The sequence below is a fragment of the Kitasatospora sp. NPDC059795 genome, assembly GCF_042732175.1.
Lineage (GTDB): Bacteria > Actinomycetota > Actinomycetes > Streptomycetales > Streptomycetaceae > Kitasatospora.
Genome location: NZ_JBHWID010000004.1, coordinates 334,889 through 390,771 on the forward strand (window position 1 = coordinate 334,889; position 55,883 = coordinate 390,771).

A 55,883-nucleotide genomic window follows, 5' to 3' on the forward strand; every position below is an offset into this window, starting at 1 on the left:
GGCAGCCTTCGCCCCGTCGCGCAAAGGCTGCCTGCCGCGGCACTAGCATGGCCGCCATGCCATCGACCGATCCGATCATCCGACCAGCAGTCGAGCAGGACGAACAGACGATCCGCGCCCTGGACCACGCCGTCTGGTCCCCGCTCAGCGAGGTCGCCCCGAAGGGCCCGGCCGACGCGCCGGTCTTCGACCAGCAGCACCGCCCCGAGCAGTACCTGCTCGCCGAACTCGACGGCGAACCGGTCGGCTACATCCGGCAGTTGCGGGAGATCCCGCTGGAGTCCAACGCCCACGTCCGGCAGATCCAGGGCCTCGCGGTGCTCCCGAAGGCCCGCGGCCGCGGCATCGGCGACGCCCTGATCACCGCCGTCTGCGCCGCCGCCCGCGCCGAGGGCGCCCGCCGGATCACCCTGCGGGTGCTCGGCCACAACGCGCCCGCCCGCCGCCTGTACGAGCGCAACGGCTTCCAGGTGCTCGGCATCCTGCCCGAGCACTTCCTGCTGGAGGGCAGCTACGTGGACGACGTCTGGATGGGCCGCGCGCTGGACTGAACGGCCCCCTGACGGCCCGTACCCGGACGGCCGCCACCCGGACGGCACCCCACGGGCCGTCAGTCCCCGTACAGCTCCCACAGCTGCGGGTAGCGGCGAGCCATCAGCGCCTTGTCCCCGAAGTCGAACGAGGCGCCCTGCGGCGCGCGCGGCTGCCGCACCCCCAGGTCCGGCAGCGGCAGCCCGGTCAGCCGCTCGTACGCCTCGTCGGCGGCGTACCCGAGCTCCTCCGCGTCGCCGTCCTCCTCGTCGTCGAAGTCGGGCAGCAGCTCCGCGAGCAGGTCCGGATCGTGCACCCCGTCCTCGAACACCTCCCGGCCCTGGGCGATCAGCCAGCAGCGGAAGTAGTCGAAGCTGTCCTCGGAGGCCCCGCCGAGCAGCAGGTACGCGGCGCCCCACAGCTCCACCGTGTAGGCCCGCTGGAACCGCGCCTCGAACTGCCGGGCGAAGTCCAGCACATCGTCCGGGGCCAGCCCCATCAGACGCTCCACCAGGGCCTGCGCCTGCTCGTCCGGATCACCCCCGGCCGCGTCCCGGGAGTCGTCGATCAGCTGCCAGAATGCCGTCTCGTCCATCACCGCTCCAGCATCCACAATCCGCACCGCGACCGCACCCGATCGAACCGCTGACGGCACAGCCCGACAAGTGCCCGCACACGCGGAAGCCCCGCACCGTCCGGGGACGGTGCGGGGCTTCCGACGGGGATGCCTTACAGGCCGAGCTCGACCTCGAACTCGCCGGCCTCCAGGATCTCCTTGACCGCGACCAGGTAACGGGCGGCGTCCGCGCCGTCCACCAGGCGGTGGTCGTAGGAGAGCGACAGGTAGGTCATGTCGCGGATGCCGATGGCGGTGCCGCCGTCGGCCTCGATCACCACGGGGCGCTTCACGGTCGCGCCGATGCCCAGGATGGCGGCCTGGTTCGGCGGAACGATGACGGTGTCGAACAGCGCACCGCGCGAACCGGTGTTGGAGATGGTGAAGGTCGCACCGGACAGCTCGTCCGGGGTGATCTTGCTGTCGCGGACCTTCGAGGCCAGCTCCGCGGTCTTCTTCGAGATGCCGGCGATGTTCAGGTCGCCCGCACCCTTGATGACCGGGGTCATCAGACCCTTCTCGGAGTCCACCGCGATACCGATGTTCTCGGTGTCGAAGTAGGTGATGGTGCCCTCGGCGTCGTTGATCCGGGCGTTGACGACCGCGTGGGCCTTCAGCGCCTGGGCGGCGGCCTTCACGAAGAACGGCATCGGGGACAGCTTCACGCCCTCGCGGGCCAGGAAGGAGTCCTTCGCCTTCGCGCGCAGCGACATGATCCGGGTGACGTCCACCTCGACCACGCTGGTCAGCTGCGCCTGCTCGTGCAGGGCCTTCATCATGTTGTCGCCGATGACCTTGCGCATGCGGGTCATCTTGACGGTCTGGCCACGCAGCGCGGACGGCGCGGCGGCGGCCTTCGCCGGCGCAGCGGCGGCGGGCGCGGCGACCGGAGCCGGCGCGGCCTTCGCGGCCTCGGCGGCGGCGATCACGTCCTGCTTGCGGATGCGGCCGCCGACGCCGGTACCGGCGACGGAGGACAGCGCGACACCGTGCTCGGCGGCGAGCTTGCGCACCAGCGGGGTGACGTAGGCGTCACCGGCGTCCGCGGCCGGAACGGCGGCAGCCGGAGCCGGGGCGGCGGCAACCGGAGCCGGGGCGGCGACCGGAGCAGCCGGGGCGACCGGAGCCGGAGCGGCGACCGGGGCGGCGGGCGCGACCGGCGCGGGGGCCGGAGCAGCGACCGGAGCCGGAGCGGCAGCCACCGGAGCCGGGGCCGGAGCGGCCGGCGCGGCCGGAGCGGCAACCGGGGCCGGAGCGGCAACCGGGGCCGGAGCGGCGACCGGGGCCGGAGCGGCGACCGGGGCCGGGGCGGCGGCGACCGCACCCGCGGCGCCGATCAGCGCCAGCTGGGCGCCGACCTCGGCGGTCTCGTCCTCGCCGACCAGGATCTTCACCAGGGTGCCCGCCACGGGGGAGGGGATCTCGGTGTCGACCTTGTCGGTGGAGACCTCGAGCAGCGGCTCGTCGACCTCGACGGTGTCACCCTCGGCCTTCAGCCAGCGGGTGACGGTGCCCTCGGTGACCGACTCGCCCAGCGCGGGCAGCACCACCGGGGTGGCGTCGCCGGCCGGAGCGGCGGCGGCCGGGGCCTCGGCGACCGGCGCGGCGGCCGCGGGGGCCTCCGCAACCGGAGCAACCGCAGCGGCCGGAGCGACCGGCGCAGCCGGAGCCTCGGCGACCGGGGCCGGAGCGGCCTCGGCGGCGGGCGCCGGGGCGGCGGCGGGAGCGCCCGAGCCGTCGTCGATGATCGCCAGCTCGGCGCCCACCTCGACGGTCTCGTCCTCGCCGACCTTGATCGAGGCCAGGATGCCGGAGGCCGGCGCCGGGATCTCGGTGTCGACCTTGTCGGTGGAGACCTCGAGCAGGGGCTCGTCCATCTCCACGCGCTCACCCTCGGCCTTCAGCCAGCGGGTGACGGTGCCTTCGGTCACGCTCTCGCCCAGCGCGGGCAGTGTTACTGAGACCGCCATGGTTCCAGCGACTCCTATCAAGTCTTGCGTTCAGGAATGAAGGGGGACGGGGGCGCGATCAGTCGTGCGCGTGCAGCGGCTTGCCGGCCAGCGCGAGGTGGGCCTCGCCGAGGGCCTCGGACTGGCTCGGGTGCGCGTGGATCAGCTGCGCGACCTCGGCGGGCAGGGCCTCCCAGTTGTAGATCAGCTGGGCCTCGCCGACCTGCTCGCCCATGCGGGCGCCGACCATGTGGACACCCACGACGGCGCCGTCCTTGACCTGGACCAGCTTGATCTCGCCGGCGGTCTTGAGGATCTTGCTCTTGCCGTTGCCCGCAAGGTTGTACTTGAGGGTGACGACCTTCTCCTTGCCGTACTGCTCGACGGCCTTGGCCTCGGTCAGGCCGACGGAGGCGACCTCCGGGTTGGAGTACGTCACCCGCGGGATGCCGTCGTAGTCGATCGGGACGACCTTGAGGCCGGCGACCCGCTCGGCGACGAGGATGCCCTCGGCGAAGCCGACGTGGGCCAGCTGGAGGGTCGGGACCAGGTCGCCGACGGCGGAGATGGTCGGCACGTTGGTGCGCAGGTACTCGTCGACCAGGACGTAGCCGCGGTCCATCGCGACGCCCTGCTCCTCGTAGCCCAGGCCGGTCGAGACCGGGCCGCGGCCGATGGCGACGAGCAGCACGTCGGCCTCGATGGTCTTGCCGTTCTCGGTGGAGACCCGGACGCCCTCGGCGGTGTACTCCACGCCGGAGAAGCGGGACTTCAGCTCGAACTTGATGCCGCGCTTGCGGAACGCGCGCTCCAGCAGCTTGGAGGAGTTCTCGTCCTCCAGCGGCACCAGGTGCGGGAGGCCCTCGACGATGGTGACGTCGACGCCGAAGGACTTCCAGACCGAGGCGAACTCGCAGCCGATGACGCCGCCGCCGAGGATGATCGCCGACTTCGGGATGTAGTCGAGCTTCAGCGCGTGGTCGGAGGAGATGATCCGGTTGCCGTCGATGTCCAGGCCCGGGATCGAGCGCGGCACGGAGCCGGTGGCGAGGACGATGTGGCGGCCCTCGATGCGCTGGCCGTTGACGTCCACCGAGGTCTGCGAGGACAGTCGGCCCTCGCCCTGGATGAAGGTGACCTTGCGCGAGGCGACCAGGCCCTGCAGGCCCTTGTACAGGCCGGCGACGACGTCGTCCTTGTACTTGTGGACGCCCTTGATGTCGATGCCCTGGAAGGTGGCGAGGACACCGAAGTCGGCGGCTTCGCGGGTCTCGTCGGCGACCTCGGCGGCGTGCAGCAGCGCCTTGGTCGGGATGCAGCCGCGGTGCAGGCAGGTGCCGCCCAACTCACCCTTCTCGATCAGCGCGACGCTCAGGCCCAGCTGAGCGCCACGGAGGGCCGCGGCGTAGCCGCCGCTTCCGCCTCCGAGAATGACTACGTCGAAAACGGTGCTGGCGTCGTTCGCCACGTCACGTCCTCCATGCAAAAGGTGCGGATCGCCGGGCCGGTCGCGGTCCGGTGGGTGAGTGCCCTTGTAAGGGCGCCCAGTCATGCCGGAAATACATCTTTGCACTTGTTGGCGGCGGGTGGCGTCGGAGGGTGCCCCGGCAGGGCCCGGGGGCGGGCCGCGGAGCGGTGGGGTGACCCGGCCCCGGAGGTATCGTCCCAGCTCACGGCCGGGAAATCGGCATTCGGAGGTACTCCGTTCGGGGGGCTTCGCCGTAGCAGTTCCGTACTGCGGAATCAATTTTCGCCGGAGGCGAACAACCGGGTGGATTGGCACCGGTCGCTACTGGCTGGTAATGCACGTGGGGCCCGACACCAACGGTGCCGGGCCCCACGAGGTCAACGGGTCACTTGCCCGCGGCGGTCTCCTCCGCGAAACGGACCAGGGTGCGCACCGCGCTGGCGGTGCCGCCCTTCGGGGTGTAGCCGAACGGGCCGCCCTCGTTGAACGCCGGGCCGGCGATGTCGATGTGCGCCCAGTCGATGCCCTCGGCGACGAACTCCTTCAGGAACAGACCGGCCACCAGGCCGCCGCCCATCCGCTCGCCCATGTTCGCCAGGTCGGCGATGGTCGACTCGACCATGCCCTTGCGCAGGTCGGCCGGCAGCGGCATCGGCCAGGAGGCCTCGCCCACCGCGCCCGCGGCCTCGTGCAGCTGGGTGCGCAGCGCGTCGTCGTTGGCCATCACACCGAAGGTGCGGTTGCCCAGCGCCAGCACCATCGCGCCGGTCAGGGTCGCCACGTCGACGATCACGTCGGGCTGCTCCTCGCCGGCCCGGACGATCGCGTCGGCCAGCACCAGGCGGCCCTCGGCGTCGGTGTTCAGCACCTCGACGGTCTTGCCGCCGTACATCCGCAGCACGTCGCCGGGGCGGGTCGCGGTGCCGGACGGCATGTTCTCCGCCAGCGCCAGCCACGCCGTCACGTTGACCTGCAGGCCCAGGCGCTTGGCGGCGACCACGGCGGCGAACACCGCGGCGGCGCCGGCCATGTCGCACTTCATGGTCTCGTTGTGGCCGGCCGGCTTCAGCGAGATGCCGCCCGAGTCGTAGGTGATGCCCTTGCCGACGAACGCCAGCGAGGCCCGCGCCTTCGGGTGGGTGTAGGCCACCTTCACCAGCCGCGGCGGGTTGGTCGAGCCGTTGCCGACGCCGAGGAGGCCGCCGAAGCCGCCCTTGGTCAGCGCCTTCTCGTCCAGCACCTCGACCTTCAGGCCGTGCTCCTTGCCGGCCGCCTGGGCGATCGTGGCGAAGGACTTCGGGTTCAGGTCGTTCGGGGCGGTGTTGACCAGGTCGCGGGCCCGGTTCATCTCCTCGCCCAGCACCGTGGCGCGCTCCACGGCGGCCTTGGCGTCCTTCGAGCCCTTGCGGTCGGTCAGCACGACCAGCTCGGCGACGGGGGCCTTCGACTCGGCCTTGTAGGTGCCGAACGCGTACGAGCCGAGCAGCGCGCCCAGCGCGACCGCCTCGACGTCCTCGGTCGGCAGCGCCAGCGCGACCTTCTTCGTACCGGCCAGGGTGCGGGCGGCCACACCGGCGGCCTTGCGCAGCTCCTCGGCGCCGAACGCGCCGTCAGCGGCCTCGCCCAGGCCGACGGCCAGCACCAGCGGAGCCTTCAGGCCGGCCGGCGCGGGAAGCTTGACCGCCTCACCCTCGGCGCCGGTGGCACCCAGGGTGGTGAGGACCTCGGCCAGCTTGCCCTCGAACGCCTCGACGACCGCCTCGGCGCCGGCCGCCACGATCAGGCCCTTGGGGCCCTTGGCGACACCGATCACCAGGACATCCGCCCGCAGGCTGGCGGCGGAGGAGGTGCTCACAGACAGTGCAGTCACGACAAATGCGTCCTGTTCTTTCGCGGTCCACAGCCGGTGACGGCCTCGATGGCCGACCGGCAAACCCAGGCAGACTCCGCGGCAAAACGGGCACGGGGGCCAGGGTGCTCACCGCATGGTAGTCCGCATATTGGGATTGCGCCGCCCCGCCTGTCGCCCTGTACGAACCGCCGCCGACGGTGACGGTGCGTGAACTCCGGCCGGGGCCGGACGTCATATCAGCGCGAGCGCCACCAGCGTCGCGGTCGCCGAGGACTCCACCAACGCCCCCAGCACATCGCCCGTCACCCCGCCGAAACGCCGCACGCACCGCCGCAACACGCCTGCGGCAACGGCCACTCCGAGCAGCACGGCCACCCCGCATTCCCACCGCAACGCCGCCGCCGCGCCGGCCGCCGCCAGCGTCACCGCCACGGCCGTCACCGGACGCACCGTGCTCGCCACCATCGCCCCCAGCCCCCCGGGCCGGGCGGCCGGCACCGGGCGCAGACAGCCCCATGCCAGCGCGGTCCGGCCCGCGACCGCCGCGACGGCGGCGGCGAGCGCGCCGCGCCAGAGTCCTCGCTCGAACTGACCTGCGAGCACCACGAGCTGAGTGAGCATCAGAAGAATGAGAGTCAGCACGCCGAACGGCCCGATGTCCGACTGCTTCATGATCCGCAGGGCGTCCTCGGCCGGCTTTCCGCTGCCCAGCCCGTCCGCGACATCGGCCACGCCGTCCAGGTGCAGCCCCCGCGTCGCCACCGCCTCGACGGCCACCACCGCGACGGCGCCCAACCACGCCCCGCCCCGCCACGCGAGGAGCGCCCCCGTGCCTCCCGCGAGCGCCCCGACCACCAGCCCGACCACCGGCGCGACCGCCATCGCCACCCCGCCGGCCGCGCGGTCCCACCGGTGCACCCGCACCCGAAACACCGTCAGCGTTCCGAACGCGAACCGTAGTCCCGGACCGAGCGCGGACGGGCGCGAAACGTCGGTGCTCACCAGCCGGGGCCTTTCACGTGCAGATTCTCGTCGCGAAGGGTTCCACGGCTTCGCGCGCCGTGCGCTCAGTAGCGGCCCAGCAGCTCCGCGGCCGTCGGCAGCTTCGCCGGGGCCCGCGGCGGCAGCGGCTTCGCGCTGGGGACCGCGGCAGGCTCCGCGAGGGTGTCCGTCGCGGCCTGCAGGAGGGGGAGGGCGAGGAGGGCGGAGATGCCCTCGCCCATGGTGACGCCGACGTCCTGCAGGGGCGTCAGGGTGAGGCGGTCGTAGGCCTTGGCCTGGGCGGGTTCGCCGGTCAGGGAGGCGGCGCGCCACCACTCGGGGGCGCGGAAGGCGATCCGCTGGGCGACCAGCGCGCAGGCCGCGGAGACCACGCCGTCGAGGACGACGGGAAGCTTGCGGACGGCGGCCTGGAGCAGGAACCCGGTGATCGCCGCGAAGTCCGCGCCGCCGGTCGCGGCGAGCAGCGCGAGCTGGTCGCCGAGCACCGGGCGGGCCCGGCGCAGCGCGTCGCGGATGGTGGCGCACTTGACCATCCACACCCGGTCGTCGATCCCGGAGCCGCGGCCGGTGACGGCGGCGGCGTCGGTGCCGCAGAGCGCGCCGATCAGGACGGCGGCGACGGTGGTGGAGCCGACGCCGAGGTCGCCGAGCAGGACCAGGTCGGTCCCGGCGTCGGCTTCTTCGTCGGCGACGGCCATGCCGGCCCGGAAGGCCCGGGCGGCTTCGTCAAGGGTGAGCGCGTTCTCGACGTCGATGCGGCCGGAGCCGCGTCGGACGCGGTGGCGGACGACCTCTTCGGGGAACTCGGCGGGGTCGGCGTCGACCGCGACGTCGACCACGCGGACGTCCGCGCCGTAGCGGCGGGCCAGGACGGAGACCGGCGCGGTGCCGTCGAGCACGGCGCGGACCCGGTCGGCGGTGCCGCCGCGGGCGTCGAGGGTGGAGATGCCGAGCGAGGCGACGCCGTGGTCGGCGGCGAACAGCAGGACCTTGCCGGCGGTCAGCGGGCGGGTCGGCGCCTCGCCCTGCGCGGACGCCAGCCAGGCCGCCAGCTCCTGGAGCCGGCCCAGGCCGCCGCGCGGCATGGCCAACTGCTGCCAGCGCTCCTCGGCGCCGCGCCGCGCACTCTCGTCAGGCCGTTCGACGAGCGAGGAGAAAGTGTCGAGATCCACGGTGGTGTCCATCGCTCGGCAATCTACACGGCCACCGCTTTGATGGTCAGCACCTGTCCGGCCACCACCAGCAGCACCTGCTCGGAGGCGTCGGCGACGGCCATGTTGAGCCGTCCGAGGGTGTCCCGGAAGCGCCGCCCGGAGGCGGTGGCGGGGACGACGCCCATGCCGACCTCGTTGGAGACCGCGACGACCGTTCGCCGGGTGGCGGCCCAGGCGGCGGCCAGTGCCGCGCAGCGCGCCTCGACGGCCTCCCGCCCGCCGTCGTGCCAGCGTTCGTCGTCCCAGGCGTCGTGCTCGTCCATCACCGAGGTCAGCCACAGGGCGAGGCAGTCGATCAGCACCGGCGCCGGGTCGGTGCGGTCGGCGAGCACGGCCTCCAGCGCGCAGGTCTCGGCGGTGCGCCAGCCGGCCGGGCGGCGGGAGCGGTGGAGTTCGACGCGGTGTGCCCAGTCGGTGTCGCCGTCGCGGGTGCCGGAGGTGGCGACGTACAGCACGTCGGGGCGGTCGGCGAGGAGCCGTTCGGCGTGCGTGGACTTGCCGGAGCGGGCGCCGCCGAGCAGCAGGGTGCGGGGGAGAGCCATGCGATCATCCTGCCGGACGGCGCATGCCCGGATTCCAGCTGGGCACGCTACTGTCGCAACCCTTCAGCAGCATTGACCCGGAGGAGCCCGGCATGGTGTGGACCTGGCGGTACGAGAAGAACGACGGCACCCCGGTGGCCCAGGACGGCGGCGCCGAGGAGTTCTCCAGCCAGGGCGACGCCGAGACGTGGATCGGCGAGGAGTGGAAGACGCTGCTGGACGACGGCGTCGACCGGGTGGTGCTGGTCGAGGACGGCCGCGACATCTACCCGATGAGCCTGCACGAGGCCTGAGGGTCGTCAGCGCCCGGCCGCGTTCGGCGTCACTTCTCCGCGATCACGTGCAGGAGGGCGGCGACGTGCCGGTACGGGTCCTGCTTGCCGGCCCGTTCCTCGGCGTCCAGCAGCTGGCCGAGCTGGCGGCCGTCGACCGGGGCGGCCTCGTCCTCCATGGTGTCGGTGAAGACCCGCACCCCGTACCAGTGGCGGACGGGGACGGCGAACCCGGTGAGGGTGGTGGAGAGTTCGGCGAGCCGGTCGGCGCGGGCGGGCAGGCCGAGGCGGTTGGTGTAGCGGGTGGTGTCGAAGGCCTCCTGGCAGGCCCGCCAGTCGCCGGTCAGCCCGGCCCGCATGGCCAGCGCGTCGCCGTTGCGGACCAGCAGCGAGAGCAGCCCCTCGGGGGCGAGGATGCGCGCGACCGAGGCGAGCATCGGGTCCGGGTCGGGCAGGTACATCAGGGTGCCGTGGCAGAGCACCAGGTCGAAGCTGCGCGGCCCGAACCAGCGGCCGACCTGGTGGCCGTCGCCAGTGAGCAGCTGGACCCGGTCGCGGACCTCGGGGGGTTCGGCGGCCAGCGCCTGCTGGGCGACGCCGAGGATGTCCGGGTCCGGGTCGATGCCGGTGACGAAGTGCCCGGCGCGGGCGAGCCGCAGCGCCTGGGTGCCCTCGGCGCAGCCGACGTCCAGCACCCGCAGCGCGGTGCCGCGGGTGAGCTGTTCGGCGAGCTGCCGGGTGACGAGCTCCTGGCGGACCAGGTTGTGGAGTCCGCCGTGCCGTTCCAGCCATTCGCCGGCCCCGCTGTGGTACGGCCCGCCGCGGGCGGGCAGCCGCCCGTGCCGACCGCGCGGCGCCCCGTACTGGGCGGGGATGCCCGGCGTGCCGAAGGCCCCGACCGGCTGCTGCGCCGGCGGGGCCCAGTACGGCGGAACGGCTTCCGCGGTCAGGGCCGCTCGCCCCGCTTGACCATCGGCTTGGGCAGTCGCAGGCGGCGCATCTGCAGGGTGCGCATCAGGCCGTACATCAGGGCGCCGCGGGTGTCCCCGTTCGGGAAGCGCTCGGCGAGGCCCTTGCGCAGCGTGAAGCCGATCCGGACGAAGTCCAGGATGACCACCACGAAGAAGACCATGAACAGCAGCGTGGAGAGCAGCTGCAGGTAGCCGATCTTGGTGATGGAGAGCACCAGCACCACGACGGCGTACGGCAGGAAGAACTCGGCCGCGGCCCAGCGGGAGTCGATGAAGTCGCGGACGTAGCGCTTGACCGGCCCCTTGTCGCGGGCCGGCAGGTGGCGCTCGTCGCCCTCCAGCAGAGCGGTGCGCTGCTTCTCGCGCTCGGCGCGCATCCGTTCGCGGGCCTGGCGGGCGGCCTCCTTCCGGTCCTTGGGGACGGAGACCCGGCTCTTCCGGTTGGACTCGGCCTCACTGCGCTTGGGCGTGGGCCGGCCCTTCGGGGCCTGCGGGTCGCGGGGCAGCCGCTCGTCGTCCTTCGTCAGCGTGACGGAGGAGGAGGCGGCGGAGTCATCAGAGCGGCGTCGAAACACACTCCCAGCGTACGGGTTGACCGGCCGCTTTCCGTCCGGCCCCCGGATGCGAACCGATATCGATCGTGAGGACGATGCCGAACGGCCGCTCGCTGTAGCAGCATTGTTGCTGGCTGGTGGACTGCGCCGGGGACCCCGTCGCGCATACACTCGACCTGTCACGAGACGCAAACCCAGGCCCGAAGAAGGGGGCTATCGAGGCCCATGAGCGACGGAATCATGAAGCGTATGGGGCTGATCTTCCGCTCCAAGGCGAACAAGGCCTTGGACCGGGCGGAGGACCCGCGCGAAACGCTCGACTACTCCTACCAGAAGCAGCTGGAACTGCTGCAGAAGGTGCGCAGGGGCGTCGCCGACGTGGCCACCTCCCGCAAGCGCCTGGAGCTCCAGCTGACGCAGCTGCAGCAGCAGTCCTCCAAGTACGAGGACCAGGGTCGCAAGGCGCTGTCCCTCGGCCGCGAGGACCTGGCGCGCGAGGCACTCAGCCGCAAGGCCAACCTGCAGTCCCAGATCACCGACCTGGAGACGCAGTACCAGGCCCTGCAGGCCGAGGAGGAGAAGCTCACGCTCGCCTCCCAGCGCCTCCAGGCCAAGGTGGACGCCTTCCGCACCAAGAAGGAGACCATCAAGGCCACCTACACCGCCGCCCAGGCGCAGACCCGGATCGCGGAGTCCTTCTCCGGCATCTCGGAGGAGATGGGCGACGTGGGTCTGGCGATCCAGCGGGCCGAGGACAAGACCGCGCAGATGCAGGCCCGCGCGGGCGCGATCGACGAGCTGCTGGCCTCCGGCGCGCTCGACGACGCCAGCGGCCTGGGCCGCAAGGACGACATCGAGGCCGAGCTGGAGCGGGTGGCCGGCGGCAGCGACGTCGAGCTGGAGCTGGCCCGGATGAAGGCCGAGCTGACCGGTGGCACCCCGGCCTCCCAGCCGCAGGCGATCGAGCAGGGGAAGAACGACACCCCGCCGCCCACCATCAACTACCGCAAGTAAGCCTGCGAGCAGGGGAGACGTACCAGCATGATCATGCGGGTCTTGGGTGAGGGGCAGTTCGAGGTCGCCGAGGGCGACCTGAACCGGCTGAACCAGCTGGACGACGATCTGCTCCAGGCCGTCGAGGCGGGCGACGAGGCGGGCTTCAAGGCCGCGCTCGGCAACCTGCTGGCGGCCGTTCGGGAGGTCGGTACGCCGGTGCCGGCGGATTCGTTGGAGCCGTCGGACCTGATCCTGCCGGACGCCGAGGCGTCCCTGGAGCAGGTCCGCGAGCTGCTGCGGGCCGAGGGCGACGGCCTGATCCCGGGCATCCCGGAGTAGTTCGGGCGCCGTTCGTGACGAGAGGGCGGGCACCCCTGGTGGGGTGCCCGCCCTCTCGTGTGCCTGCGGTCGTGAGGCGAATCGTTACGGCAGGGCCAGCATGCGGTCCAGCGCGGCCTTGGCGTACTTCTCGGTCTCGGCGTCCACCGTGATCACGTTCGGGACGCGGCCCTCGGCCAGCGACTCCAGCGCCCAGACCAGGTGCGGCAGGTCGATGCGGTTCATGGTGGAGCAGAAGCACACCGTGCGGTCGAGGAAGACGACATCCTTGTCCGGGTGCGCCTTGGCCAGGCGGCGGACCAGGTTGAGCTCGGTGCCGATGGCCCACTTGGAACCGGGCTCGGCGGCGTCCAGCGCCTTGATGATGTACTCGGTCGAGCCGACCTGGTCGGCGGCGGTGACCACCTCGTGCCGGCACTCGGGGTGCACCAGGACGTTGACGCCGGGGATCCGCTCGCGGACCTCGTTGACGGAGTCCAGGCTGAACCGGCCGTGCACCGAGCAGTGGCCGCGCCACAGGATCATCTTCGCGTCCCGCAGCTGCTCGGCGGTCAGGCCGCCGTTCGGCTTGTGCGGGTTGTAGAGGACGCAGTCCTCCAGCGAGAAGCCCATCTCCAGCACCGCGGTGTTGCGGCCCAGGTGCTGGTCCGGCAGGAACAGCACCTTCTGTCCCTGCTCGAACGCCCACTCCAGGGCGCGCCGGGCGTTGGAGGAGGTGCAGATGGTGCCGCCGTGCTTGCCGGTGAAGGCCTTGATGTCGGCGGAGGAGTTCATGTACGAGACCGGCACGGTGACGTCCGCGATCCCGGCGTCGGTGAGCACGTCCCAGCACTCGGCGACCTGCTCGGCGGTGGCCATGTCGGCCATCGAGCAGCCCGCGGCGAGGTCCGGCAGCACGACCTGCTGGCGCTCGGAGGTGAGGATGTCGGCGGACTCGGCCATGAAGTGCACACCGCAGAAGACGATGTACTCGGCCTCCGGGCGGGCCGCGGCGTCCCGGGCCAGCTTGAAGGAGTCGCCGGTGACGTCGGCGAACTCGATGACCTCGTCGCGCTGGTAGTGGTGGCCCAGGATGAAGACGCGGTCGCCGAGCTTCTCCTTGGCGGCGCGGGCGCGCGCCACCAGGTCCGGGTCGGAGGCGGCGGGCAGATCGCCGGGGCACTCCACGCCGCGCTCGCTGTTCGGGTCGGCCTCCCGGCCGAGCAGCAGCAGGGCGAGCGGCGAGGCGGTCGGGTCGACGCCGTAGGTCTCGGTGGTTGTGGTCACGGGCGGCTGCCCTCCTGATGCGGCGGCCGGATCGTTCCCGACACAGCCTTCTCGTCTATCTGACGCTATCTATGATAACCGGTTCTCGTCAGCCTGACGATGGCCATCCTGTCGATGTGACGAGAACCGCTCACCGGGATGGATGCTTCCCGCGCGAGAACCCGCCGTGCCACCGGTTGGCTGGACCTCATGAAGGCAATCGCGATCAATCGCTACGGCGGCCCCGACGTGGTCGAGTACACCGAACTCCCGGACCCCAAGGTCGGCCCCGACACCGTCCTCGTCCGCACCCGCGCGGTCGGCGTCAACCCCGTCGACTGGAAGATCCGCGACGGAGACCTCGACGGCATCCTCGACGCGCACTTCCCACTGATCATGGGCTTCGACCTGGCCGGGGTGGTGCAGGCCGTCGGCGGCGCCGTCACCGAGTACCGGCCCGGCGACGAGGTGATCGGCTACGTCCGCAAGGACGTCGTGGGGTACGGCACCTACGCCGAACTCGTCGCCGCGCCCGTCCGCACCCTGGCCCGCAAACCCGCCGCCCTCGACTGGGCCCAGGCCGGCGGCCTGCCCACCGCCGGGCTCACCGCACGGCAGACGCTGGTCCACGCGCTGCGCGTGCGCAGCGGCGAGACCGTGCTGATCCACGCCGCGGCCGGCGGCGTCGGCGCGCTCGCCGTCCAGGTCGCCGGCGCGCTCGGCGCCCGGGTGATCGGCACCGCCGGGCCGCACAACCACACCTTCCTGCGCGGCCTCGGCGCCGAACCCGTCGAATACGGCCAGGGCCTCGCCGAACGCGTCCGCGCCCTCGCCCCCGGCGGGGTGGACGCGGTGCTCGACCTGGTCGGCGGCGACACCCTCGACGTCTCCATCGCGCTGGTCAAGGACCCCGCCCGGATCGCCTCCGCCGTCGACTACCGGGTCGGCGCACTCGGCGGCCACTACATCTGGACCCGCCCCGACCCCGAGGACCTCGCCGCCGTCGCCCGGCTCGCCGACGACGGTCTGCTCACCGTCCCCGTCGCCTCCACCTTCCCGCTCGGCCAGGCCGCCTCCGCCCAGGCCCTCAACGCCGAAGGCCGCACCCGCGGCAAGATCGTCCTGCTGGTGGACTGAACGGAGACCCGGCGTCCGCGAGAATGGGCCCCGCAGAGTCGTTTCTCCCACGACTCCGAACCCTCACCCGCACCACCCGTGGAGCCCCGCCATGAGCACCCACCGGCCTCCCGACCTCGGCCGGGCGGTGGCCGGACAGGCCCTGGACGACACCGACCGCCTCCTGCTGGAGCACCTCAGCCGCGACGGCCGCGCCTCCTACGCCGAGATCGGGCTGCTCACCAACCTGTCCGCCACCGCCGTCCGCCGCCGGATCGACCGGCTGCGGGCCCGCGGCATCGTCCGCGGCTTCACCGTGGTGCTCGACCCCGCGCTGCTCGGCTGGGGCACCGAGGCGTTCGTCGAGGTCTACTGCCGCCCCCGCACCTCGCCCGAGGAACTGCTCGCCTCGCTGCGCCAGTTCCCCGAGGTCGCCGCCGCCTGGACGGTCACCGGCGACCCTGACGCCCTGGTCCACCTGCGGGCTGCCGACACCCGGCACCTGGAAGCCGTCATCGAACGCATCCGCAAGGAACCCGGCGTCCAGCGCAGCCGCTCCTCGGTGGTGCTTTCCCAACTCATCTGACGCAGGAATCCTGCGCCGCACCCCCCGAACACGCACGAAACCGGCCCCCACCGGCCCCGTTCCGACGCGCGCCCGTCCGACCCTGCTGCCTACGCTGATCATGACCCCCCCCACGCACCGCAGCGAAGAGGACACCCGTGTACGCAGCGCCCGACCGCATGCACAAGCCGGACGACGAACTGGTCGAGCTGGTCTTCGACTACATGCGCGAACGGCTCCAGTACGACCCCGTCCCGCTCGACCACCCCGGCGACGGCGCCCACCTGCGGGAAGCGCTCGCCGGGCTGCTCAACGACCACGGCAACAACCCCGCCGACGTGCTCAAGCTGTACGACCACGAGCTGTCCCGCGCCGTCATCTCCGCCGACAGCCCCCGCTACCTGTCCTTCATCCCGTGCGCCCCCACCAAGGCCGCGCTGCTGTTCGACATGGTGGTCTCCTGCGCCTCCCTGCAGGGCATCTCCTGGCTGGAGGCGGCCGGCGCGATCGCCGCCGAGAACCAGGTGCTGCGCCTGATCGCCGACCGGGCCGGCCTGCCCGCCACGGCCGGCGGCGTCTTCGTCTCCGGCGGCTCGGCCGGCAACCTGTCCGCGCTGGTGGTCGCCCGCGACACCGCCCGCCGCCGACTCGGCGTCGGACCGGAGACCCGGCTGCGGATCGCCGTCGCCGACCAGGTGCACTCCTCGGTCAAGAACACCTTCAACATCATCGGCGTCGAGGCCTTCCCCGTCCCCGCCGTCGACCGCCGCCTCACCGGCGCCGCCCTGCGCGCCGCCCTCGCCGCCGACCCGCACCCCGAGACCGTCATCGCCGTCGTCGGCACCGCCGGCACCACCAACGAGGGCATCATCGACGACCTCGCCGGCATCGCCGAGGTCGCCCGCGAACGCGACCTCTGGTTCCACGTGGACGGCGCCTACGGCGGTGCCGGCCTCTTCGCCCCCTCGGTGCGCGAGCGATACAACGGCATCGAGCACGCCGACTCCTTCGTCGTCGACCCGCACAAGTGGCTGTTCGCCCCGTTCGACTGCGCCGCGCTGCTCTACCGCGACCCCCGGCTGGCCCGCGCCGTGCACACCCAGGACGCCGGCTACCTGGACGTCCTGCACACCGAGGGCGACGAGTGGAACCCCACCGACTACGCCTACCACCTCACCCGGCGCGCCCGCGGCCTGCCGCTCTGGTTCTCGCTCGCCGTGCACGGCGTCCAGGCCTACACCGACGCCATCGAGACCGGCCTGCGCCTCGCCCGCGACACCGCGCAGCTGATCCGCGACACCGAGCACCTCGAACTGCTCCACGACCCGCAGCTGTCCGCGGTCTGCTTCCGCCGCACCGGCTGGACCCACGACGACTACTACCGCTGGTCGCGGCAGCTCCTCGCCGACCAGATCGGCTTCGTCACCCCGACCGGCTGGGACGGCGAGACCGTCGCCCGGTTCGCCTTCCTGCACCCCGGCACCACCATGGAGATGGTCCAGGAGATCCTCGACACCATGCGGTGACGGACGCGTACGGACCCGAACGGCGGCCGGACAGGCCCTAGAGATAGCCGCCGTTCGGCACGTACGGGGTCGGCGGGCGCATCCCGCGGACCGCCAGGTAGCCGCGGGTGGTCAACGACAGGCCCAGCTCCAGGCCCACGTCCACCGCCCACTCCTGCTCCGCCGTCAGGAACGACACGTCCGCGTCCACGCCCTCCGGCACCCGGGCCAGCGCCTCCCGCAGCAGCCGGGTCGCGATCCGCTTCGAGGTCGCCGCCACCAGCTGGACGGTGCCGCCGTCCCGGTAGCAGTAGCCGGTGCCGGCCAGGGTGTCCGCGATCAGCAGCTCCTCGAAGTGCGCCAGCATGAACGGGTGGTCCGGTCCGTGCGCCGCGCCCCGCAGCCGCCGGTCCACCGAATCCAGCAGGTGCAGGTGCGAGGCGTTGCCCGCGTGCACCGGGATGTCCCCCGGGTCCAGCAGCCGCCCCCGGTCCACCCGGCCGGTCAGCCGCATCGTCGGATGCAGCGTGAACCCCGCCGCCCGGTACCGCCGCGCCGCCGCCGGCGACGGCGAGGCGCACAGCATCCCGCGCAGACAGCCCCGCCCGTACGCCGCGGCCCGCTCCAGCAGCAGCCGGCCCACGCCCTGCCCCTGCGCGGACGGCAGCACCACGAGCAGCGCCAGCACCCACACGCCCTCGCGGCGCAGCGACAGCGCGGCCCCGACCGGCTCGCCGTCCTGCTCGGCGATCCAGCACCCCTGCGGGTCGGTCACGGCCAGGTGCCGCGACCGGGCGGTCCGGCGGATCCGGGACGGCGCGTCCGGCGGCTCGGACTCGTCGTCCTGCGGCCGGCCGTCCAGGTCGCGGAACGCCGCCCGGGAGACCCGGTTCACCGCCTCGGCGTCCTCCGCGCTGTCTCTCAACTGACGAATGATCACCGTCACATCCTGCTGGGCGCCGGTGTGCGGGCGGTAGCGGTTTGCCCAACTGGACGGTGACCGGTCAACGCCCGGTGTGCGAGCATGGAGCGTGGGGGGGAGTGGGCGACGAAAAATGTCCCCCGAACGCACCACCTACCGGAAATGAATCCGGGAGGCCGCTGGTTGGCACTGGCGGATCACAGTCGTCACAGACCGGGAGTAAGCATGACCGTCCAGGACGAGACCACCGTCGAGAGTGGCATTCTCCTCACCGATGCCGCCGCGGCCAAGGTCAAGAGCCTGCTGGAGCAGGAGGGCCGCGAGGACCTGTCGCTGCGCGTCGCCGTTCAGCCCGGCGGCTGCTCGGGCCTGCGCTACCAGCTGTTCTTCGACGAGCGTTCGCTGGACGGCGACGTCGTCAAGGACTTCAACGGTGTCAAGGTCGTCACCGACCGGATGAGCGCCCCGTACCTGGGCGGCGCCTCCGTCGACTTCGTCGACACCATCGAGAAGCAGGGCTTCACCATCGACAACCCGAACGCCACCGGCTCCTGCGCCTGCGGCGACTCGTTCAGCTAAGTCTTCTCAGCAGCGCGAACGAAGAGGGCGGCTCCCCATCCGGGGGGCCGCCCTCGGGGCTTTCCGGGGCGCTTCTCGGATCAGCGCGGGCCGCCGACACCCACCTCGCCGGACTGCGGCGGCACCTGGTCGCCGGTCGCGGTGTCCACCACGGCGCCGCCGTTCATCGGCCGGGGCAGGGTCACCGCGGCCTCCTGCTCCTTCATCACCTGCGGGCAGGCCTGGCCCGGCTCGGCGGTCTTGACGACGACGATCCGCAGCTTCACGGTCGGCGGGGCGTCCTCCTCCAGCCGGACCCCGTACTTGTCGCACACCCCGGCCGTGTAGAACACCGTCAGCTGGGTGGGGCTCTCCTGCCGGTAGCCCGTGACGGGGATCTTCACCGCCGTCGGCGGGTGCTCGCCGACGGCGATCCCGGGGCTGGTCGGCTGCCCGGCGGACGGCGAGGGCTGCCCGTCGGGGGTCGCGGGAGCGGACGGCGAGCCGGGGGCTGCGCTGCCCGGGCCGGGGATCGCGTCGCTCCCGGAGGCGTTCGGAGCGGACGCGGTGGGGCTCACCGAACCGGAGCTGCCGCACCCGGCCAACAGCCCGACGGCCAACGACACGGCGCCGAGCGCCAGGACGGTCCTCCGGCGCGCGGGCGAGGGCTTGACGGAGACGGCTGCGGTCTTGTCGTCCATGATCTGCGTTCCTCCCGAGGGTCGCGCAGTGCCGCCGGGAGCGGCACCGCGCGGGTTTGACGTGCCCGGGAGGAAACCGGTTCCCGCTACTCGCCGAACTCGGGCATCCCCGCCACCACCCGACGGGCCTCGACCGGCACCCGGACACCCAGCACCGTCGGCGCCGACCGCACCGGACCCGGACCGGAGGCCGGCCAGAACCGGCCCATCCGCCGCGAGGAGTCCAGCAGATCGGCCAGCGACTCGGCCTCGATGTCGTCCGGCCCGGTGAGCAGCCGACGGGGGGAGTGGTCAATCACCATGCGGGAGCTCCGATCGCCGCGCCGCGGCCACGCTGCCGCGGACTGGACGGGGGCCGCGTCCGGCCCCCGTACTCGCGACCCTAGGACGGCCGACGGTCGGGCGACAGGCCTACCCATCGGTAGTGCCCGGATCGGGCGGGTACCTTAGGTGAGTTGTTGTCCGCCGCTCCGGCCACCGCCGGGCAGCCCGAGGAGAACCCCGTGCGCATCGCCGTCGCCGGCTCGATCGCCACCGACCACCTGACGACCTTCCCCGGACGCTTCTCGGACCAGCTGGTCCCCGAGCAGCTGCACACGGTGTCGCTGTCGTTCCTGGTCGACACCCTGGACATCCGCCGTGGCGGCGTCGGCCCGAACATCGCCTTCGGCATGGGCCTGCTCGGCCTGCGCCCGATCCTGGTCGGCGCGGCCGGCGCGGACTTCACCGAGTACCGCAGCTGGCTCGACCGGCACGGCGTCGACACCGACTCCGTGCACATCTCGGAGACCCGGCACACCGCCCGGTTCATGTGCACCACCGACCAGGACCACAACCAGATCGCGTCCTTCTACACCGGCGCGATGGCCGAGGCCCGCAACATCGAGCTGAAGCCGATCGCCGACCGCGTCGGCGGCCTCGACCTGGTGCTGATCGGGGCGGACGACCCGGCCGCGATGGTGCGCCACACCCAGGAGTGCCGCACCCGCGGGTACGCGTTCGCGGCCGACCCCTCCCAGCAGCTCGCCCGCCTGGAGGGCGAGGACATCCGGGAGATCGTGGACGGCGCCGCGTACCTCTTCACCAACGAGTACGAGGCCGCGCTGATCGAGTCCAAGACCGGCTGGTCCTCGGACGAGATCCTCACTCGGGTCGGCACCCGGGTCACCACCCTCGGCCCGAAGGGCGTGCGGATCCAGCGCGAGGGCGAGCCCGACATCCTGGTCGGCTGCGCCGCGGAGGAGCGCAAGGCCGACCCCACCGGCGTCGGCGACGGCTTCCGGGCCGGCTTCCTGGCGGGCCTGTCCTGGGGCCTCGGCCTGGAGCGCGCGGCGCAGGTCGGCTGCATGCTCGCGACCCTGGTCATCGAGACCGTCGGCACCCAGGAGTACGAGCTGCGCGGCGGCCACTTCCTGGAGCGCTTCGAGGCGGCGTACGGGGCGGACGCGGCGGCGGAGATCCGTACGCGGCTCTGATCCGTGGGGTCGCAGGAGGGCCGGGCACCCGAAACGACCTGCCCTCCTGCGTCCCCTCTACTGCTTGACCACCACGTACGCGGTGCCGTGGTCCGCGCCGTACTCCGTCGCCGGGGCCTCGCCCGCGTAGGTGTGGCCGCACATGTCGCACCAGGCGGGGATGTCGTGGCGGGCGGCCTCGTCGTCGGAGAGGACGGCGATGCGGCCGCCGGGGGCGACCTCGGGGATGCGCTTGGCGAGCTCGATGATCGGCAGCGGGCAGCGCTTGCCGAGGGTGTCGAGGACCAGGGCGTCGGCGGGGGGCCCGGGTTCGGGCGCGGGGAGGTCGAGGCCGAGCGGGGCGCGGATCTCGGCGACCACGCGGGGGAGGACGTCGAGGAAGCGGTCGACGTCCGCCGCGGCGGTGCCGGGCGGGAGCGAGACGCGGACGTTGCCCTCGGTGAGGACGCCCATCGCGGCCAGCACGTGGCTGGGCGTCAGCGTGCTGGAGGTGCAGGAGGAGCCGGAGTTGACGGCGAAGCCGGCCCGGTCGAGTTCACCGAGGAGCACCTCGCCGTCGACGTACAGGCAGGAGAAGGTGACCAGGTGGGGGAGCCGGAGCTCGGGGTGGCCGACCACCTCCACCGAGGGGATCAGCTGCGGGACGCGGTGGCGGATCAGCTCGACCAGGGCGCGCAGCCGGGCGTTCTCGGCGTCGGCCTCGGCCCGGACGGCGCGCAGCGAGGCCGCGGCGGCGACGATCGCGGGGACGTTGACGTAGCCGGGGACGCGCCCGTTCTCGCGGTCGTCGGCGGGCAGCGGCGAGACGTACCGGACGCCCTTGCGGACGGCGAGCACGCCGACGCCGGCCGGGCCGCCCCACTTGTGGGCGCTGGCCGTCAGCAGCGACCAGCCGTCGGGCGCCGGCAGCCGGCCGACGCTCTGCGCGGCGTCCACCAGGAGGGGGACGTCGCCGGTGAGGGCCGCGGTCTCGGCGACCGGCTGCAGGGTGCCGACCTCGTGGTTGGCGGACTGCAGGACGGCCAGCGCGGTGTCCGGGCGCAGCGCGGCGGCGAACTCGGCGGCGTCCACCCGGCCGTGACGGTCGACCGGGACGGCGGTGGCGGCGCCGCCGTCGGCCTCCCAGCGTTCGGCGGTGTGCAGGACGGCGGAGTGCTCGACCGCGGAGTGCAGCAGGTGGGCGCCGCGCCGGCGGTTGCCGCGCAGGGCGCCGAGGATGCCCAAGTGGACGGCCTGGGTGCCGGATGCGGTGAAGACGATCTCGTCGGCCCGGGCGCCGAGGACCTCGGCGACGGTCTCCCGGGCGGCGTCGAGCAGCATCCGGGCCTGCCGGCCGGAGCGGTGCAGCCGGGCCGGATCGGCCCAGCCCTCGTCGAGGGCGGCGAGCAGCGCCTGCCGGGCGACGGGGTGCGGCGGTGCGGTGGAGGCGGCGTCGAAATAGGGCACGGGGCCACCGTAGACGACGCCCCTTACGGGGGGATTCCTCCCCGTCCCGGAGGCAGCCGACGGTCCGTCACCCGCGTGTCGTAGTGCGGTCGCCCGTTCGGTCGTGGGAGGCTCTGAACTCTGCCATGACCTGCGACTCCGTCCGTCCTTCCGGGGTGGTTCACCCCCCGGGGGCTGATCGGGTAGCCGGGCGGCGCGTTAGCGGGGGCTGCCCGTGAGCGCCGCATAAGGATGGAGTAGCGTTTGGCCCGCATAAGCATTCAAACCGTGCCCGTGGCCGGGCCGCCGGGAGACCAGATCAACGGTCTCCTCACGGCGGTGCGTTCGCGGGCGAGACTTCGGGAAGGCGCTACGTGAGTCCCAACGGCTCCGACCGCTCGCCGCGGCGCACGATGCGGCGGAAGCTGCCTCAGGCGCTGGCACTGGGCCTCGTCATCGCGACCGCCACCGGCTGCTCGGCCAACGACCTGCCCAGGCTTGGCCTCCCCAGTCCCGTCACCAAGGAAGGCCCGCTGGTCCTTCACATGTGGCAGGGCTCGTGGATCGCGGCTCTGGTTGTTGGTGCATTGATGTGGGGTCTGATCCTCTGGAGCGTGATCTTCCACCGGCGCAGCCGCACCAAGGTGGAGATCCCCGCTCAGACCCGGTACAACGTGCCCATCGAGGCGCTGTACACCGCGGTCCCCCTCGTCATCGTCTCGGTGCTGTTCTACTTCGTCGCGCGCGACGAGGCCACCCTGACGAAGGTCTCCGCGAAGCCGCAGCACACCATCAACGTGGTGGGCTTCCAGTGGAGTTGGGCGTTCAACTACGAGAACAGCGAGGTGCCCGACCCGTCGAGCACCACGGCGGCCTACGAGGTCGGCAGCACCAAGGAGGCGCCGACCCTCTACCTGCCGATCAACGAGACGGTGAAGTTCAAGCTGACCTCGAACGACGTCATCCACGACTTCTGGCCCGTCAACTTCATGATGAAGATGGACGTCGTGCCCGGCGTGGTCAACGAGTTCGAGGTGACCCCGACCGCGTACGGCACCTTCCGGGGCAAGTGCGCCGAGCTCTGCGGCGTCGACCACTCGCGGATGCTCTTCAACGTGAAGGTCGTCTCGCACGACGCGTACGAGGCGCACCTGAAGGAACTTCGCGACAAGGGCCAGGCCGGCGCGGTTCCCGCAGGCATCCTCCCCACGGGAAGTAGTGAAGAGAAGTGACCATCCTCAACGAGCCCGCCGCGGCCGGTGGGGCAGCCGGGGCCGTCACCTCGGGGGCCCCGCGTGAGCGCAAGCCGGGCAACGCGATCATCAAGTGGCTGACCACCACTGACCACAAGACGATCGGCACCCTGTACCTGGCGACCTCGTTCGCGTTCTTCCTGATCGGTGGCGTGCTCGCCCTGGTCATGCGCGCCGAGCTCGCCCGGCCGGGTACCCAGATCCTGTCGAACGAGCAGTTCAACCAGGCGTTCACCATGCATGGCACGATCATGCTGCTGATGTTCGCCACCCCGCTGTTCGCGGGCTTCGCCAACTGGATCATGCCGCTCCAGATCGGCGCTCCCGACGTCGCGTTCCCGCGTCTGAACATGTTCGCCTACTGGCTGTACCTGTTCGGTTCGGTCATCGCGGTGGCGGGCTTCCTGACCCCGCAGGGCGCCGCCGACTTCGGCTGGTTCGCCTACTCGCCGCTGTCGGACGCGGTCCGCTCGCCGGGCATCGGCGCCGACATGTGGATCATGGGTCTGGCCTTCTCGGGCTTCGGCACCATCCTCGGTGCGGTCAACTTCATCACCACCATCATCTGCATGCGCGCGCCCGGCATGACGATGTTCCGGATGTCGATCTTCGTCTGGAACGTCCTGCTGACCGCCGTGCTGATCCTGCTGGCCTTCCCGGTGCTGGCCGCCGCGCTGTTCGCCCTGGAGGCGGACCGCAAGTTCGGGGCACATGTCTTCGACCCGACCAACGGTGGCGCCCTGTTGTGGCAACACCTGTTCTGGTTCTTCGGTCACCCCGAGGTCTACATCATCGCGCTGCCGTTCTTCGGCATCGTGTCCGAGATCATCCCGGTGTTCAGCCGCAAGCCGATGTTCGGCTACTCCGGCCTGATCGCCGCGACCATCGCCATCGCCGGCCTCTCGGTGACGGTGTGGGCGCACCACATGTACGTGACCGGCCAGGTACTGCTGCCGTTCTTCTCGTTCATGACCTTCCTGATCGCGGTCCCGACCGGTGTGAAGTTCTTCAACTGGGTCGGCACCATGTGGAAGGGCTCGCTGAGCTTCGAGACCCCGATGCTCTGGACGGTCGGCTTCCTGGTCACCTTCCTGTTCGGTGGTCTGACGGGTGTTCTGCTCGCCTCCCCGCCGATCGACTTCCACGTCTCGGACTCGTACTTCGTCGTCGCGCACTTCCACTACGTGGTCTTCGGCACCGTCGTCTTCGCGATGTTCGCCGGCTTCCACTTCTGGTGGCCGAAGATGACCGGCAAGATGCTGGACGAGCGCCTCGGCAAGATCACCTTCTGGACGCTGTTCTTCGGCTTCCACACCACCTTCCTGGTCCAGCACTGGCTCGGCGCGGAGGGCATGCCCCGCCGCTACGCCGACTACCTGGCCTCGGACGGCTTCACCGCGCTGAACACGGTGTCGACCATCGGCTCGTTCCTGCTGGGCCTGTCGATGCTGCCGTTCCTCTACAACGTGTGGAAGACCGCCAAGTACGGCGAGAAGATCACCGTCGACGACCCGTGGGGCTACGGCCGTTCGCTGGAGTGGGCGACCTCCTGCCCGCCGCCGCGGCACAACTTCACCACGCTGCCGCGTATCCGCTCGGAATCCCCGGCGTTCGACCTGCACCACCCGGAGATCGCCGCGCTGGACTACCTCGAGAACCACGGTGAGACGGCGAAGCACTTCGAGGGTGTCACGCCCGCGCAGTACGACCGTCCGTCCCTGGGCAAGGGCAAGGAGGGCGACGCCCGATGAAGGAACAGGGAAAGATCTTCGCGGGTCTGGCCGTTTTCACCCTGGCCATCGCCATCACGTACTTCGTGTGGACCACCAAGTCGGACCACGGCCTGGAGGCCGCCGGCACGACCGCGCTGTTCCTGGCCTTCGGCCTGTGCGCCTTCATCGGCTTCTACCTGGCGTTCACCGCCAAGCGGGTGGACACCGGCGCGGGTGACAACCCCGAGGCCGAGGTCTCGGACGACGCCGGCGAGCTGGGCTTCTTCGCCCCGCACAGCTGGCAGCCGCTCTCCCTGGCGGTCGGTGGCGCGCTGGCCTTCCTGGGCGTCATCTTCGGTTGGTGGCTGCTGTTCTGGTCGATTCCGGTCCTGCTGATCGGTCTCTACGGCTGGGTCTTCGAGTTCTACCGCGGCGAGAACCAGAACCAGTAAGGTTCCGGATCGCGCAAGCCGTACGGCGGGCCGGGTACTCCCCTCGGGGAGTGCCCGGCCCGCTGTCGTACGGGAACCCTCCCGAGAATTCCCCCGCGCGGGTTACCCGGAGTGCCTCCGGGGTGACGCCTTCCTACGCTTCGAGGCAGGTTCCAACCCTGGGAGGTTCCGTTGAAGGGCTCTCGGATAGTCAGTACCCGGACCACGCTGGCCGCGCTGCTGGTGATCACCCCGGCCGCAGCCTGTTCCACCAGCGGCTCGTCCGCGAAGAACAAGCCCCACCAGATCGACGTGGCACCGCTGATCCACACGTCGGCCGGCGGGGAGAAGGCCGACCCGGCCAAGGCGTTCAGCGTGACCACGGACGGCACCGCCAAGCTCGGCGAAGTCACCGTCACCGGACCCGACGGAAAGCCCGTCGCCGGACAGCTCGCCGCCGACCAGCAGCACTGGCAGACCACCGACCCGCTCCGGGCGGGCGCCGGGTACACCGTCAAGGTCACCGCCGAGGACGGCAGGGGCGGCCACGGCGAGGCCGACTCGAAGTTCACCACCGACGCCGCACAGCACGTGGTCAACGCCGAACTCGGCCCGGACAGCTCCGGCAGCGGCGTCTACGGCGTCGGCCAGCCGCTCACCGTGAAGCTGTCGGAGAAGGTCACCGACCCGGTGGCCCGGCAGCAGATAGAACGCGGTCTGACCGTCACCTCGCAGCCCGCCGTGACCGGCGCCTGGTACTGGGTCGACGACCAGAACCTGCACTTCCGGCCGGAGGACTACTGGCCGAGCGACGCCACCGTCAAGCTCGCCTACGACCTGCCCGGAATCCGGATCGCCGACGGCGTCTACGGCGGCGACAAGCAGTCCGTGGGGCTGAAGACCGGCGACCGGGTCGAGGCGGTGATCGACGCCGGCAGCGACGAGCTGACGTACAAGCGCAACGGCGAGGTGGTCCGGACGATCCCGGTCACCACCGGCAAGCCCGGCTTCGACACCCGCAACGGCGTCAAGGTCGTGCTCGGCCAGGAATCATCCGTACGGATGAGCGGCGAGACCATCGGCATACCCGACGGCAGCAGCGAGTCCTACGACCTGGACGTCAAGTGGGCGACCCGGGTCACCTGGAGCGGCGAGTACGTCCACGCGGCGCCCTGGTCGACCTGGGCGCAGGGCCGGGAGAACGTCAGCCACGGCTGCACCGGCATGAGCACCGACGACGCGAAGTGGTTCTTCGACAACACCCGGGTCGGCGACCTCGTGCAGGTGGTCAACAGCCTGGGCCACGAGATGGAGCCGTTCGGCAACGGCTTCGGCGACTGGAACATCGACTGGAACGAGTACGCGAAGCACAGCGCCCTCGGCAAGCCGGTGAACACCGCGGCGCCGGAGGAGGCCGGGCTGAGCGTGAACCCGGGCCCGGGCGGGGCAGCCGCCGGCCGGTAGGAACGGCGACGAGGTCCGCCCGGCAGGAGCACCGGCTCCCGCCGGGCGGACCTCGTCGTGCGGTCAGCGGTGGGCGGCGTCCAGCGCGTCGAGGGCGGCCAGCACGGCCGCCAGGGTGTCGTCCCGGGTGAGGCCGAGGCGGACGGCGCGGGCCACGTACTCGGCGGCGGCGTCGGCCGCCAGGCGGTGCGAGGTGTCACCCGTGGGGGCGATGGTGGTGCCGGCCCGGCCGCGGGTCTCGACCACGCCGTCCGCTTCCAGCTCGCGGTAGGCGCGGGCCACCGTGTTGGCGGCCAGGCCGAGTTGCTCGGCCAGCGCGCGGACGGTGGGGAGCTTCAGACCGATCGGGAGTTCACCCGTACGGGCCTGGGCCGCGATCTGCGAGCGGACCTGCTCGTAGGGCGGCGTGGAGGAGTGAGGGTCGATCGCCACGTGCACCCGGCCAACATAACAGGGCGTCGGGCCGGTGCCGGAGAAATATGCCAGAACCCCCACCGGCCGGAGCCGATGGGGGTTCTGACGTGGCGTGACAGCTAGGGATCAGTGGTGGCCGTGGCCGCTGGTGATCTCCAGGTACTCCTCGGAGGTGGGCTTGGCGATCTGGTTGCCCTCGCCGTAGAAGCCCTCGGAGAGCTTCGTCCGGGTCTTGGCGACCACGCCGGCCTTGCGGGCCACGCCGTTCTCGTCGGTCTCCGCGGGCAGCTCCAGGGGCTCGGGCTGCTCGTGCGAGGTGAGGGTGTGCAGGTCCTCCTGCGACAGCTGGGCGTGGACCTCGACGAACTCACCGTGCGGCAGGCGCTTGATGATGCCCGACTCGCGGCCGTGCAGCACCTTGTCCTTGTCGCGGCGCTGCAGGCCGAGGCACCAGCGCTTGGCGACGAAGAAGGTGATGACCGGAACCACGAAGAAGCCGACCCGAACCATGTAGGTGATCGTGTTGATCGACATGTGCAGGTGCGTGGCGAACAGGTCGTTGCCACCGCCGACCAGCAGGACCAGGTACAGCGAGATCCAGGCCGCGCCGAGCGCGGTGCGGACCGGGGCGTTGCGCGGGCGGTCCAGGATGTGGTGCTCGCGCTTGTCGCCGGTGACCCAGGACTCGATGAACGGGTAGACCGCGATCGCGACCAGGACCAGCGGGAAGAGCATCAGCGGGATGAACACACCCAGGTTCAGGGTGTGGCCGCCCCAGACGGAGATCTCCCAGCCCGGCATGAAGCGGATCAGGCCTTCGGCGAAGCCCATGTACCAGTCGGGCTGGGCGTCGGTCGACACCTGGTCCGGACGGTACGGGCCGTACGCCCACACCGGGTTGATGGTGGCGATCGCGGACATCGCCGCGATGATGCCGAACACCAGGAAGAAGAAGCCACCGGCCTTGGCCATGTAGACCGGCATCAGCGGCATGCCGACGACGTTCTTCTCGGACTTGCCCGGGCCCGCCCACTGGGTGTGCTTGTGGTAGAAGACCAGGATCAGGTGCGCGACCAGCAGGCCCAGCATGATGCCCGGGATGAGCAGCACGTGGATGGTGAAGAAGCGCGGGATGATGTCGGTGCCCGGGAACTCGCCGCCGAACAGGAACATCTGGATGTAGGTGCCGACGATCGGCACCGCCAGGATCGCGCCCTCCATGAAGCGGATACCGGTACCCGACAGCAGGTCGTCCGGCAGCGAGTAGCCGAAGAAGCCGTCGAAGAAGCCCAGGCACAGCAGCAGGAAGCCGAACAGCCAGTTGATCTCGCGCGGCTTGCGGAAGGCGCCGGTGAAGAAGACGCGCATCATGTGCACGAACATCGCCGCCACGAAGACCAGCGCGGCCCAGTGGTGGATCTGGCGGATCAGCAGACCGCCGCGGATCTCGAAGCTGATGTCCACCGTCGAGGCGTACGCCTCCGACATCCGGATGCCGTTCAGCGGCAGGTAGGAACCGTGGTAAACGGTCTCCGCCATGCTCGGCTTGAAGAACATCGTCAGGTAGACACCCGTGAGGATGATGATGATGAAGCTGTAGAGGCAGATCTCACCGAGCATGAAGGACCAGTGGTCCGGGAAGATCTTGCGCAGGTTGGCCTTGGCCAGGGAGTAGATCCCCAGCCGGCCGTCCACCCAGTCCGCAGTCGCCTCGGCCTTGTTGGCGGGCTTGGCGCGCGTGCTGGCCGGCTTGGAGGCACCGCTGTTGGTGCCGCTCGCGGTGCTCATCGCTTGCGCTCCCAGTAACTCGGGCCGACGGGCTCGTCGAAGTCGCCGGTGGCGACCAGGAAGCCCTGCTCATCGGTGGTGATCTTCAGCTGGGGCAGCGGGTGGCCGGCCGGGCCGAAGATGACGCGAGCGCCGTCCGCCAGGTCGAAGGTCGACTGGTGGCAGGGGCAGAGCGCGTGGTGGGTCTGCTGCTCGTACAGCGAGATCGGGCAACCGACGTGGGTGCAGATCTTCGAGTAGGCGAGGATGCCCTCGAAGCCCTTGTCCCGCGAGTCGGCGTCCTTGATGTTCTCCGGAGCGATCCGGACGAGCATCAGGGCGTCCTTGGCGATCTGCTGCTGGAAGTCCTCGGCGTCCTCCTCCAGGCCGTGCGGCTTGGCGAAGGTCAGGGAGCCCTGAATGATGTCCTCGGGCTTCATCGGCTGGTCGGTGTTCATGTTGACCAGGCGGATCGGCTCGCTCGGCTTGGCCTCGGCCCAGCCGGTGTGCATGAGCTTGTCCTCCGGCAGCGGGCCGAGGTCGCGCAGCAGCACCACACCGGACAGCGGCACCAGGGCCATCGAACCGATCAGGGTGTTGCGGATCATCTTGCGACGGCCGAAGCCGGACTCCGCGGCACCGGTCTTGAACTGCTCGATGACGTCGTTGCGGACCTCGTCCGAGGCCTCGATCGGGTGACGCTCGGCCGGCAGCTCGTGGTCCGACATCAGGGTGCGGGCCCAGTGGACCGCGCCCGCGCCGATGCAGAACAGCGCCACGCCGAGGGTCATGCCCAGGGCGAAGTTGAGGGCGCTGACCTTGCCCAGCGGGAAGATGTAGACGAGCTTGTCGGCGTCGATCGCGGCGTAGGACGCGATGAAGCCGACGGTCGCCAGCATCGACACCACGAACATCAGCGACACCTGGCGCTCGGCCCGCTTGGCGGCCCGCTCGTCGATGTCGGTCCGACGCGGTTCGTGGGCCGGCAGGCCCGGGTCGGCGAACGGGTCGTCGTGGGTGACGACCTCAGCGCCGTGGGAGGCGTCGTGGGCCTCCGGCAGGTTCTCTGACATGTCGTGGCTCATGACTTCTTGGCCTTGGTGGTGTGGGCGGCGACCCAGATCGCGATCACGATCAGCGTGCCGAGACCGAAGATCCAGCTGAACAGGCCCTCGGTGAACGGGCCGAGGCTGCCCAGGGAGAGGCCACCGGGGTTCGGCGCGTCGTTGGTGTTCTGGACGTACGCGATGATCTCGCGCTTCTGCTCCTCCGGCATGGTGGTGTCGGGGAACGACGGCATGTTCTGCGGGCCGGTCTGCATGGCCTCGTAGATGTGCTTGGAGTCCACGCCCTCCAGGGAGGGGGCGTACTTGCCGTCGGTCAGCGCGCCGCCCTTGCCGGCGAAGTTGTGGCACTGGGCGCAGTTGGTGCGGAACAGCTCGCCACCCTTGGCGACCTGCTCGGCGTTGGTGACCTTGTCCTCGGACGGCTGGTACTGGTCCGGGGTGGGAACGACCGGGCCGGGGCCGAGCGAGGCCACGTAGGCGGCCAGCTGGTCGATCTCGGACTGGTTGTAGACGGTCTTCTTGCGCGGGACCTGCGCGCCCGGCTGCTGGGCCGGCATACGGCCGGTGGCGACCTGGAAGTCGACAGCGGCAGAGCCGACGCCGACCAGCGACGGACCGTCAGAAGTGCCCTGGCCGTTCAGGCCGTGGCAGGAGGAGCAGCCGACGGCGAAGAGCTTCTTGCCCTCGTCGATGGCGAGCGACTGCGAGGAGCTGTCGGCCTGCGCCTTCTCGGCGGGCGCGAAAGCGGCGTACAGCCCCCCGGTGGCCGCCAGGGCGAGAAGTAGAACGACGACCGCCGCCAGTGGGTGGCGCCGTCGTGCGGAGAGCTTTTTCACGGAATAACCCCGGTGTCAGGATCTGGTCGGCAGCAGCCTGCCCCCGACTCCCATGCGTCGTGGTCGACGCCGGGTCAGGGGCGGGGCGGCTGTTACTTGATCAGGTAGATGGTCGCGAACAGGCCGATCCACACAACGTCGACGAAGTGCCAGTAGTACGACACCACGATCGCCGCAGTGGCCTGCTCGTGGGTGAAGCGCCGCGCCGCGTAGGTCCGGCCGAGGACCAGCAGGAAGGCGATCAGACCACCCGTCACGTGGAGTCCGTGGAAGCCGGTGGTCAGGTAGAACACCGTGCCGTACGGGTCGGAGGACAGCGAAAGGCCGTCCTTCTTGACCAGGTCGGTGTACTCGAAGATCTGGCCGCCGATGAAGATGGCGCCCATCACGAAGGTGACCACGAACCAGGAACGCAGCTTCTTCACGTCACCGCGCTCGGCGGCGAACACGCCGAGCTGGCAGGTGAGCGAGGAGAGCACCAGGATCGTGGTGTTGACCGAGGAGAAGGGCACGTTGAGGGCATGGGCCTTCTCGTGCCAGAACTCGGCGCCCTTGACCGAGCGGAGGGTGAAGTACATCGCGAACAGGGCCGCGAAGAACATCAGCTCCGAGCTCAGCCAGACAATGGTTCCCACGCTGACCAGGTTCGGCCTGTTGACCGCTCCGTGCGCGTGTCCGGTTTCTGTTGCTGTTGCTGTCGCCACGACGGACATTATGTCGGTCCCTTATTCCGTCTTCACGCCGGGGGGTCTCCCTCGGAGTGTCCGGTGCGTGAGGTATGCCCGCCTCGCGGGCCGTCCGTTTTCTGACGGTTGTTCGGACCGGGTGAGGGAACTGGGCCGTCGGGGTGAGCCCGTGGCGCGGCGGCTTGAGCGAGATCGCGTCGGGGTCTCTTCAGGACGGGCCCGCCGGAGTAGCATCCGTCCCAGGACGTGGTCCGGGTCACACTGGGCCGTTCGGTCGGGGGTCGCGCGCATGCGTGGGCCCGTGCGGACACCGTGGACGCAACGAACACATATAAGAGGACGAGCACCAGGAAGCAGGGGACATGGCGCAGCACTCCGACGGGACGCTCACCGTTCTCGTCTACAGCGACGACCGCAACACCCGCGAGCAGGTGACTCTCGCCCTCGGCCGCCGCCCCGCCGGGGACCTCCCCGCCCTGGAGTACCAGGAGTGCGCCACCGCCCCCGCGGTGCTGCGCGCACTGGAGAAGGGCGGCGTCGACCTGTGCGTGCTGGACGGCGAGGCGGTGCCGGCCGGCGGGCTGGGGCTGACCCGGCAGCTGAAGGACGAGATCTACGGCTGCCCGCCGGTGCTGGTGCTGATCGGCCGGCCGCAGGACTCCTGGCTGGCCGCCTGGAGCCGCGCCGACGCGGCGATCTCGCACCCGGTCGACCCGGTCGCGCTGGCCGACGCGGCGACCACGCTGCTGCGGGCCCGGGTGGCGCGGCGGACGCCGGCCGCGCGCTGAGCGTTCCGGCCGGTCGTCTCGGCCGACCGTTTCGGCCCGTCGTTCCGGTCGATCGTCTCGGCGGGCGTCTCAACTGGAGAGAAGGGGACGGCAAGTCAGGGCGGCCGTCCCCGCTCGCTCGATAGGCTGACTCCAATTCCTCTGCGACAAGACGAGAGCTGGAGACGGCCATGGTGAACGTGCACTCTGCGAACGGCGGTAGCGACCCCGCGCAGGTGGTTCGCTCCTGGCCCGACATCCTGACGGCCCTGGTGCACGGCGAGGACCTCTCCCAGGCCGACACCGCCTGGGCGATGGACCGCATCATGAGCGGCGAGGCCAGCCCCGTGCAGGTGGCCGGCTTCCTGATCGCGCTGCGCGGCAAGGGCGAGACGGTCGAGGAGATCTCCGGCCTGGTCGAGGCGATGTACGCGCACGCCCTGCCGCTGGACATCCCCGGGCCGGCCGTCGACATCGTCGGCACCGGCGGCGACCGCGCCAAGACCGTCAACATCTCCACCATGTCGGCGGTGGCCGCCGCGGCGGCCGGCGCGAAGGTGGTCAAGCACGGCAACCGGGCCTCCTCCTCGGCGTCCGGCTCCTCGGACGTGCTCGGACGGCTCGGCATCAACCTGGACCTGGACGCCCGGCGGGTCGCGGCGGTGGCCGAGGAGGTCGGACTGACCTTCTGCTTCGCCGCGAAGTTCCACCCGTCGATGCGGCACACCGCGCAGGCCCGGGCCGAGCTCGCCGTCCCCACGGTCTTCAACATCCTCGGCCCGCTCACCAACCCGGCCAAGGTCGGCGCCCACGCGGTGGGCTGTTTCGACACCCGGCTGGCGGGGCTGATCGCCGGGGTGCTGGCGCGGCGCGGCGGGCAGGGACTGGTGTTCCGGGGTGACGACGGGCTCGACGAGCTGACGATCACCACCACGTCCCACGTCTGGGTGATTCGGGACGGCGAGGTGACGGAGACGCGGTTCGACCCGCGGGACGTCGGGATCGAACTGGTCGGGATCGAGGCGCTGCGCGGGGCCGACGCGGAGTTCAACGCGGCGGTCGCCCGGCGGGTGCTGAACGGCGAGCGGGGGCCGGTGCGGGACGCGGTGGTGCTCAACAGCGCGGCCGCGCTGGTGGCGCTGGAGCTGACGGATGCGCCGCTGAGCGAGCAGTTGGGGGCGGCGATGGCGCGGACGGCGGCGGCGATCGATTCCGGGGCGGCGGGGGAGCTGCTGAAGCGGTGGGCGGAGGCCACGCAGTAGCGGTCGACTTCGGTCAACGGTCCGTCCGGCGTGGGGAGTTGACCCCTCGTCGGGCGGACCTTGCCGTTCCGGGGGTGTCCGGGTGGTGGACGGGGGTTGAGGCGGCGGGGCGTTCGTGTAGTGTGCTGCGCAGGTCATGAGTGGCAGCGACAAGCCCCAGCTTGCTGTCCGGCAACCCTCCGTCCGTGGCGGGGTGCCCTGGGTGAGGACCGGGCTGCGTGGCGATCCGTCCGCGCGGCAAGCGCGGACTTCCGGTTGATGCACCCCGGGGTCCTTACCCCGTGGAGGAGTGCATCCATGTCTGTCGCCGTCGAGATCTGTGAGCCGCTGGCCGTGCTGGGCCAGGACGTCGAGGTGCCGTTGGCGTCGGGGGAGAAGGTCGGGTACGCGGCGCTGGACTACGCGGCGAGCGCGCCGGCGCTGGCCCGGGTGTGGGACGACGTGGCGGCGTACGCGCCGTACTACGGGTCGGTGCACCGGGGCGCGGGATACCTGTCGCAGTTGTCGACCGACCTGTTCGAGCAGAGCCGGCGGACCGTCGCGGAGTTCCTGGACCTGCGGGACGGCGACCAGGTGGTGTTCACCCGGGCGACCACCGATTCGCTGAACCTGCTGGCCGGGGCGGTGCCCGCCGGGACCGAGGTGTTCGCGTTCGAGACCGAGCACCACGCGTCGCTGCTGCCGTGGCGCCGCGAGGGCCTGACGGTGCGTTACCTGCGGGCGCCGCGTTCGCACGCCGAGGCGGTGGCCGCGCTGGAGGAGGCGCTGCTCGGGGCGGCGGAGGGGCCGAAGCTGTTCTGCGTGACCGGGGCGTCGAACGTCACCGGCGAGCTGTGGCCGGTCGAGGAGCTGACCGCGGTCGCGCACCGCTACGGCGCCCGGGTGGTGCTGGACGCGGCCCAGCTGGCGCCCCACCACCGGGTGTCGGTACGGGAGTTGGACGTCGACTGGATCGCGTTCTCCGGCCACAAGCTGTACGCGCCGTTCGGCGCGGGCGTGCTGGCGGGCCGGTCGGACTGGCTGGACGCGGCGGAGCCGTACCTGGCCGGCGGCGGGGCGAGCCGGACGGTGGCCCGGGAGCTGGACGGCTCGGTGGCGGTGGAGTGGCACAGCGGCCCGGCCCGGCACGAGGCCGGTTCGCCGAACGTGATCGGCGCGTACGCGATCGCCTCGGCCTGCCGGGCGCTCACCGAGGCGGGCTTCGACACGCTGGAGGCCCGCGAGCGGGCGCTGGTCGCGAAGCTGACGGAGGGTCTGGCGGCGATCCCCGAGGTGCGGGTGCTGAGCCTGTTCGGCGAGGGCGCGGACCGGGTCGGCGTGGTGTCGTTCGTGGTGCGCGGCTGGAACAGCTCGCACTTCTCGGCCGCGCTGTCCGCCGAGTACGGCATCGGCGTCCGGGACGGCCTGTTCTGTGCGCACCCGCTGGTGCGGACCCTGCTGGGCGGCGAGGACGCCGCGCCGAGCCAGTGCGGGGCGCCCGAGCCCTCGCTGCCGGGGGAGCGCAGCCTGAACGCGATCCGGGTCAGCTTCGGCGCCGGCACCCCCGTCGAGCACCTGGACCGGTTCCTGACGGCCGTTCGGGACCTGGTCACCGACGGCGCGCGGTGGAGCTACCGCAACGAGGGCGGGCGCTGCGTGGCGACCGAGCAGATCGACCGGGGTCGGCAGCGCTGAGTCAGCCGTCCAGGCCGAGCGAGAACGCGGCCTCCAGGTCGTGCTGCGAGTAGGTGCGGAACGCGATGTGGGTCTCGGTGTTGGAGACGCCCGGGACCTTGTTGAGGCGGCCGGGGATCACCTCGGCCAGGTCCTCGTGGTTGCGCACCCGCACCATCGCGACCAGGTCGTAGGTGCCGGTGACGGAGTAGACCTCGCTGACGCCCTCGATGGCCGCGATCGCCTCGGCGATCTCGGGGATCCGGTCGACGCTGGTATTGATGAGGACGATCGCGGTGATCACTGAGCAACTCCTGTTCGAGAAGGTGCGCTCAGGGTATCGCCCGCCGGACGGGCGGCCCAGGCGAACAGCCACCCCGTCGCGAAGCCGATCACGTGCACCAGGTACGCCACTCCGCTGCCGCCGGAACTGACGGACCACCACTGCAGCGCGAACCACAGGCCGAGCACCAGCCAGGCCGGGAACCGCAGGGGGAGGAAGAGCAGGACCGGCACCAGCACCGTCACCCGGGCTCTCGGCCACAGCCGCAGGTACGCGCCCAGCACCCCGGCGATCGCGCCGGACGCGCCGATCAGGGCGCGGGTGCCGTCCGCGGTGTGCGCCTCGGCGATCGCGTAGCCGTAGGTGGCCAGGTATCCGATCGCCAGGTAGCCGGTCAGGAAGCGCAGCCGGCCGAGCCGGGTCTCCACGGCCGGGCCGAAGACGAACAGGAACAGCAGGTTGCCGATCAGGTGCAGCCACCCGGCGTGGACGAACAGCGAGGTGAGGACGGAGAGTTCGGGGATCTTGCCGGGCGTCGGGGGGAGCGTGCAGCCGGGCGTCGCCGAGGTCAGCCGGTCGGCCGCCAGGGGGTGGCCGCTCAGCAGTTCGGCGGGCACGGCGCCCCAGCGGTGCTCGTAGCGCTGCTCGGCGCAGGCCCGGGCGGCGCCGCTGCCGTACATCGGGTTCAGGCCGGCCGGGCCGAGCAGCAGGACCAGCGCGGACAGCGCGATCAACAGGTAGCTGACGACCGGGGTGCGGGCGGTCTGCTCGGCCGTCGGCGAACCGGCCCGGGCGGGGGCGGAGAGCACCATGAAGGTGAGCATTCCTCGGGGGCGCACCCGCGACACCGGGCGCTGCTCCGAGTGGGTGAGCGTCCGGGCAGTGGACCGGTGACCCGGGCGCGGCGGCACAGGCAATAGGCTGGAGACCCGGAAACCGGGACCAGCCGAGAGGGACCACTCTGATGACCATTGCCGCGCCGACCGCCGAGACCCGCTGGCGCTGCACGCTGTGCGGCAACCTCACCCGCTTCGACGTCACCCGGTCCTCCCGGGTGATCGACTTCGTGCACTTCGACCTGTCCGGCGACTCCAAGGTCGAGGAGACCCAGGTGCTCGCCGAGACCGTCGAGTCGGTGCGCTGCCGCTGGTGCAACGCCGTCGACCAGGTCGAACTGGTGGCCCGCCCGGGCGCCGAGGAGTCCGCGGACGGCGGCTCCGAGCAGGGCTGACGCACTTCCACCGCCCCGCGTTCCCGTCCGCGCCCCGGACGGGAACGCGGGGCGGACTCGTCGGCGGGGTGCTGTCGGTGCGGCACGGTAGACGGGACAATTGCAAGCAGCGGCGGACACCAACGCCCCCGGCACCCGCCGGGGCCCGCCCGGACCAGGATCGGAGCCGAGAACTGTGGCGGAGGCAGCGCACGCGCCCACGGGCACGGACGGGACCGCGCCCGGTCCGGTCCAGCAGACCCCGGAGACCGCCCCGGGCGGCGAGGACGGCAACGGCGAGACGGCCGGTCGGGCGCTGCCCGAGGGCGTCCGCCGCCGGGTGGTGGGCATCGCCTCCGACGCGCTCGGCGGCATCCCGGCCGGCGAACTGCCCGCCGCGCTGCGCCCGTACGCCAAGTTCACCCCCGCCCGGCGGGCCAAGTACGCGGCCACCGCGCTGGCCGCCGCGCTGGAGTCCGACCCGGCGTTCCGGGTGCGGATAGCCGAGCGGCTGCGACTGGGCCAGCCCGACCTGGTGCGCGCCCTGGAGGCGGGCACCGTGCCGGCCGCCGCCGACCCGATGGACGTGGCCGCCGCCGCCTACCTGGTGCGGCCCACCGGCTGGGGGCGGCTGGTCGAGGAGGCCGGCGAGCAGGCCGAGCGGGTGGACGCCGAGGGCGCCGCCGCCGAGGCCACCCGGCTGGCCGAGAGGCTCCAGGAGGAGCTGGCCGAGGCCCGCGCCGCCGCCCGCGCCGAGCTGGACCGGCACCGCGCCGAGTCCGAGGGGGTGCGCCGGGAGGCCGACTCGCTGCGCAAGAAGGTCCGCTCGCTGGAGGCCGACACCCGCCGGGCACAGGCCGAGACCCGCCGGCTGACCGCCGAACTGGAGGCCGCCCGGGCCGCCGCCGCGGCCGAGCACAGCGCCGCCGAGATCGAGGCCCGCCGGCTGCGGCACCGGATCACCGAGCTGGAGGCCGCCGTGGAGACCGGCCGGCGCACCGCCCGGGAGGGCCGCAGCGTCGAGGACATGCGGCTGCGCCTGCTGCTGGACACCGTGCTGCAGTCCGCGCAGGGCCTGCAGCGGGAACTGGCGCTGCCGGTGACGGCGCTGCGCCCGGCCGACCTGGTGGAGGCCGTGGAGCCCGGTTCGGCCTCGCCGCACGCGGTGGCCCGGCGCGGCCTGGCCGAGGACGACCCGGCGCTGTTGGACCAGCTGCTGGCCATCCCGCAGGTCCACCTGGTGGTGGACGGCTACAACGTGACCAAGACCGGATACCCGCAACTGCCGCTGGAGCAGCAGCGGTTGAGGCTGCTGGGCGGCCTGGCGATGCTGGCCCAGCGGACCCAGGCCGAGGTGACCTGCGTGTTCGACGGCCAGGACCTGGACGTGCCGGTGATCATGGCCCCGCCGCGCGGCGTGCGGGTCCGGTTCAGCCGGACCGGGGAGACCGCGGACGAGCTGATCCGCCGGATGGTGCGGGCCGAGCCGCAGGGCCGGCCGGTGGTGGTGGTCTCCGCCGACAAGGAGGTCGCGGACGGGGTGCGCAAGGCCGGCGCCCGCCCGGTGGCCTCGGTGCTGCTGCTGAACCGGCTGTCGCGCAGCTGAGCGGGGTGATTCGGACGCACTGACGGGCGGTCAGCGACGGTGGGGCGTCCGGAGTGTGTCGGTGTGGTGAAGAGGGGCGGGGAACGGGAACCGAAAGCCCCCCGGGAGTGGACGCGGGGGTGGAGACTTCACTAGGGTCTGGCGTCAAACCTATATTCCGGACTGTCGCTCGATCGGGTGAGTCCAGAGGAAGAAGGAGCACCACCTTGGCCTCCCACCGCCGTCCCAAGCAGCCGAGTCGCGCCCGGGTGACCGTGCTCACCGCTGCCGCCGCGACCGCGGTCGCCCTGTCGGCCCAGGTGAGTGCGCACGCCGCGCCGGCCAAGCCGAACAAGGACGAGGTCAAGGCGCAGGTCGACAAGCTGCTGGACGAGCAGGAGCAGGCGGCCGAGAAGTACAACGGCGCCAAGGAGAAGGCCGACCAGCTGCGCAAGCAGGCCGACCAGCTGCAGGACCAGGTCGCGCGCGGCCAGGAGCAGCTGAACGAGCTGTCCTCCGGGCTGGCGGCGGTGGCCGGCGACCAGTACCGGCAGGGCGGCATCGACCCGTCGGTGCGCCTGATGCTCTCCTCCGACCCGGACGGCTACCTGTCCCAGGCGTCCTCCTTCGACCAGGCCGCCAGCACCCAGGCGGAGACCCTGAAGTCGCTGGAGGACCAGCAGCGCCGGCTGAGCCAGCAGAAGCAGGAGGCCGCGGCCGTCCTGGCCGAGCTGGACAGCTCGACCCAGGCGCTCAACGACGCCAAGAACGAGGTCAAGAGCAAGCTGGAGGAGGCGCAGAGCCTGCTCAACACGCTCTCCGCCGCCGACCGCCTCTCGATCACCCAGGGCGGCGGCACCGCCTCCCGCGGCGCCGACCGGGTCGACCTGAGCAACCTGCCGCAGGCCGGTGGCTACGCCGGTGTCGCGGTCTCGAAGGCGCTCGGCAAGCGCGGCGCGCCGTACGTGTGGGGCGCGACCGGTCCGGGCAGCTTCGACTGCTCCGGCCTGATGGTGTGGGCGTACGCGCAGGCCGGCGTCTCGCTGCCGCGCACCTCGCAGGCGCAGGGCAGCGTCGGCGCCAGCGTGGGCACCGACTGGCACAACGCGCAGCCCGGTGACCTGGTGGTCTACTACGGCGACCGGCACCACGTCGGCATGTACATCGGCGGCGGCATGGTGGTGCACGCGCCGCACACCGGTGACGTCGTGAAGACCATGCCGGTGGACGCGATGCCGATCTCGACCATCCGCCGGGTCTGACGACCCGAAGAATCGGACATATGCCCACAGAGGGCCGCAACTGACGCGCTGTGACACGCCCGGACGGGTCGAGATACCGCTGTGATCTCGCACACGTCCGGGCGTCGCGTTTTCTGTGCGGGCACCGGGAAATGCTACGCACTGCGCAACGAATCCCTTACATTCGGTCAGTTTCGTCCTTGTAATTGACTCAGATTCAGATTTTTTTCGGACAAGGATTTGAACGGATCACGGATCGGTTACTAGGGTCTTGGTTCGACCGCCGCAGAGTCGATCGCCCAAGGGGGGCGACGGCGGAGGTCGCCGCCGAGTCCGTGACGCAGCGGGCGGATCGTCAGAACGCGATCCGCCGACGGGGATGCCCCACCGGGGTGCTGTCGAACGGAGCCGGGGAACCACGTTCCCCCGGGGTGAATCGGCGCCAGGTCGGCCGCGACAGCGGTCGGTGAGGCGCTGTAGGGCATCTCTTCCGGCCCGAACCCGTCAGCTCACCCGGTAGGCGGTGTGTGAGGAAGAAGGAGTCCGCCTTCGTGGCGTCCCATCGTCGTCCCAAGCCCGTCGGCCGTGCCCGGGTCTCGATTCTCACTGCCGCTGCCGCCACCGCCGTGGCGCTGTCCGCCCAGACCGGCGCGCACGCCGACCCGGCGCCCACCAAGGACCAGGTCAAGCAGCAGGTCGACCAGCTCAACGAGCAGGCCGAGGTGAAGACCGAGGCGTACAACGCCTCCGCGGAGAAGCAGCAGGCCCTGCAGAAGCAGGTCTCGCAGCTCCAGGACCAGCTGGCCCGCCAGCAGGACCAGGTCACCACCGTCCAGGACAGCCTGGCGAACATCGCCGCGGAGCAGTACCGCAACGGCGGCATCCCGCAGACCATGCAGCTGATGCTCTCCAGCAACCCGGACGACTTCCTCGGGCAGGCGGGCGCGCTCAACACGGTCGGCGCCACCCAGTCGGACCTGCTGAAGAGCTTCAAGTCGGAGCAGGCCAAGCTGGACGGCCAGCGCAAGGAGGCGGAGCAGAAGCTCGCCGAGCTGGACACCACCACGAAGGCCCTGCAGGCCGACAAGGACGACATCAAGGGCAAGCTGGCCAAGGCGCAGGAACTGCTCAACACGCTCACCCAGAAGGAGCGCGACGAGCTGAACGCGGCCGAGGCGAAGGCCGCCGACGCCTCCCGCAGCCAGGCCGAGCGGGCCTCCCGCGACACCACGCGCACCGACCTCAGCGCGCCGGCCCCGGCCGGCTACGCGGGCGTCGCGATGAGCGCCGCGCTGTCGAAGCTGGGCAGCTGGTACTCGTACGGCGCGGCCGGTCCGAGCACCTTCGACTGCTCCGGCCTGATGCAGTGGGCGTACGCCCAGGCGGGTGTGTCCATCCCGCGCACCTCGCAGGCCCAGGCGGGCGCCGGCACCAACATCGGCACCAACATCGCCAACGCCAAGCCCGGCGACCTGATCATCTACTACGGCGACATGCACCACGTCGGCATGTACGTCGGCAACGGGCAGATCGTGCACGCCCCGCACACCGGCGCGCAGGTCCGCTACGAGTCCGCCACCGTGATGCCGATCGTCAAGATCGTCCGGATCTGACGGACCCGCACTCCGCTCGGCCCGGCACCCCGCACAGGGGGTGCCGGGCCGTAGTCGTTCCGGTGTCCGATTCGCGGTCGAATATTCGATGTTGTCGGGGTTTGGACTGGATCCGTCCGACTCGCTAACCTCTGCCCCGGCCCCCCGTGCGGACGGCCGCCCGACCAGCGGGCGGCGACGGGCAGGCCGTAGGAACGGAGCCGTCGCACGTGTCCGTGCACCGTCGCCCCCCACTGCCCGGTGTCCAGCGCTTCGCCCGCGCGCTGGCACTCACCGCCGCCGCGACCGGGGTGCTCCATCTGGGCGTGGCCCCGGCCGGCGCCGCACCGGCCGATCCGCCCGACCGGACCGACGTCAAGGCGCAGGTCGACCAGCTGTACGAGGAGGCGGAGCAGGCCTCCGAGAGGTACAACGCCGCCCAGGAGCAGCAGAAACGATTGCAGCGCGAGGCCGGTGAGCTGCAGGGCCAGGTCGCCTCCGGGCAGGACGACCTCAACCGGCTGCGCGCCGACCTCGGCGCGGTGGCCGCCGCCCAGTACCGCTCCCAGGGCCTCGATCCCACCGTTCGGCTGATGCTCGACAACGATCCGGCGTCCTACCTGGCCGGCGCGCGTGCCCTCGGCCAGGCCACCGCCCGGCAGAACGACGTCCTGCGCGACCTGAACGAGCGGCAGCGGCGGCTGGACCAGCGCCGGCAGGAGACCACCGCCAAGCTCGCCGAGCTCGAAGCGGCCCGGCAACGGCTGGCGGCCGCCAAGGACGAGGTCCGCAGCCGGCTCACCCGGGCCCAGCTGCTGCTGGGCGGCCTCGGCGCCGCCGAGCGCGACCGGCTCGCCGCCGACGACGCCCGGGACGCCCAGCAGCGCGCCACCCGCGGCACCGACCGGCTCGACCTCGGCGACGAACCCGCCGCCTCCGACCGCGCCGCCGCCGCGTTGAACGCCGCCGTCTCGAAGATCGGCTCCCCGTACGTGTACGGATCCACCGGCCCCGGCGCGTTCGACTGCTCCGGTCTGATGTACTGGGCGTGGCGGCAGGCCGGAGTGACCCTGCCGCGGACCTCGCAGGGACAGGCCACGGCCGGTCGGCGGGTGAGCCTCGCCGAAGCCCGGCCCGGAGACCTGGTGATCTTCTTCAAGGACAGGCACCACGTCGGCATGTACGCCGGCGGCGGTGTCGTCGTGCACGCCCCCCACCCCGGCGCCAGGGTCCGCTACGAGAGCGTCGGCGCGATGCCGGTCAACTCGGTGGTGCGGGTCTGAGCCAGCACGAGCCCCTGGTCACCGACCTGCCGCCGGAAGCCCCGCGGCAGGCCGGGGCTTCGCTGTCCCGGCGGGCCGCCCTGCTGGTCGCCGCCGGGTGCGCCGCCCAGCTGTCGCTGCCCCGGGTGCTTCCGGCCGGGCCCGCCGCCCCGGCCGCCGTCCCGCCCGGGCCGGGCGCGCCGTCCGGCGCCCGGGACGCCGTCGCGCAGGTGCTGGCCCGGCGGGCGGGCGCGATCCTGCGGCGCGACCCCGGCGGGCTGCCGACCGCGGCGGGCGCCGAGGAGGCCGACCGGGACCTGCTGACCCGCACCGCCGCGATCCGGTTCAGCGAGTACACCCTGCGGCTCACCACCTTCACCGAACCCGTGCCCGGCGTCGAACGGTTGACCGTCGGCGCCGAACTCGGCTACCGGATCGCCGGCGTGGACGACTATCCGGCGCTGCTGGAGCGGCAGATCGACCTCCAGCGGGAGCCGGCCGGCTGGCGGGTGCTCCGGGAGGTGCCCGTCGGCGCGGTCGCGCCCTGGGACCTGGGCACCGTCCGGACCGCCAACGGGCAGCACAGCACGGTGCTGGGCCTCGGCGAGGAGGCCGAACTGGCCGACCTCGCCGAGCTCGCCGACCGTGCGGTGCCCACCGTGGAAGGCGTCTGGGGCCCCTGGAGGCCCGGCCGGCTGCTGCTCGAACTCCCGCTCACCGTCCAGCAGTTCGCCCGCCGCATGGACGTCTCGGCGGACGCCTACCAGGGCATAGCGGCCGTCACCCTGGCGGTCGGCGGCGCGCCGACGCACACCCCCGCCGACCGGATCGTGGTCAACCCCGACGCGTACCGGCAGCTCAGCCCGCTGGGCCGGCGGGTGGTGGTGACCCACGAGGCGACCCACGTCGCGACGCGGGCCGACACCAGGTCGGCCACCCCGCTGTGGCTGTCCGAGGGCGTCGCCGACTACACCGGCTACCAGGGCACCGGGCGCACCACCCGGCAGATCGCCCCCGAGCTGGCCAGGGACGTCCGGAACGGGCGGATGCCCGTCGGGCTGCCCACCGACGACGCCTTCACCGCCGGTTCGGCCGGGATCGCCCAGGCCTACGAGCAGTCCTGGCTGGCCTGCGACCTGATCGCGCGCCGGCACGGCCCGCAGCGGCTGGTGGCGCTGTACCGGGCGGTCGGGCAGAACGGCAGCGGCGGCCTGGACCGGGCCTTCCGGACCGAACTCGGCCTGGGCGTCGCGGAGTTCACCAAGAACTGGGAGTCCGAGGTGGCCACCCTCCGGGACTGATCGGTCAGCCCGCCAGCGCCCGGTCCAGGCCCGCCGCGTCCAGGAACGCGGTGTGGGTGCCCGCCGTGGTGCAGGCGAACGCGCCGGCCGCCGAGCCCGCGCGCATGCACTCCTCGACCGGGCGGCCCGCCAGCCGGCGCTGCAGGAAACCGGAGACGAACGCGTCGCCCGCGCCGTTGCTGTCGACGATCGGTGCGCCCGGGTCCACCGCCGGGAAGTGCCGCGGCGCCTCGTCCTCGCGGGTCAGCAGGAACGCGCCGTGCGAGCCCGCGGTGGCGACCACCAGTTCGGCCCGGCCGTGTTCGAGGATCGACCGCATCACGGCCTCCGGACGGTTGCCGAGGCCCGCCGCGGACAGGAACACCACGTCCGAGCGGAGTGCGTAGAACCGGTGGTGCTCGTTCTCGCCGTCCCAGGCGTGCAGGTCGGTGGAGCTGGGCAGGCCCAGGCGCTCGACGTCCGGGTACATGTCCCGGTTGACGCCGGTGATCGACAGGTGGACGTGCCGGGAGCGCTCCAGCAGCGGCAGCCAGAACGCGCGCGGCAGCCGGGCGTCCGCCGGGTGGCGGCCGTCGTAGAACGAGAACCGCAGGCCGTCCGCGTCGACCAGGTTGACGCTGCGCGGGGTGCCGTTGGGGGCGGGCAGGTGGCTGAAGTCCAGACCGCGGCGGGCGTACTCGGCCAGCACCAGGGCGCCCTGCGGGTCCTCGCCGAGGAAGTCGGCGAGCTTGGTGCGCAGACCCAGCGCGTGACAGGCCAGCGCGACGCCGTTGCCGGTGTGCGCCGGGTAGTCGAGGACCGGGGGGACGTGCGCCGAGTCGCGGCCGGGCGGGATCTCCAGGCGGTCCACCCGGACGATGGTGTCCACGCCGACGCCGCCGACGATCAGGATGTCGTAGTCGATCATCCGGCGATGGTGGCAGCGAAAAGCCCGGCCCTGCAAGCACTTTCAGAAACTTGCAGGGCCGGGCGGCGGTCGGGTCCGGCCGGGGCGGTCAGGGCCGGTCGGCCGGGGTGAGGTCGTCCAGCAGGTCCTGCTCGTAGGCGATGCCCGGCCGCACCGGGTACTGCGGGCCCACCTGACCGGCCGGCAGCACCACCGTGGTCACCGCCTCCCGGCGGCGGGTGGAGCGCCACAGCCGGTACGCCGAGACCAGGGTGGCGGCCAGCAGCACCAGGTTGCGGGCCGTCAGCACCAGCACGCCGGGCAGCTCGCTGCGGTTCACCGTCCCGAACATCACCGGGAATTCCAGCGTGGTCAGCACCGTCGCCACCAGCACCAGCACCGCCACCGGGCGCTGGCTGGTGTGGCGCACCGTCAGGCACACCGCGGCCAGGCCGACCACCCAGATCATGTACTGCGGGCTGATCACCCGACTGGTCGCGGTGAAGATCAGCAGCGCGCACAGCGCCGCGTCGAAGGTGGTCGCCGAGGTCCAACGGGCCGCCCGCAGCCGCCAGATCAGCAGCCAGCCGAAACCGGCCACCGTCATGCCGACCATCACCTTGGAGATCACCGGCACCCACGGGCCGAGGAACTCCACCGAGCCGTAGTTCATCGTCACGGTGCCGTGCCACGACCCCGCCAGCTTCGCGAAGTGCAGCGGCAGCGCGCCCAGCGACTCGATTTCGATGCCGCGCTCCGACTGGAACTTCAGGAACTCGAACGCCCCGTTCATGCCGGCCGTCAGCAGGAAGCCCAGCGCCCCCGCGAACGTCGCCGCCGACGTCCACGCGCGGCGGGTGCGGCGGCCGCGCGGGGTGCCGAACAGCGCGAGCAGCGGCCAGATCTTGAGCAGACCGCCCAGGCCCAGCAGCACGCCGCCCAGCGCCGGGCGGCGCAGCACCACCAGCAGACCCGCCACCGCCAGCGCCGTCACGATGATGTCGTACCGGCAGTACACCGTCGGGCCGAGCAGCGGCACGCCCACCAGCCAGAACCACGCGCCCAGGTAGCTGCGGCCCCGGCGCACGCCCGCGCGCATCAGCAGGGCCATCGCCGCCGCGTCCACCGCCACGCAGATCACGAAGAACGACACCAGGTACGACCACGGCAGCAGGCCCGGCAGCAGGATCACCAGCGCCGCGCCCGGCGGGTACTGCCAGGTCACGTCGTCCAGCGGGAACGTGCCGGTGCAGAGCACCTCGTACCAGCTGTGGTAGATCACCGAGACGTCCGCGGTCACGTCCGTGCTGGCGATCCGCAGCACACCCGAGACCACCAGGACGAGCAGGGTCCGGGTGACCACCCAGCCGGCCCCCAGGACCCAGAGCGGACGACGGCTCGGGGCGGGGGTCTGCGGCGCTTCCTGCGCCTGCTGCGCGGGACCGGGCTGCGCGGGGACGGGCGCGGCGGAACCGGGCGAGGCAGGCAGCGCCGGGGGCTCCGAACTTCCGGGCCGTTCGGCCTGGGCTGACTCCACTACGCTCCTTCGGGTCGTCGCGTACGCACCGGTACCGGGCAGGCGCGCCGGGGGCACCGGTTAAGGACCACCAGCACACCGCATCGGTTGCGGCGATGTCCTCTAACTTCTCCGAACCGTGTCCGAACCTTCGGGCCTGCGACGGTCCCGCCGCCGTGGACGGTGCGGGCCGCGTTCCCGGCGGACGGGCACGGTGACCTATCGTACGGACCACTCACGGGTACTCCGAGCACCCCCTGACCGAGCGAGCCGCGGCACATGAACAGAACCCTCATCGTCACCAACGACTTTCCGCCCAGGCCAGGCGGCATCCAGGCGTTCGTCCACAACATGGCCGTCCGTCAACCTGCCGGCTCGATCGTGGTGTACGCATCCACCTGGCGGGACGGTCGGGAAGTGGCCAAGTTCGACGCCGAGCAGCCCTTCCCGGTGATTCGCGACCGCACGAGGATGATGCTCCCCACCGCGCGGGTCACCCGGCGGGCGGCGGAGATCCTGCGTGCCGAGAAGTGCACGTCCGTGTGGTTCGGGGCCGCCGCGCCGCTCGGGCTGATGGCCCCCACGCTGCGCCGGGCCGGCGCGCGGCGGCTGCTCGGCATGACCCACGGGCACGAGGCTGCGTGGGCCCAACTGCCGGTCTCCGCACAGCTGTTGCGGCGGATCGGGGGGAACACGGACGTCCTGACGTACCTCGGCGAGTACACCCGGTCGCGGATCGCCCGGGCGGTCGGGCCGCGGGTCGCCTCGCGGATGGTCCAGCTGCCGCCGGGCGTGGACGAGTCCACGTTCCGGCCGGACTCGGGCGGGGACGTCGTCCGGGCGCGGCTGGGGCTGACGGAGCGCCCGGTGGTGGTGTGCGTGTCGCGGCTGGTCCCCCGCAAGGGGCAGGACACCTTGATCCGCGCCTTCCCCCGGGTGCTGGCGGCGCAGCCCGACGCGGTGCTGCTGATCGTCGGCGGCGGGCCCTACCGGGGCGAGCTGGAGAAGCTCGTCGACTCGGTGGGGGTGCGGTCGTCGGTGGTGTTCACGGGAGCGGTGCCCTGGGAGGAGCTCCCCGCGCACTACGGGGCGGGCGACGTCTTCGCGATGCCGTGCCGGACGCGGCGCGGCGGGCTGGACGTGGAAGGGCTGGGCATCGTCTACCTGGAGGCCTCGGCGACGGGGCTGCCGGTGGTCGCGGGGGACTCGGGCGGGGCACCAGACGCTGTCCGCGAGGGAGAGACGGGGTTCGTGGTGCCGGGGAAGGGCGGGGAGACGGTGCTCGCGGAGCGGCTGGTGCGGCTGCTGGCGAACGAGAGTCTCCGACGGGAGATGGGGGAGGCCGGGCGCAAGTGGGTTCACGACGCCTGGCGTTGGGACATGCTGGCGGAGCGGCTCACGGGGTTGCTTGAGGTGCGCTGAGCGCAGGTGGGCGCGAAGAAGGCACCCCACCGCAAGGTCGCGATCACGTGCAGGTCATTGTCCTGCGTCGCGATCTTGCGGTCGGGTGCCTTCCGCTTCGCGCAGTTCCCCGCGCCCCTGGTTGTGCTCTCCCTACTTCGTGTAGAGGGCCTCGATCTCGGCGGCGAAGTCCTTGAGGACGACGTTGCGCTTGAGCTTGAGGGACGGGGTGAGGTGGCCGCTGTCCTCGGTGAAGGTGGTGGTGAGGAGGCGGAACTTCTTGACGGCCTCGGCGTGGGAGACGGCCTGGTTGCCGTCGTCGACGGCGGTCTGGAGGGCGGAGAGGAGGTCGGGGTCCTCGCGGAGGTCGGCGACGGTCGCGTCGGCGGGCTTGTTGTTGAGGGCCTTCCAGCGCGGGAAGAACTCGTCGTCGATGGTGATCAGGCAGGCGATGAAGGGCTTGCGGTCGCCGACCACCATGACCTCGCCGACGAGGGCGTGCGCGCGGATGCGGTCCTCGATCACGGCGGGGGCGACGTTCTTGCCGCCGGCGGTGACGATGATCTCCTTCTTGCGGCCGGTGATGGTGAGGTAGCCGTCGTCGTCGAGGGTGCCGATGTCGCCGGTGGCGAACCAGCCGTCCTGGAGGGCGTCGGCGGTGGCGGCGGGGTTGTTCCAGTAGCCGGTGAAGATGTTCGGGCCCTTGAGGAGGACCTCGCCGTCCTCGGCGATCCGGATCGCGGAGCCGGGCAGCGGCTGGCCGACGGTGCCGATCTTGGCCCGGTCGTTGGGGTTGAAGGTGGTGGCGGCGCAGGACTCGGTGAGGCCGTAGCCCTCCAGGACGGAGAAGCCGATGCCGCGGTAGAAGTGGCCGAGTCGTTCGCCGAGCGGGGCGCCGCCGGAGATGGCGGTCTTGCAGCGGCCGCCGAGCGCGTTGCGGAGCTTGACGTAGACCAGCTTGTCGAAGATCGCGTGCTTGAGGCGCAGCAGGAGCGAGGGGCCGCCGGCGTCGAGGGCGCGGCTGTAGGCGATGGCGGTGTCGGCGGCGCGGTCGAAGATCTTGCCCTTGCCGTCGGCCTGGGCCTTGGCGCGGGCGGTGTTGTAGACCTTCTCGAAGACTCTGGGGACGCCGAGGATCAGCGTCGGTTTGAAGGAGCCGAGCTCCTCGGTGACGTTCCGGATGTCGGAGACGTGGCCGAGCTTGACCGGGACGATGGCGGTGGCGATCTCGGCGATCCGGCCGAGGACGTGGGCCAGCGGCAGGAACAGCAGGACCGAGGACTCGCCGGTGACGAACAGCTCCGGCATCCGGGCGGTGACGTTGCCCAGTTCGGCGAGGAAGTTGCCGTGGGTGAGCTGACAGCCCTTGGGGCGGCCGGTGGTGCCGGAGGTGTAGACGATGGTGGCGATCGAGTCGGCGTTCGCGAGGACGCGGCGTTCGGCGATCACCTGGTCGGCGACGTCCTGGCCGCCGCGGACGAGTTCGGCGATGCCGTCGCGTTCGATCTGCCAGGTGTGCTTGAGCTCCGGCAGGGCCTCGCGGAGCTCGGCGATCACGGCGGCGTGCTTGTCGGTCTCGGTGATGACGGCGAGGGCGCCGGAGTCGCCGAGGATCCACTGCACCTGCTCGGCGGAGGAGGTCTCGTAGACGGGGACGGTGATCGCGCCGACGGTCCAGATCGCGAAGTCGAGCAGCGTCCACTCGTAGCGGGTGCGGGACATCACGGCGACCCGGTCGCCGGGGCCGACGCCGGCGGCGATCAGGCCCTTGGCGGCGGCGTGCACCTCGGCGAGGAACTGGACAGCGGTCAGGTCCTGCCACTGCCCGTCCGCCTTGCGGCTGAGCACAGCGACGCCCGGGTGCCGCTCCGCGTTCTGGTGGACCAGGTCGGCGAGGTTTCCGTCGCTCGGTACCTGGTAGCGGGCCGGAAGACTGAACTCCTCGAGCAAGACTGCTCCTCGTACGCGACGCTGCGGGACGACTGGACGTTACTGCTGAGTAGGTGAGTTCGACCAGAGGGGTCGGCCTCGGTGTTCCGATCGTCACATCGCAGGTGGGACGTGGGATGGATCGAAGCGAACCCTACGGCAGTCGGTAGGTGACCCGCCGGTAAGGTGCCCGGGCGGAAAGGACGCGGCCCTGCCCGCGATAGCCTCTGCTGGGCGCACAGCAGCACAGGGAGATCGCGGAGGCCGCAATGGCGGAGCACACCAGGTCGAGCATTGTCATCGACGCCACCCCGGCCGAGGTCATGGCGGTGATCGCCGATTTCGCCGCGTACCCGGAGTGGACCGACGAGCTGAAGGAGATCGAGGTCCTGCAGACCGGGCCGGACGGCCGCGCCGCCGAGGTGCGGCTGCTGCTGGACGCCGGCGCGATCCGGGACGAGCACGTGCTCGCCTACACCTGGGACGGCGACCGCGAGGTGAGCTGGACCCTGGTCAAGAGCCAGATGCTGCGCTCCCTCGACGGTTCCTACCGGCTCGCCCCGGCGGGCCAGGGACGCACCGAGGTCACCTACCAGCTGGCCGTGGACGTCAAGATCCCGATGCTCGGCATGATCAAGCGCAAGGCGGAGAAGGTCATCATCGATCGGGCCCTGGCCGGCCTGAAGAAGCGCGTCGAGGGCTGATCGGGCCCGTGGCCACCCGCACCGTACTGATCAGCGGCCCGGAATCCGCCAGGATCGCCGCCGCCACCGCCCTGCACCACGCCCGGCAGGGCAGCGAGACCCTACTGCTGGCCGCCGACGACCCGCACCGGGCCGTCGACGACCTGCTCGGCGTCCGGCTCGGCCCCGAGCCCGTCGAACTGGAGCAGTGCCTGACTGCTGCCCGGATCGACGAACAGGCCGCGTTCCGCGCCGCCCTGGACGGCTACCGCGAACGGCTCGCCCCCGCCCTCGACCTGATCGGCGCCCAGCCGCTCGACCCCGAGGAGCTCGCCCCGCTGCCCGGCACCCGTGCCCTCGCCCTGCTGCGCGCGCTGCCCCGCGCCAAGGCCGAGGTACTGGTGGTCGCCGCCCCGCCGCCGGCCGAACTGATCGCCACCCTCGCGCTCCCCGCCCAACTGGAGCGCTACCTCGACCGGCTGCTGCCCGAACAGCGCCAGGCGGCCCGCGCGCTGCGCCCGCTGCTGGCCGGACTGGCGGGCGTCCCGATGCCCACCGACAAGCTGTACGAGGCCCGGGCCGCCGCGTCCGCCGCGCTCGCCGAGGCCGCCGCCGTGATCACCGCGCCCGGCACCACCGTCCGCCTGGTGCTGGACGCCGCCCGCCCCGCGCCGCGCGCCCTCGCCCGGATCCGGGCCGGCCTCGCCCTGCACGGCCTGCCGCTGGACGCCGTCGTCGCGCACGGCGCGCACCCCGCCGGCGCCGTCGACTCCCCGGACCCCTGGCTGGCCCGCACCGCCGCCCGGCAGAGCGAGCAACTCGCCGAGCTGGAACGGGCGTTGAACGTCCCGCTGCTGACCGTGCGGCAGGCCGACTCGCTGGCGGCGCTCGCCGAGCAGCTGTACCCGGCCGGTGCGCCCCGCATCCCCGCGCCCGCCGAGCCCTGGACCGAGGACCGGCTGGCCGCCGAGAACCTGCTGATCTGGCACCTGCCGCTGCCCGGCGCCGACCGCGAGGACCTCGAACTGCTGCGCCGCGGCGACGAATTGGTCCTCGGCGCCGGAACTTACCGGCGGGTCGTGGCACTCCCGTCCGCGCTGCGCCGTTGCACGGTCAGTGGGGCCGGCCTGGTCGACGGAACGCTGTCGGTGCGGTTCACCCCCGATCCCGCGCTGTGGCCGCGCGGGTAACGGGATCTGACGGACGGGAGCGTGTCATGAGTACGGAACAGCCGGGCGGGACGGGCGAGTTCGCGCCACTGGTGGAGGAAGTGCGGAAGTTCGCCACCGCGGTCGGCGGCAAGGCGATGGAGATCGGCGGCCGGCTGCGCGAGTCCAACCCCGAGGTGTACGGCCACCTGGCCGCCGCCGGCGGCGAGTTGCTGGCCGCGTACCGGGCCGCGGTGGCCGGGCACGAACAGCGCTGGTCGGCGCCCCAACACGCCGAGACCGAGCGGGTGGACCTGGACGGGGCCGAAGAGGCCTCCGACAAGTAGTTAAGCCGGCGGTTCGTCAGCGTCACGTTATGGTTTCAAGCCATCACCGAACGGGACAGTTGGTATGACTTCTGAAGGCAGTATGGCCGATCGGTCGGGGATTGCCTTCGAATAATGTATGCCGAACTGTGTACGTGGGCACCCCTCAGCCGGTACCGTTCCGCTGAGCGGGAACGAGTGAATAGCTGAGGGACACATGGCTCTGACCATCGGCGTGGACGTCGGCGGTACCAAGATCGCAGCAGGCGTCGTCGACGAGTCCGGCGAGATTCTGGCCAGGACCCGGGTGCCCACCCCGGCCGACCCCCAGTGGGCGGTCGACGCCATCGCCCAGGGCGTACGTGAGTTGAAGGAGCAGTACCCCGACGTCGCCGCCGTCGGCGTCGGCGCGCCCGGCTTCGTCAGCCAGGACCGCTCCACCGTCCTGATGGCGCCCAACATCGACTGGGAGAACGAGCCCCTCCAGCAGCGCGTCGAGGAACTCACCGGCCTGCCCACCGTGGTCGAGAACGACGCCAACTGCGCGGCCTGGGCCGAGTTCCGGTTCGGCGCCGCGGCCGCGTACGAGGACATGGTGCTGATCACCGTCGGCACCGGCATCGGGGGCGGCATCGTCCTCGACGGCCGCCTGCACCGCGGACGGTTCGGCGTGGCCGGCGAGATCGGCCACCTCAACATGGTTCCCGACGGCCTGCTCTGCGGCTGCGGCGGACACGGCTGCTGGGAGCAGTACGGCTCCGGGCGGGCGCTGCGCCGGTACGGGCGGGAGAAGTCCGCGGCCGACCCGATCGCCGGCAAGCGGATGCTCGAACTCAACGAGGGCGTCGCGGAGACCATTCGCGGCATCCACATCACCCAGGCCGCGGAGGAGGGCGACCCGCTGGCCCTCGCCTGCTACGCGGAGCTCGCCGACTGGCTCGGCCGCGGCATGGCCGACCTCGCGGCGCTCTTCGACCCGGCGGTCTTCGTCCTCGGCGGCGGCGTCTCGGACTCGGGCCGACTGCTGCTCGACCCGGTGGCGGCCGCGTTCGAGAAGTACCTGACGGGCGGTCCGGCCCGGCCGCGCGCGGACGTCGTCCTGGCGTCGATGGGGTCGGCGGCGGGGATCTCGGGGGCGGGGGATCTGGCGCGCGTCTGAGGCGCCTGTTTTCGCCCTCGTTCAACCCCCGGGTCCTGTTACTGTCTGTCAGGTGACGGACACTGATGTTGCGTTGGCGTCCTCCGGGGTGGAGCCGGACGGGGCGCGGCGGGTGCGGGTGATGAGTTACAACGTGCGGTCGTTGCGTGACGACCGCACGGCGGTGGCTCGGGTGGTCCGGGCGTGCGATCCGGACGTGGTGTGCGTGCAGGAGTCGCCGCGGTACTGGCGGAGCGAGAAGGCCGCGGCGTGGCTCGCGCACCGGACGGGCATGGTGATCCTGGCCGGCGGCGGCCGCGTCGCGGCGGGGCCGTTGCTGCTCGGCAAGTTGCAGGTGGACGTGGTGGAGCTGCGGGACGTGCTGCTGCCGAAGACCCGGGGGCTGCACGCGCGGGGGTTCGCGAGTGCGTTGCTGCGGATCGGCGGGTCGCGTCCGTTCTCGGTGACGAGTTGTCATCTGAGTCTTCAACCGGAGGAGCGGCAGCGGCAGTTCGAGCTGTTGCGGCGTCAACTGCGGTCGGGGGAGCCTGGCGTGGTGGCGGGCGACTTCAACGAGCCGCCGGAGGGCCCGGGTTGGCGGGCGTTCGCGGAGGAGTTCACGGACGCGCACGCGAAGGCGCCGTGGGGCGGGACGTTCACGTCGGTGCCGAAGCAGCCGTACCAGCGGATCGACGGGGTGTTCGCGACGCCGGACATCGACGTGCTGGGCTGCGGGGTGCCGTACCCGCTGCCGGGGGTCGCGGAGGCGGACCTGCTGGCGGCGACGGATCATCTGCCGGTGCTGGCGGCGTTGCGGATTCCGGCGCCGTGACAGGCCGGTCGCACCGGGGCCGAGCGGTCGTCGGCCCCGGCGCGGGCGGTCAGACGACGGCGCCGCCGGTCGGGTCCTCGGGTTCGTCGTCGTCGCGGTCCTTCATGCGGGCGACCAGGGTGCCGAAGCCGCTGAGGAAGGCGATGACGCCGACCCAGGCGGGCCAGCCGGAGACCTCGCGCCAGACCACGGCGTCGAACAGGAGCAGCGCGGGGCCGCCGAGGACGGCCAGCCAGGCGAACTTGGCGGTGGTCTCGGCCGGGGGCAGCGGCGGGGGCTCCGGCGGGACGAAGTGGTCGTCGTCCTCGTTCTCGGCGACGGTGTAGTCGCGCGGGCCCTCGATCAGACGGGGGACCGGGCGGGGGGTGAAGTCGCCGAGGCCGGTGGGGCCGGTGGGGGCGCTGGGCCGGCGGGGGCGTTCCTGGACGTTCTCCGCCTCGGGCCAGGCGTGGTCGCCGGCGTCGACCGGCTCGTCGAACTGGGCGACCAGCGCGGCGAAGATCGCGTCCTGCTCGGCCTGGCTGCCGGCGGCGGGACGTCGCGGGGCGGGCTCGGGTGCGGCTGCCTCGGCGGGTTCGGCCGCCTCGGTGTCGTCGCGGGGCAGGTCGTCGTCGTTCGCTTTGCTGGTCTCGTTCACTATCGGCCTTTCAGCCCGAGTGGTTCCCGGCATCGACCGCCGCTGCCGGGGCCAGCCGCCGGACGAAGTCGAGGCTCGCCCCGAAGATCAGACCGGCGTCGTGGTCCAGCGTGGCCACGTGGAAGCTGCGGTCGAGCAGCAGCTCCGTCACATCGGTCGAGGATATCCGGGCGAGCACCATGGCCGAGTTGCTCGGCGAGACCACGTGGTCCTGCGGACTGTGCAACAGCAGAACGGGCTGGGTCACCTTGGGCATTCCCGCCTGGACGCTCTTCCACAGCCGGGCCAGCGACCAGGCGGCGTGCAGCGGCACCCGGTCGTAGCCGACCTCGGACACGCCGGGCTTGGCGATGTCCCCGGCGACGCCGGGCAGCGAGGGCAGCAGGTGACGCAGGACCGGAAGAAGCACCGTCCCGGGGTTGTCGGAGCGCACCGACGGGTTGACGAGCACCAGTCCGGAGATCCGGTCGCCGTGGTTCTCGGCGAGCTTGAGGGTGAGCGAGCAGCCCATCGACAGCGCGCAGACGAAGACCTGTTCGCAGCGCCCGGCGAGTTCGGTGAGGGCGGCGTCCGCGGTGGCGTACCAGTCCTCCCAGCGGGTCGGCTGGAGGTCCTGCCAGCGGGTGCCGTGGCCGGGCAGCAGCGGCGCGCTGACGGTGAGTCCGGCGGCGGCCAGGTGTTCGGCCCACGGCCGCATGGACTGCGGGGAACCGGTGAAACCGTGGACGAGCAGCACACCGATCGGACCGCCCTCGTGGCGGTACGGCTCGGCTCCCGGCAGCAGCGGCATCGGCAGGACTCCTGGAGGTGTGGGACAGGTGAGGGTGTTCCGATCGTCCCACGGGCGGGTTGCCCCGTACAGAGGCCCGATCGCGGCCCCGGACGGGTCGCCGGTGCACGGGCGCGCGGGCGCAAGCATTAGGATCGTCCGGTCCGCACAACAGGAGGCCCCGGTTGTTCTACCGACTGATGAAGATGATCGTCGCGCCGCTGCTGCGGATCTTCTTCCGGCCGTGGATGGAGGGCGAGGAGAACATTCCGGACGAAGGCCCGGCCATCCTCGCCAGCAACCATCTGTCCTTCTCGGACTCGTTCTTCCTGCCCGCGCTGCTCAAGCGGCGGGTGACGTTCATCGCGAAGGCCGAGTACTTCACCACGCCCGGCATCAAGGGCCGGCTGACCGCCGCGTTCTTCAAGGGCGTCGGCCAGCTGCCGGTGGACCGCTCGGGCGCCCGGGGCGCAGGTGAGGCGGCGATCCGCAGCGGCATCGCGGTGATCGAGCGCGGCGAGGTGTTCGGCGTGTACCCGGAGGGCACCCGTTCGCCCGACGGCAAGCTGTACCGCGGCAAGGTCGGCGGCCTGGCCCGCGTCGCGCTGGCCACCGGCGCGCCGGTGATCCCGGTCGCGATGATCGACACCGAGAAGGTGCAGCCGCCCGGCCAGGTGATCCCCAACTTCGGCGTCCGCCCGGGCATCCGGATCGGCCGCCCGCTGGACTTCTCCCGCTACCAGGGCATGGAGAACGACCGGTTCATCCTGCGCTCCGTCACCGACGAGGTGATGTACGAGATCATGCGGCTGTCCGGCCAGGAGTACGTGGACATCTACGCGACCGCCGCCAAGCGGCAGCTCGCGGAGGAGAAGAAGGCCGCCGAGGCCGACCGCAAGGCGCAGCAGAAGGCCGACAAGGCTGCGGAGGAGGCCGAGAAGGCCGCCGAGCAGGCCGCCGAGCAGGCTGCCGAGCAGGAGAAGGCCGCGGGACAGGAGAAGGACGCCGGGGCCT

General features: G+C 71.9%; 54 protein-coding genes, 1 pseudogene and 2 riboswitches (1 of these 57 cut by a window edge). Of the genes and pseudogenes, 29 read left to right on the forward strand and 26 right to left on the reverse strand.

The window, feature by feature from the left end:
• Positions 1-47 precede the first annotated feature (47 nt).
• Positions 48-551 (forward strand): GNAT family N-acetyltransferase, encoded by a 504-nt coding sequence (locus ACFV4P_RS11040; RefSeq protein WP_380469663.1) that lies wholly within the window; start codon positions 48-50, stop codon positions 549-551.
• 59 nt (positions 552-610) lie between these two features.
• Here the strand turns inward: ACFV4P_RS11040 and ACFV4P_RS11045 are convergent, their stop codons facing one another.
• The 7 genes and pseudogenes from ACFV4P_RS11045 to cobU form a co-directional block, all read right to left on the reverse strand.
• Positions 611-1,126, reverse strand: a complete 516-nt coding sequence (locus tag ACFV4P_RS11045) for a DUF4240 domain-containing protein (RefSeq protein ID WP_073811918.1) — start codon at positions 1,124-1,126, stop codon at positions 611-613.
• Positions 1,127-1,260: 134 nt separating this feature from the next.
• Complete coding sequence (gene sucB / locus ACFV4P_RS11050; RefSeq protein ID WP_380469665.1) at positions 1,261-3,117, reverse strand: 2-oxoglutarate dehydrogenase, E2 component, dihydrolipoamide succinyltransferase; 1,857 nt, start codon at positions 3,115-3,117, stop codon at positions 1,261-1,263.
• A gap of 58 nt (positions 3,118-3,175) precedes the next feature.
• A complete protein-coding gene (gene lpdA, locus ACFV4P_RS11055; protein ID WP_380469666.1) occupies positions 3,176-4,582 on the reverse strand; it encodes a dihydrolipoyl dehydrogenase in 1,407 nt (468 codons plus the stop codon).
• Positions 4,583-4,949: 367 nt separating this feature from the next.
• A complete protein-coding gene (locus ACFV4P_RS11060; RefSeq protein ID WP_380469668.1) occupies positions 4,950-6,434 on the reverse strand; it encodes a leucyl aminopeptidase in 1,485 nt (494 codons plus the stop codon).
• 213 nt (positions 6,435-6,647) lie between these two features.
• The gene (locus tag ACFV4P_RS11065) at positions 6,648-7,418 is read right to left on the reverse strand and encodes an adenosylcobinamide-GDP ribazoletransferase (RefSeq protein WP_380469671.1); all 771 of its coding nucleotides are present in this window, start codon (positions 7,416-7,418) and stop codon (positions 6,648-6,650) included.
• Positions 7,419-7,483: 65 nt separating this feature from the next.
• Positions 7,484-8,602, reverse strand: coding sequence for a nicotinate-nucleotide--dimethylbenzimidazole phosphoribosyltransferase (locus ACFV4P_RS11070; protein WP_073811910.1), 1,119 nt, complete (start codon positions 8,600-8,602; stop codon positions 7,484-7,486).
• Positions 8,603-8,613: 11 nt separating this feature from the next.
• Positions 8,614-9,162: pseudogene (cobU, locus tag ACFV4P_RS11075) on the reverse strand (bifunctional adenosylcobinamide kinase/adenosylcobinamide-phosphate guanylyltransferase); the annotation flags it as partial.
• A 104-nt stretch (positions 9,163-9,266) separates the two neighbouring features.
• Between cobU and ACFV4P_RS11080 the strand changes: the two are divergent.
• Positions 9,267-9,467, forward strand: coding sequence for a hypothetical protein (locus tag ACFV4P_RS11080; protein WP_073811907.1), 201 nt, complete (start codon positions 9,267-9,269; stop codon positions 9,465-9,467).
• Between the two features lie 29 nt (positions 9,468-9,496).
• Here the strand turns inward: ACFV4P_RS11080 and ACFV4P_RS11085 are convergent, their stop codons facing one another.
• Together ACFV4P_RS11085 and ACFV4P_RS11090 are read right to left on the reverse strand one after the other, a co-directional pair.
• Entirely contained in the window at positions 9,497-10,207 is a 711-nt protein-coding gene (locus ACFV4P_RS11085; RefSeq protein ID WP_380469939.1) for a class I SAM-dependent methyltransferase, read from the reverse strand.
• A gap of 185 nt (positions 10,208-10,392) precedes the next feature.
• Positions 10,393-10,992, reverse strand: a complete 600-nt coding sequence (locus ACFV4P_RS11090) for a DUF3043 domain-containing protein (RefSeq protein ID WP_198953328.1) — start codon at positions 10,990-10,992, stop codon at positions 10,393-10,395.
• A 219-nt stretch (positions 10,993-11,211) separates the two neighbouring features.
• On the opposite strand from ACFV4P_RS11090, the gene ACFV4P_RS11095 reads away from it, so the two are divergent.
• Positions 11,212-11,985, forward strand: a complete 774-nt coding sequence (locus tag ACFV4P_RS11095) for a PspA/IM30 family protein (protein WP_274536975.1) — start codon at positions 11,212-11,214, stop codon at positions 11,983-11,985.
• Between the two features lie 27 nt (positions 11,986-12,012).
• Positions 12,013-12,306 (forward strand): hypothetical protein, encoded by a 294-nt coding sequence (locus tag ACFV4P_RS11100; RefSeq protein WP_380469675.1) that lies wholly within the window; start codon positions 12,013-12,015, stop codon positions 12,304-12,306.
• 84 nt (positions 12,307-12,390) lie between these two features.
• On the opposite strand, the gene nadA is transcribed toward ACFV4P_RS11100, so the two are convergent.
• On the reverse strand, positions 12,391-13,572 hold the full coding sequence (gene nadA, locus ACFV4P_RS11105; protein ID WP_380469678.1) for a quinolinate synthase NadA: 1,182 nt from the start codon (positions 13,570-13,572) through the stop codon (positions 12,391-12,393).
• A 189-nt stretch (positions 13,573-13,761) separates the two neighbouring features.
• Between nadA and ACFV4P_RS11110 the strand changes: the two genes are divergently transcribed.
• The 3 genes from ACFV4P_RS11110 to ACFV4P_RS11120 all read left to right on the forward strand — a co-directional run bounded on the left by ACFV4P_RS11110 (position 13,762) and on the right by ACFV4P_RS11120 (position 16,758).
• A complete protein-coding gene (locus ACFV4P_RS11110) occupies positions 13,762-14,688 on the forward strand; it encodes an NADP-dependent oxidoreductase (protein ID WP_380469680.1) in 927 nt (308 codons plus the stop codon).
• A gap of 91 nt (positions 14,689-14,779) precedes the next feature.
• Positions 14,780-15,253: an Lrp/AsnC family transcriptional regulator gene (locus ACFV4P_RS11115; protein WP_073811898.1), complete on the forward strand. Its 474-nt coding sequence runs from the start codon at positions 14,780-14,782 to the stop codon at positions 15,251-15,253.
• A 137-nt stretch (positions 15,254-15,390) separates the two neighbouring features.
• Positions 15,391-16,758 carry a pyridoxal phosphate-dependent decarboxylase family protein gene (locus tag ACFV4P_RS11120; protein ID WP_380469682.1) on the forward strand — a complete coding sequence of 456 codons (1,368 nt, stop codon included), beginning with the start codon at positions 15,391-15,393 and terminating at the stop codon, positions 16,756-16,758.
• A gap of 37 nt (positions 16,759-16,795) precedes the next feature.
• On the opposite strand, the gene ACFV4P_RS11125 is transcribed toward ACFV4P_RS11120, so the two are convergent.
• Positions 16,796-17,677, reverse strand: a complete 882-nt coding sequence (locus ACFV4P_RS11125; protein ID WP_380469684.1) for a GNAT family N-acetyltransferase — start codon at positions 17,675-17,677, stop codon at positions 16,796-16,798.
• 207 nt (positions 17,678-17,884) lie between these two features.
• Here ACFV4P_RS11125 and erpA point away from each other — a divergent pair, with 207 nt between their 5' ends.
• Positions 17,885-18,238 carry an iron-sulfur cluster insertion protein ErpA gene (erpA, locus tag ACFV4P_RS11130; protein ID WP_380469686.1) on the forward strand — a complete coding sequence of 118 codons (354 nt, stop codon included), beginning with the start codon at positions 17,885-17,887 and terminating at the stop codon, positions 18,236-18,238.
• Between the two features lie 80 nt (positions 18,239-18,318).
• Here erpA and ACFV4P_RS11135 read toward each other — a convergent pair whose 3' ends face one another.
• Together ACFV4P_RS11135 and ACFV4P_RS11140 are read right to left on the reverse strand one after the other, a co-directional pair.
• Positions 18,319-18,918, reverse strand: coding sequence for a hypothetical protein (locus tag ACFV4P_RS11135; RefSeq protein WP_380469688.1), 600 nt, complete (start codon positions 18,916-18,918; stop codon positions 18,319-18,321).
• Positions 18,919-19,004: 86 nt separating this feature from the next.
• On the reverse strand, positions 19,005-19,220 hold the full coding sequence (locus ACFV4P_RS11140; protein ID WP_380469690.1) for a hypothetical protein: 216 nt from the start codon (positions 19,218-19,220) through the stop codon (positions 19,005-19,007).
• Between the two features lie 201 nt (positions 19,221-19,421).
• Here ACFV4P_RS11140 and ACFV4P_RS11145 point away from each other — a divergent pair, with 201 nt between their 5' ends.
• Positions 19,422-20,393 (forward strand): carbohydrate kinase family protein, encoded by a 972-nt coding sequence (locus ACFV4P_RS11145; protein WP_380469941.1) that lies wholly within the window; start codon positions 19,422-19,424, stop codon positions 20,391-20,393.
• A 57-nt stretch (positions 20,394-20,450) separates the two neighbouring features.
• On the opposite strand, the gene ACFV4P_RS11150 is transcribed toward ACFV4P_RS11145, so the two are convergent.
• Positions 20,451-21,839 (reverse strand): cysteine desulfurase/sulfurtransferase TusA family protein, encoded by a 1,389-nt coding sequence (locus ACFV4P_RS11150; protein ID WP_380469692.1) that lies wholly within the window; start codon positions 21,837-21,839, stop codon positions 20,451-20,453.
• A gap of 353 nt (positions 21,840-22,192) precedes the next feature.
• On the opposite strand from ACFV4P_RS11150, the gene coxB reads away from it, so the two are divergent.
• The 4 genes from coxB to ACFV4P_RS11170 all read left to right on the forward strand — a co-directional run bounded on the left by coxB (position 22,193) and on the right by ACFV4P_RS11170 (position 26,678).
• Positions 22,193-23,050, forward strand: a complete 858-nt coding sequence (coxB, locus tag ACFV4P_RS11155; RefSeq protein ID WP_073811890.1) for a cytochrome c oxidase subunit II — start codon at positions 22,193-22,195, stop codon at positions 23,048-23,050.
• Positions 23,047-24,822 carry a cytochrome c oxidase subunit I gene (gene ctaD / locus ACFV4P_RS11160; protein ID WP_380469694.1) on the forward strand — a complete coding sequence of 592 codons (1,776 nt, stop codon included), beginning with the start codon at positions 23,047-23,049 and terminating at the stop codon, positions 24,820-24,822. Before coxB ends, ctaD begins: the two co-directional genes overlap by 4 nt.
• Positions 24,819-25,235, forward strand: a complete 417-nt coding sequence (locus ACFV4P_RS11165; RefSeq protein WP_043913540.1) for a cytochrome c oxidase subunit 4 — start codon at positions 24,819-24,821, stop codon at positions 25,233-25,235. Before ctaD ends, ACFV4P_RS11165 begins: the two co-directional genes overlap by 4 nt.
• A 171-nt stretch (positions 25,236-25,406) precedes the next feature.
• Positions 25,407-26,678, forward strand: a complete 1,272-nt coding sequence (locus ACFV4P_RS11170) for an Ig-like domain-containing protein (protein WP_380469696.1) — start codon at positions 25,407-25,409, stop codon at positions 26,676-26,678.
• Between the two features lie 63 nt (positions 26,679-26,741).
• Here ACFV4P_RS11170 and ACFV4P_RS11175 read toward each other — a convergent pair whose 3' ends face one another.
• The 5 genes from ACFV4P_RS11175 to ACFV4P_RS11195 form a co-directional block, all read right to left on the reverse strand.
• Complete coding sequence (locus ACFV4P_RS11175; RefSeq protein ID WP_380469698.1) at positions 26,742-27,116, reverse strand: GntR family transcriptional regulator; 375 nt, start codon at positions 27,114-27,116, stop codon at positions 26,742-26,744.
• A gap of 102 nt (positions 27,117-27,218) precedes the next feature.
• Positions 27,219-28,880, reverse strand: a complete 1,662-nt coding sequence (locus ACFV4P_RS11180; RefSeq protein WP_380469700.1) for a cytochrome bc complex cytochrome b subunit — start codon at positions 28,878-28,880, stop codon at positions 27,219-27,221.
• The gene (locus tag ACFV4P_RS11185; protein WP_380469702.1) at positions 28,877-29,932 is read right to left on the reverse strand and encodes a Rieske 2Fe-2S domain-containing protein; all 1,056 of its coding nucleotides are present in this window, start codon (positions 29,930-29,932) and stop codon (positions 28,877-28,879) included. Before ACFV4P_RS11185 ends, ACFV4P_RS11180 begins: the two co-directional genes overlap by 4 nt.
• Before the next feature lie 8 nt (positions 29,933-29,940).
• On the reverse strand, positions 29,941-30,762 hold the full coding sequence (locus tag ACFV4P_RS11190; RefSeq protein ID WP_073811879.1) for a c-type cytochrome: 822 nt from the start codon (positions 30,760-30,762) through the stop codon (positions 29,941-29,943).
• A gap of 92 nt (positions 30,763-30,854) precedes the next feature.
• Positions 30,855-31,475, reverse strand: coding sequence for a heme-copper oxidase subunit III (locus tag ACFV4P_RS11195; protein ID WP_043913532.1), 621 nt, complete (start codon positions 31,473-31,475; stop codon positions 30,855-30,857).
• Between the two features lie 335 nt (positions 31,476-31,810).
• On the opposite strand from ACFV4P_RS11195, the gene ACFV4P_RS11200 reads away from it, so the two are divergent.
• The 3 genes from ACFV4P_RS11200 (at position 31,811) to ACFV4P_RS11210 (ending at position 35,151) form a co-directional block, all read left to right on the forward strand.
• A complete protein-coding gene (locus tag ACFV4P_RS11200) occupies positions 31,811-32,236 on the forward strand; it encodes a hypothetical protein (protein WP_380469704.1) in 426 nt (141 codons plus the stop codon).
• Between the two features lie 170 nt (positions 32,237-32,406).
• Complete coding sequence (trpD, locus tag ACFV4P_RS11205) at positions 32,407-33,477, forward strand: anthranilate phosphoribosyltransferase (protein ID WP_380469706.1); 1,071 nt, start codon at positions 32,407-32,409, stop codon at positions 33,475-33,477.
• A gap of 132 nt (positions 33,478-33,609) precedes the next feature.
• Positions 33,610-33,727, forward strand: a riboswitch (SAM riboswitch).
• A gap of 47 nt (positions 33,728-33,774) precedes the next feature.
• Positions 33,775-35,151: an aminotransferase class V-fold PLP-dependent enzyme gene (locus ACFV4P_RS11210; RefSeq protein ID WP_380469707.1), complete on the forward strand. Its 1,377-nt coding sequence runs from the start codon at positions 33,775-33,777 to the stop codon at positions 35,149-35,151.
• A gap of 1 nt (position 35,152) precedes the next feature.
• Here the strand turns inward: ACFV4P_RS11210 and ACFV4P_RS11215 are convergent, their stop codons facing one another.
• Positions 35,153-35,434, reverse strand: a complete 282-nt coding sequence (locus ACFV4P_RS11215) for an Lrp/AsnC ligand binding domain-containing protein (RefSeq protein ID WP_073811871.1) — start codon at positions 35,432-35,434, stop codon at positions 35,153-35,155.
• The gene (locus tag ACFV4P_RS11220; protein ID WP_380469709.1) at positions 35,431-36,225 is read right to left on the reverse strand and encodes a rhomboid family intramembrane serine protease; all 795 of its coding nucleotides are present in this window, start codon (positions 36,223-36,225) and stop codon (positions 35,431-35,433) included. Before ACFV4P_RS11220 ends, ACFV4P_RS11215 begins: the two co-directional genes overlap by 4 nt.
• 152 nt (positions 36,226-36,377) lie before the next feature.
• On the opposite strand from ACFV4P_RS11220, the gene ACFV4P_RS11225 reads away from it, so the two are divergent.
• The 6 genes from ACFV4P_RS11225 to ACFV4P_RS11250 all read left to right on the forward strand — a co-directional run bounded on the left by ACFV4P_RS11225 (position 36,378) and on the right by ACFV4P_RS11250 (position 43,604).
• Positions 36,378-36,644, forward strand: a complete 267-nt coding sequence (locus tag ACFV4P_RS11225; RefSeq protein WP_073811869.1) for a hypothetical protein — start codon at positions 36,378-36,380, stop codon at positions 36,642-36,644.
• Positions 36,645-36,819: 175 nt separating this feature from the next.
• Positions 36,820-38,229 carry an NYN domain-containing protein gene (locus ACFV4P_RS11230; RefSeq protein ID WP_380469711.1) on the forward strand — a complete coding sequence of 470 codons (1,410 nt, stop codon included), beginning with the start codon at positions 36,820-36,822 and terminating at the stop codon, positions 38,227-38,229.
• Between the two features lie 206 nt (positions 38,230-38,435).
• Positions 38,436-39,470, forward strand: a complete 1,035-nt coding sequence (locus ACFV4P_RS11235; protein ID WP_380469713.1) for an NlpC/P60 family protein — start codon at positions 38,436-38,438, stop codon at positions 39,468-39,470.
• Between the two features lie 365 nt (positions 39,471-39,835).
• A riboswitch (cyclic di-AMP (ydaO/yuaA leader) is annotated at positions 39,836-39,986 on the forward strand.
• A 14-nt stretch (positions 39,987-40,000) separates the two neighbouring features.
• Positions 40,001-41,062, forward strand: a complete 1,062-nt coding sequence (locus ACFV4P_RS11240; RefSeq protein ID WP_380469715.1) for an NlpC/P60 family protein — start codon at positions 40,001-40,003, stop codon at positions 41,060-41,062.
• 209 nt (positions 41,063-41,271) lie between these two features.
• On the forward strand, positions 41,272-42,324 hold the full coding sequence (locus ACFV4P_RS11245) for an NlpC/P60 family protein (RefSeq protein ID WP_380469717.1): 1,053 nt from the start codon (positions 41,272-41,274) through the stop codon (positions 42,322-42,324).
• Positions 42,325-42,449: 125 nt separating this feature from the next.
• Positions 42,450-43,604, forward strand: a complete 1,155-nt coding sequence (locus ACFV4P_RS11250) for a hypothetical protein (protein ID WP_380469719.1) — start codon at positions 42,450-42,452, stop codon at positions 43,602-43,604.
• A gap of 4 nt (positions 43,605-43,608) precedes the next feature.
• Here ACFV4P_RS11250 and ACFV4P_RS11255 read toward each other — a convergent pair whose 3' ends face one another.
• Both ACFV4P_RS11255 and ACFV4P_RS11260 read right to left on the reverse strand, forming a co-directional pair.
• On the reverse strand, positions 43,609-44,511 hold the full coding sequence (locus tag ACFV4P_RS11255) for a carbohydrate kinase family protein (RefSeq protein WP_380469721.1): 903 nt from the start codon (positions 44,509-44,511) through the stop codon (positions 43,609-43,611).
• Between the two features lie 88 nt (positions 44,512-44,599).
• Positions 44,600-46,027 (reverse strand): glycosyltransferase 87 family protein, encoded by a 1,428-nt coding sequence (locus ACFV4P_RS11260; RefSeq protein WP_380469722.1) that lies wholly within the window; start codon positions 46,025-46,027, stop codon positions 44,600-44,602.
• 258 nt (positions 46,028-46,285) lie between these two features.
• Here ACFV4P_RS11260 and ACFV4P_RS11265 point away from each other — a divergent pair, with 258 nt between their 5' ends.
• Positions 46,286-47,428, forward strand: coding sequence for a glycosyltransferase family 4 protein (locus tag ACFV4P_RS11265; RefSeq protein ID WP_380469724.1), 1,143 nt, complete (start codon positions 46,286-46,288; stop codon positions 47,426-47,428).
• A 132-nt stretch (positions 47,429-47,560) separates the two neighbouring features.
• Here ACFV4P_RS11265 and ACFV4P_RS11270 read toward each other — a convergent pair whose 3' ends face one another.
• Positions 47,561-49,357, reverse strand: a complete 1,797-nt coding sequence (locus ACFV4P_RS11270) for an AMP-dependent synthetase/ligase (RefSeq protein WP_380469726.1) — start codon at positions 49,355-49,357, stop codon at positions 47,561-47,563.
• Positions 49,358-49,605: 248 nt separating this feature from the next.
• On the opposite strand from ACFV4P_RS11270, the gene ACFV4P_RS11275 reads away from it, so the two are divergent.
• The 5 genes from ACFV4P_RS11275 to ACFV4P_RS11295 all read left to right on the forward strand — a co-directional run bounded on the left by ACFV4P_RS11275 (position 49,606) and on the right by ACFV4P_RS11295 (position 53,463).
• Positions 49,606-50,040 carry an SRPBCC family protein gene (locus ACFV4P_RS11275; RefSeq protein WP_073811855.1) on the forward strand — a complete coding sequence of 145 codons (435 nt, stop codon included), beginning with the start codon at positions 49,606-49,608 and terminating at the stop codon, positions 50,038-50,040.
• Between the two features lie 8 nt (positions 50,041-50,048).
• Positions 50,049-51,209 (forward strand): ArsA family ATPase, encoded by a 1,161-nt coding sequence (locus ACFV4P_RS11280; RefSeq protein WP_380469728.1) that lies wholly within the window; start codon positions 50,049-50,051, stop codon positions 51,207-51,209.
• Positions 51,210-51,235: 26 nt separating this feature from the next.
• The gene (locus ACFV4P_RS11285; protein ID WP_380469730.1) at positions 51,236-51,514 is read left to right on the forward strand and encodes a DUF5304 family protein; all 279 of its coding nucleotides are present in this window, start codon (positions 51,236-51,238) and stop codon (positions 51,512-51,514) included.
• A gap of 196 nt (positions 51,515-51,710) precedes the next feature.
• Positions 51,711-52,652 carry an ROK family glucokinase gene (locus tag ACFV4P_RS11290; RefSeq protein ID WP_380469732.1) on the forward strand — a complete coding sequence of 314 codons (942 nt, stop codon included), beginning with the start codon at positions 51,711-51,713 and terminating at the stop codon, positions 52,650-52,652.
• Positions 52,653-52,704: 52 nt separating this feature from the next.
• A complete protein-coding gene (locus tag ACFV4P_RS11295) occupies positions 52,705-53,463 on the forward strand; it encodes an endonuclease/exonuclease/phosphatase family protein (protein ID WP_380469734.1) in 759 nt (252 codons plus the stop codon).
• 49 nt (positions 53,464-53,512) lie between these two features.
• Here the strand turns inward: ACFV4P_RS11295 and ACFV4P_RS11300 are convergent, their stop codons facing one another.
• Both ACFV4P_RS11300 and ACFV4P_RS11305 read right to left on the reverse strand, forming a co-directional pair.
• Positions 53,513-54,100, reverse strand: a complete 588-nt coding sequence (locus tag ACFV4P_RS11300) for a hypothetical protein (protein WP_380469736.1) — start codon at positions 54,098-54,100, stop codon at positions 53,513-53,515.
• 10 nt (positions 54,101-54,110) lie between these two features.
• The gene (locus ACFV4P_RS11305) at positions 54,111-54,890 is read right to left on the reverse strand and encodes an alpha/beta hydrolase (protein ID WP_380469737.1); all 780 of its coding nucleotides are present in this window, start codon (positions 54,888-54,890) and stop codon (positions 54,111-54,113) included.
• 179 nt (positions 54,891-55,069) lie between these two features.
• On the opposite strand from ACFV4P_RS11305, the gene ACFV4P_RS11310 reads away from it, so the two are divergent.
• Positions 55,070-55,883, forward strand: the 5' portion of a protein-coding gene (locus ACFV4P_RS11310) for a lysophospholipid acyltransferase family protein (protein ID WP_380469943.1). The gene runs 2 nt beyond the window's last position; 814 of the gene's 816 nt are visible here — the first part of the coding sequence; it begins with the start codon at positions 55,070-55,072; the stop codon is cut by the window's right edge — 1 of its three bases falls inside, at position 55,883.

Bases quoted from the DNA above. Each gene is read 5' to 3' on its own strand.
- ACFV4P_RS11305 (WP_380469737.1), bottom strand. From the start codon at position 54,890: ATGCCGCTGCTGCCGGGAGCCGAGCCGTACCGCCACGAGGGCGGTCCG.
- ACFV4P_RS11140 (WP_380469690.1), bottom strand. From the start codon at position 19,220: ATGGTGATTGACCACTCCCCCCGTCGGCTGCTCACCGGGCCGGACGAC.
- sucB (WP_380469665.1), bottom strand. From the start codon at position 3,117: ATGGCGGTCTCAGTAACACTGCCCGCGCTGGGCGAGAGCGTGACCGAA.
- ACFV4P_RS11200 (WP_380469704.1), top strand. From the start codon at position 31,811: ATGGCGCAGCACTCCGACGGGACGCTCACCGTTCTCGTCTACAGCGAC.
- ACFV4P_RS11265 (WP_380469724.1), top strand. From the start codon at position 46,286: ATGAACAGAACCCTCATCGTCACCAACGACTTTCCGCCCAGGCCAGGC.
- ACFV4P_RS11275 (WP_073811855.1), top strand. From the start codon at position 49,606: ATGGCGGAGCACACCAGGTCGAGCATTGTCATCGACGCCACCCCGGCC.
- ACFV4P_RS11285 (WP_380469730.1), top strand. From the start codon at position 51,236: ATGAGTACGGAACAGCCGGGCGGGACGGGCGAGTTCGCGCCACTGGTG.
- ACFV4P_RS11210 (WP_380469707.1), top strand. From the start codon at position 33,775: ATGTCTGTCGCCGTCGAGATCTGTGAGCCGCTGGCCGTGCTGGGCCAG.
- ACFV4P_RS11045 (WP_073811918.1), bottom strand. From the start codon at position 1,126: ATGGACGAGACGGCATTCTGGCAGCTGATCGACGACTCCCGGGACGCG.
- ACFV4P_RS11225 (WP_073811869.1), top strand. From the start codon at position 36,378: ATGACCATTGCCGCGCCGACCGCCGAGACCCGCTGGCGCTGCACGCTG.
- ACFV4P_RS11135 (WP_380469688.1), bottom strand. From the start codon at position 18,918: ATGGACGACAAGACCGCAGCCGTCTCCGTCAAGCCCTCGCCCGCGCGC.
- ACFV4P_RS11080 (WP_073811907.1), top strand. From the start codon at position 9,267: ATGGTGTGGACCTGGCGGTACGAGAAGAACGACGGCACCCCGGTGGCC.
- ACFV4P_RS11185 (WP_380469702.1), bottom strand. From the start codon at position 29,932: ATGTCAGAGAACCTGCCGGAGGCCCACGACGCCTCCCACGGCGCTGAG.
- ACFV4P_RS11110 (WP_380469680.1), top strand. From the start codon at position 13,762: ATGAAGGCAATCGCGATCAATCGCTACGGCGGCCCCGACGTGGTCGAG.
- erpA (WP_380469686.1), top strand. From the start codon at position 17,885: ATGACCGTCCAGGACGAGACCACCGTCGAGAGTGGCATTCTCCTCACC.
- ACFV4P_RS11115 (WP_073811898.1), top strand. From the start codon at position 14,780: ATGAGCACCCACCGGCCTCCCGACCTCGGCCGGGCGGTGGCCGGACAG.
- ACFV4P_RS11100 (WP_380469675.1), top strand. From the start codon at position 12,013: ATGATCATGCGGGTCTTGGGTGAGGGGCAGTTCGAGGTCGCCGAGGGC.
- ACFV4P_RS11165 (WP_043913540.1), top strand. From the start codon at position 24,819: ATGAAGGAACAGGGAAAGATCTTCGCGGGTCTGGCCGTTTTCACCCTG.
- ACFV4P_RS11195 (WP_043913532.1), bottom strand. From the start codon at position 31,475: ATGTCCGTCGTGGCGACAGCAACAGCAACAGAAACCGGACACGCGCAC.
- ACFV4P_RS11095 (WP_274536975.1), top strand. From the start codon at position 11,212: ATGAAGCGTATGGGGCTGATCTTCCGCTCCAAGGCGAACAAGGCCTTG.
- ACFV4P_RS11220 (WP_380469709.1), bottom strand. From the start codon at position 36,225: ATGGTGCTCTCCGCCCCCGCCCGGGCCGGTTCGCCGACGGCCGAGCAG.
- trpD (WP_380469706.1), top strand. From the start codon at position 32,407: ATGGTGAACGTGCACTCTGCGAACGGCGGTAGCGACCCCGCGCAGGTG.
- ACFV4P_RS11070 (WP_073811910.1), bottom strand. From the start codon at position 8,602: ATGGACACCACCGTGGATCTCGACACTTTCTCCTCGCTCGTCGAACGG.
- ACFV4P_RS11180 (WP_380469700.1), bottom strand. From the start codon at position 28,880: ATGAGCACCGCGAGCGGCACCAACAGCGGTGCCTCCAAGCCGGCCAGC.
- ACFV4P_RS11040 (WP_380469663.1), top strand. From the start codon at position 48: ATGGCCGCCATGCCATCGACCGATCCGATCATCCGACCAGCAGTCGAG.
- ACFV4P_RS11255 (WP_380469721.1), bottom strand. From the start codon at position 44,511: ATGATCGACTACGACATCCTGATCGTCGGCGGCGTCGGCGTGGACACC.
- ACFV4P_RS11290 (WP_380469732.1), top strand. From the start codon at position 51,711: ATGGCTCTGACCATCGGCGTGGACGTCGGCGGTACCAAGATCGCAGCA.